Raw genomic sequence first — 57,671 nt, 5'->3', positions numbered from 1 at the left:
GACTACAGCCAGCGCATCGAGCTGGACCTGTCGACGGTGGAGCCGTCCATCGCCGGGCCCAAGCGTCCCCAGGACCGCATCCCGCTGGCGCGGGCCCCGCACGCCGTCGCGTCCCTGCTCGACGGCCAACCGCCCGTGCCCGCGAAGGCCGGACTGGACGAGGCCTCGGGCGAGTCGTTCCCGGCCAGCGACCCGATCGCCATCGACCACGACCGAGCCGTCGACGGACCGAACGCGCCCTGCGATTGCGGGCACGCACACCCATGGCGCTCCGCGCCACAGGAAGTGAGTTTCCCCGACGGGACGACCGCCACGGTCGATCACGGGGATGTCGTGATCGCAGCGATCACCTCGTGCACCAATACCTCCAACCCGTCGGTGATGATCGGGGCAGCACTGCTGGCGAAGAAGGCGGTGGAGAAGGGCCTGAGCGCGAAACCGTGGGTCAAGACCTCCCTGGCACCGGGTTCGCGGGTGGTCACCGACTACTACGAGCGTGCCGGGCTCACCTCCTACCTGGACAAGCTCGGATTCTCGCTGGTCGGCTACGGGTGCACCACCTGCATCGGCAACTCCGGGCCGCTGATCCCGGAAGTCAGTGCCGCCATCACCGCCGGCGATCTCACCGTGTGCTCGGTGTTGTCGGGCAACCGCAACTTCGAAGGCCGCATCCATCCGGAAACACAGATGAACTTCCTCGCCTCGCCACCGCTTGTCATCGCGTATGCGCTGGCCGGCACGATGCGTGTCAACCTGCTACGCGACCCGCTGGCCACCGCTCCCGACGGAACGCCGGTATACCTGCGCGACATTTGGCCCAGCACAGCGGAGATCGACGACGTCGTCGCCACCAACCTGCGATCGCAGATGTTCACCCGTGGCTACGCCGACGTCTACACCGGCGACGAACGCTGGCGGAATCTCGACGTCGCGGTCGGCCAGGTTTTCAACTGGGACGACGAATCAACCTACGTCCGCCGCCCACCCTACTTCGAGCACATGACCCGAGACCCCCAACCGATCGAAGACATCACCGGTGCCCGGGTATTGGCGCTGCTCGGTGACTCGGTGACCACCGATCACATCTCCCCAGCAGGAGCGATCAAACGCGACGGCCCCGCCGGAACCTATCTACAACAGCACGGCGTCGCACCGGCCGACTTCAACTCCTACGGCTCACGCCGCGGCAACCATGAAGTGATGATCCGGGGCACCTTCGCCAATATCCGGTTGCGCAACAGACTCGCCCCCGGCACCGAGGGTGGCGTCACCCGCCACCTGCCCGACGGAGAACAGATGAGCATCTTCGATGCCGCGACCGCATACGCCGCCGAATGGGTGCCGCTGCTGATCCTCGCCGGAACCGAATACGGCTCCGGCTCGTCACGAGACTGGGCCGCCAAAGGCACACTCCTTTTGGGCGTGCGGGCAGTGCTGGCCGAGTCGTTCGAGCGGATCCATCGGTCCAATTTGATCGGCATGGGCGTGCTGCCGCTGCAATTCGCCGACGGCCAATCGGTGCAGACACTCGGATTGACCGGCGAGGAAACATACTCGATCACCGGGCTCACGCAGTCCGCCACCGCACATGCGTTCCCGCGTCAGGCGATCGTCCGCGCGGTCGACAACGCCGGAAACGCAAGGGAATTCACCGCCACCGTACGCATCGATACTCCCGCAGAGGCCGCTTACTACCGCCACAGTGGCATCATGCACTACGTCCTACGCCAGTTGCTCACCGACTGAGCGCAACAGCGAGGTGTGACCACATGACGCCATGCGCCTCGTCGGCGCACCGAACCGCCGCCACCACGCGACCGCCGATCCGAGTCGAATGAGTCGGGAAAGGAGTGGGGCGATATCGGCGTTCGCACGCCGCGTCCTCGACGTGATCGACCAGATTCCGCCCGGCCGGGTGATGTCCTATGGCGCGATCGGCGACCTGGTCGGCGCCGGTCCCCGGCAAATCGGCCGGGTCATGACCGCCTGGGCCGACGAGACCCACTGGCATCGGGTCGTGCGCGCCGACGGCACGCCCGCGTCGTGCCACGCCGGCAGCGCCGCCGACCTCCTGCGCGCCGAAGGCACCCCGATGCGCGGGAGCCGGGTGGACATGACGCGCGCGCGGTGGAACGGCCCGCCCGATCACCCGGGCATCGACGGATAGCTGACTCGTGTTCCACTGACCACCGCGAAGCTTGTCATCACCGCCGGTGTCAGCTGCGCCGCACTCATGATGTGCTGTACCTCGATGCCCCGCACGAGAAGTGCGTCGGCAACGAGGCGGCGATGACAGCGCCAAAAGACAGCCTCGGCGCACATGATGGCAACGACACGTTCCGCCGCCAGCGCGACAAGTTCCTCGATCGCCTCCTCGAATGAGGGCGTCTGCATATAGTCGGCGTATCCGCGGAAGGACGTGTTGCGCCATCCGGTGTTGATCGAACATTCCGCCGGTTTGCGTAGTCCGCCAAGCCCCGGCATCGGCCGGTAGTCGATACCAGCGGCGGCCAGCGATCCCGCGAGCCGGTCGATGTGGAACTGAGGATTGTGCCGAGACTTGGGCACGGTCCGGATGTCTGCCACCACACCGATGCCGACATGCTGCAGTATCCCGATGAAGTCCGTGATGGCACGGGTGGAATGGCCGATGGTGTAAACGGTCGACATGGCCCTCCGGAGGTTGGTCATAGTGCCGTCTCGGCAACAGGTTTCATCGGACGGTGCAGTCGCGAGCTCGGCGGGGGTGTGCCGGCACTTGCGCGGAATCGTCGAGAATCTCCGAAAGGTACCGCGTGGGCGTGGCGCTCTCCTACTCAGGCTCGAACAGACAGCTCCCAGCCCCGGCACCGGAGTGCCGGCCCGTGGTGGCCTCGTACTCGCGCGGCGGGGTCGTAGTGCCCTAGCAGCTGCTGAACGTATGTCTGACGATGACGTCATGGCCTTCGATACCGACACCGGTGTCGCGGCCGTGCCGGTGGTCGCTTGTTCGGGGTTGACCAAGGATTTCGGTGGCGGCCGCGGTGTCTTCGATCTGGACTTCACGGTGGGACGCGGTGAGACGTTCGGTTTCGTCGGCCCGAACGGTGCCGGGAAGACCACGACGATCCGGCTGTTGATGGATCTGGCCCGTCCCGATCGCGGACACGCTCGCTTGTTCGGGCTCGACTCACATACCGACAGTGTCGCCATCAAGCGCCGGGTCGGCTATCTGCCGGGTGAGCTGGTGCAATGGCCGAGGGTCACCGCAGGGTACGTGCTGGGAATGCTGGCGGGCCTGCGGGGCGGAGTGGACGAGACATACCTGCACGCACTGGCCGGCAATCTGCATTTGGACCTCGGCCGCCGCTACCAGGACCTCTCGCACGGCAACAAGCAGAAACTCGGTCTGGTCCAGGCATTCATGCACAGACCGGACCTGCTCATCCTCGACGAACCCACCCTCGGACTGGATCCGTTGATGCAGCGCGTATTCCACGACATGCTCCGTAGCGCAACCGCCGCCGGCGCCACCGTGCTGCTGTCCTCGCACGTGTTGTCCGAAGTCGAATCGGTGTGTGACCGCATCGCACTCGTCCGCGACGGGCGGGTACGGCGAATAGGTTCGTTGAACGAGTTGCGCGCCAAGCGAATCCACCGCGTAGAGGCCGTGATCACCGGAGAACTGGACGTCGACGCGGTGGCCGCCGTACCCGGGGTCGCCCAACCGCGGCTCGTGGATCACCGGTTGACCTGCTCGGTGCAGGGATCGATCGGGCCGCTGTTGCAGATGCTGTCCGCTACGGGAGTCATCGAGCTCGACAGCCACGAGCAGTCACTCGAGGAGGTGTTCCTCCGTGAGTTCGACACCGCCGAGCCTGTGGCTGGTCGCTGACACCGTGCGCGCGCACCGGCGCGGGATCGTGGCATGGATCCTGGGCAGCGCGCTGGCGATGACGGCCATCGCGAGCGGATTCCGCAGTGAGACAGCCCGTTTCGCGGGCGGGGCGCGGGGCATGGCCGACAGCATGCAACCCGGGGTACAGGCGATGCGGCTGCTGCGGTGGCCCGCGGACCGCCTCGACACCCTGGGTGGTTACCTGACCTACCACAATGTCACCTTGCTCGTCCTGTTCCTCACCCTCTACAGCGCCCTACAGGGCGCTGGTGCAGTCCGCGGAGCGGAGGCCGGGCACGCGGTCGAGGTGCTGCTGTCCACCGGACAGTCCCGGTTGCGGCTGGTCCGCGATCGCGCGCTCGGGTTCGCGGCGGTGCTGGCGGTGATCGGGCTGGGACTCGGGCTGGGACTGGCCGCGGCGATGGCCGTCGGCGGCGACTCGAACGTTCCCGGTTCGCTCTCCACCGGACTCGGCTGCGCCGCATGCGCTTTCGCCGGATACGCGACCGGCGCACTGACAGGTCAGCTCGCTCCCACCCCTCGAACCGCCAGCGCGGTGGCGGCACTGATCGTGGTGGCGCTGTATTTGTACACGAACGTGTGGGAACGGTTCGGATCGCCGGCGCTGCTGCGGTTCCTCTCACCCTTCTACTACTTCACAGACTTCCGCGCTCTGGTCCCCGGCATCGGATTCGACCTGGCGTCACTGGTGGCGATCGTGGCCGGGGCAGCTTCGGTGACCGGAGTCGCGGCGTGGGTGTTCACCCGGCGCGACATCGGGTCCGCCTCGACGGAATGGCGAGCAGGTCCGACTCGGCGACCTACGCGGGTGCAACGACGACTGCTGGACCGCCTCTGGTCGGCGATTCTGGTACGCGAACGCGCCGGATTGGCACTGTGGGCGGTGGCCGCCGCGGCCGGTGTCGGGTTGATGGCCTGGCTCGAGCCCGAAGTGACCGAGATGTGGGACAAATTCGACGTGACCCGCCGCATGCTGCAAGTGGATCCGGGATTCAGCCCCGCCGACCAGTACCTCGGATACGTCGCGGAATTCACCGCACCGATCGCCGCCGCATTCGTGGTCACACAGGTCGCCGCCTGGGTGAGCGACCTCGACGAGGGCCGCACCGCAGTGCTGTTGTCGACGCCCCTCTCGCGCGCCGCCTTGATCCGCCAGCGCATCGCCGCCCTGCTCGCGGGTGTGGCCGTGGTCATCGTCGGCGCGACGGCCGGCATGCTGATCGCGATGCTCGTCGTCGGCGGCGACATCGACGCCTCGGCCATCCTGCGAGCAATGTCGGCCGTGGCGCTGTTCGCGCTGGGGCTGGCAGGTGTCGGCGCCTGGCTCGTCGCCTGGTGGCCCCGCTTCGCGGTGACCGTCCTGGCTGCCGGGTTGGGACTGTCCTACCTGCTCATGATGCTGGTTCCCATGTTCGCCTGGCCGGCATGGCTCACAAAACTGTCCGTGTTCGGCGCCATCGGCCACCCCTACCTGCAGAATCCACCGCTGGGCGGGCTGGCGTTCCTCGCTTCGCTCGCCGTCGCCGGATATCTGCTGGCTGTCGCCGGCTCGTCCCGTCCCGCAGCCACAGTCTGACAACCTTCGCCGGCCTCGCCAGCCACGTAGCTCCGGTCGTCCGCCGGTCGGCGTGCCGCCGTCTGCTACAGGAGGCTAAGTAACGCCTGTTACATTTCTCTTCGTGACAAAGAAAGAGACGGTCGCCCGATGGCTGGTTCTGCTGGTACGAGTGCCGGCGGAGCCGTCGCGGCATCGGGTGGCTGTGTGGCGTGAACTGCGCCGCGTGGGCGCACTGCAGGTCGGGCAGGGCGCATGGGTGGTGCCCGATGTTCCGGTGTTCGCCGAGGGAATCACACGGGTGATCGCGTTGGCGCAACGCGGGGAGGGTGAGGTGCTGGTGCTCGATGCCACCGGTCACGCCGACACCGACACCACCCGACTGGAGGCGATGTTCACGGGAGAACGCACAGAGGAGTGGGCCGAGTTCCTTGCCGAGTGCACCCGGTTCGATGCCGAGATCGACAAGGAGATCGCCAAGGCCAAATTCACGATGGCCGAGCTCGAGGAGGAGGAACAGAGTCTCGAACGGCTCCGGCGCTGGCATCGCGACATCAAGGCGCGCGATGTGTTCGGCGCTCCTGCGGCCGTCGTAGCCGAGCAACAACTCGAGCATTGCTCCGATCGGCTGGCCGACTATACCGAGCGGGTCTTTCGAGCCCTGCACCAGATGTGAGACCAGCCCGGGAACAGAGGAGCGCCGATGAGCCTCGATACGCGAATCTTCTACGATGTCAACGACTTTGCGCGCGATACGCCGTGGCTGCATCCGATCGTGTCCGGCTACGCCGACTACGGGGTGGTGCTGTTCGCTCTGCTGCTGACAGCCGGATGGTGGACCGCCCGCCGCGACGCCGATCCCGCCCGGATGGTGGCTGCGGTGTGGGCGCCGCTGGGCGTACTGGTCGCGCTCGCGGTCAACCAGCCGATCGCCGCCGCCGTTGACGAGACCCGGCCGTGTCATGCGTTGCACGACATCGTGATTCTGCACTGCAGTACCGATGCCGGGTTCCCCAGCGACCACGCGGTCATGGTCGGCGCGGTCACCGCCGGATTGTGGCTGGTGCACCGACGCCTCGCGGTACTCGCCGCCGTGGCCGCGGTGGTCATGGCCTTCGCTCGGGTGTACATCGCCGCGCATTACCCGCAAGACGTACTCGCCGGCCTCGCCCTCGGAGCCGTGATCGGTCTTCTCGGGTTCTACCTCGCACGACCATTACTGGCGCGGCTTGTCGCTCTTGCCGCTCGTACTCCACTGCACGTTCTGCTCACCGGCACCGAACCCGCTGGCACGCAACACGAGTCGCGATGACCGCTTTCCCCGCCGATCGACCCGACGCGAAACGAGCCCGGCTGTGGCCGTTGTACGCGGCCGGATTCGTGACCGCGTTCGGCGCGCACAGCATCGCTGCCGGGCTCGCCGGATATACGAGGCAAGAGCATGCGAGTCTGCTCACCCTCGGATTGCTACTGGCTGTGTACGACGGGGCGGAGGTACTGCTCAAACCCGTATTCGGGACGCTGGCCGACCGCGTCGGCGCACGACCCGTGCTGCTCGGCGGGTTGGCAGCGTTCACGCTCGCGTCCGCCGCATTCGCGCTGGCCGGCAATCCGGGCCTGATCGGTCTCGCCCGATTCGGTCAAGGCGCGGCCGCTGCCGCGTTCTCCCCGGCCGCCGGGGCTATGGTCGCCCGCCTGACCCCGGCCGCCGCACACGGACGTGCCTTCGGAAGCTACGGCGCGTGGAAAGGACTGGGCTACACCCTCGGCCCGCTGCTGGGCGGCGTCCTCGTCACCGTCGGGGGCTATGACCTGCTCTTCACCGCACTCGCGGCGCTCGCCGCGGTAGTGGCGGTATGGGCGGCGGTCACCGTGCCCGCCGTCGAGGTCATGCCGAAAACCCGCCGGACGGTTGTGGATTTGGCACGCCGTCTCAGCAGCGGCTCGTTCCTGCGCCCGACCGCCGCTCTGGCCGGAGCCACCGCCGCTCTCGCGGTCGGCGTCGGATTCTTACCCGCGGTCGGCGCCCGCCACGGCCTGGGCCCGCTGGCCACCGGCGCCGTGGTGTCGATACTCGCCGCCACCGCAGCGCTGGTTCAACCCCGCGTAGGACGTGCCCGCGACCGGGGACTGCTGCGGGACCGATCCGGCATGGCCGCCGGACTTCTCCTGGCCGCCGTCGGAACCTCCGCCGCCGCGCTCCTGCCCGGGGTCGCGGGCGCGGTGTGCGCCGCGGTGATCCTCGGTGCCGGTGCCGGAGTGATCACTCCCCTCGGATTCGCGCACCTGGCGGCGACGAGCCCGCCCGACCGACTCGGTCAGACCATGGGAGCCGCCGAGCTCGGCCGCGAACTCGGCGATGCGGGCGGTCCGCTTCTCGTCGGCATCGTCGCCACCGCCGCCACCCTCGGGGCCGGCCTGCTCGCTCTCGCCGCCCTCCTCGCCTGCCTCGCCGCAGCGATAATCCTTACCGCACGAAAAGCCACCCTTTCATCTCCCTGACCACTTCCGAGCCGTGCTCGCCGCACAGCAGACGCGGTCCGACCCCTGGCCGGAGCCGCATCTCGTGCACTAATCGGGGAGAGGACGTAGCCGTTGAGCCTCATCGAACAGTGATTGTTGCGCGATGCGGGCAGTAGTGAGGGCGCCCAAGGCGGTGGCGGCGAGCAGCATGTACATGACGACGATCTGGTAGCGGATCGCGGTGAGCGGGTCGACGCCGGCGAGGATGAGCCCGGTCATGGCGCCGGGCAAGCTGATCAGGCCGACCACTTTGGTGGAGTCGATCGCGGGGATCAGCGCGGTGCGCAAGGCCGAGCGACGATGCGGTGCGAACGCCTCTCGGGCCGAAAGGCCCAGGCACAGCCGGGCTTCGATGGCCGGGCGGGCATGCTGGGCGTCTTCGCGCAGACGGCGCAGGGCGATGCCGGTGGCCTGCATGGCGGCGGAGACGATCATGCCACCGACCGGGACCACGACGCGGGCTTGGGTGGAGATGATCCCGAGTGCGAGCAGCGCGCCGAGAGTGATGCCCGATCCGGTGGCCACGCCGATGGTGGCCGCGCGAGCCGCGTGCGGCAGACCCGCGCCGCGCCGTGCGGCGACTTGCCCCGCGATGACGACCATGACCAGGACCCAGCCGAGAGCGCCGGGCAACCCGGTGTGCCGGAACAGGACCAGCAAGAGCGCGCCGACCGCGACCAACTGGACACCGGCACGAGCGGCGGCGACGAGCAGTTCGCGGGTCAGATGCAGCTGCTGGCGGTAGGCGATGGCGGCAGCCATCGCCACCAGTGCCAGCGACGTCGCCACCCCGCCCCAACCGGGCACCGAAAGGCCCGCTGTCACTTCGTGTTCCGTGGTTCGAGGGGGCGGGAACTACGGGTCAGCCGCCCCTGGTGAAGCGACCAGATCGTATCGGCGACGCCGTCGACGAAGTCGGTGTCGTGGCTGACCAGCACGACGGTGCCGCCGTCGCGGGTGTGGGTACGGATAAGTTCGGCGACCGCGGTGGCGGAGTTCTTGTCGAGAGCGGAGGTCGGCTCGTCCAGCAGCAGCACTTCGGGTTCGACGGCGAGTGCGCGGGCCAGGCAGACTCGCTGGGCTTGACCGCCGGACAGCTGCGCGCATCGACGAGTGGCGAACTCCGGCCCCAACCCCAGCAGGGCCAGCAACCGCTCGAGACGCTGCGTAGCCAAATCCGCTCGGGCATACCGGATCTCCTCGGAGACGGTATCGGTGAGCAGGACGGGGTGTTGTCCGACGAGCCCGACGCGACGACGGAGGTCGAGTACGTCGAGGCTGGTGATCGGCGTGCCGTCGAGCCGGATGGTGCCACTGGTGGGTTCGGCGAGCCGGTTGAGCAGCCGCAGCAGTGTCGTCTTCCCGGCGCCGCTGGGCCCGACGACCGCCGAGCAGGCGCCACGGGCGAATTCCGCGTCGGCGTCGACGAGCACCGTGGTGGTGTCGTGGCCGGCGGTGACGCGGTCGAGGGAGATGGCAGACATGGGTTCCACAGGTTCAGCCGGTGGGCTCGAATTCCCACAGCACCGGCGTGCCGTCGGGGCCTTTCGGGATCGGTACATAGCAGTCGTGGGTAGCGGGGTCCACCGCCAGCGAGTGGGCGCCATCGGCCACATGCGCGGCGCCGACCGCGACGGTGCGGCCGTCGCGGCGGTCGAACACACTGACCCAGCCGCTTTCGGCCGCGACGTACACCCGGTGCGTGCCCGGGTCGTAGACCAGTACGTCAGGGGTCTCGCCCACCGGGTCGCGACCGGTGACGGTGCCGGTGACCAGGTCCACGGTGACCATGGCCGCCCCTGCCTCGCAGCCGACGAACATCACCCGGTCTGCCGCGTCCAGGGCTTGCCCGTGCGGATCATCACACCCCGGAGTCGGAATGCGTTGGGTAACAGTGGCTTTCGCGGGATCGATCAGCGCCAGATCGTTACGGCCGTGCACTGCGACCACCATCCGGTCGGTGACCGGGTCGTAGACGACGTTGCCGGCCTCACCATCCACTGCGGCGGTCGCGCGCACCGCACCGGTTTCGGCGTCGACGACGGTCTCGGTACCGGCGTGCTCGTTGGTCGTCCACACCGCACGGCGAACCGGGTCGTAGGCCAGCCCATCGGGGTAATCGCCGGTCGGTGCGGTGAACATCACCGCACCGGTGTCCTCGTCGATCGCGACGAGTTGATTGCGGCCGGTCGCGGTGGCGTACACGCGATGAGTGTCTCCGACCACGAGCACCCCGTGCACGTCGGGCATATCGGCAAGGGTGCGTACAACCCGATGGGCGCGCACATCGACCTCGACCACCTCCCCGGCACCCATATGGGCCACGAACAGCAACCCGCGCGCGGCATCGAGGGCGGTGTAGTCGAAACGCACCGGTCCGGCGGTCAACGACACCTGCGCGACCCGGCGCAGCGGCAGCTCACCGGGGTGCGCAGGCCCCAGCGTTGCCGAGCTCGAGCAGCCGCTCATCAGAACGGCCGCGCCCAGCAGCACCGCACATATGCGAATCGGCCGCATCAACCGTCTCTCACTCGGCGTAACCGTGGTTTCGACACTACGCCAGCCGGTGGCCAGGCCGAACCCGTCGATTCATGTGCGCGAGACGGATCGGCCACAGCGGCGTCGCGGTCGGCGAGGAAGTCGCGCCGGATGCCGAGGGGCCGGGAGAACTTCGCACCCAACCGGAGCTAGCGTGCGGGTTCGATCCGGAAGACCGGATACCGGTCCGCGATCTGCTCGAACTCACCGAGCGGGGCGGTGCGATCGATCGGAAAGTGCGGACGTGCACCGGGCGCCACAGCAAGGTAACGGCGCAGAATCGGCGCCCGCTCCCCCACCTCCACCTCGGTGAGCCGCACCTCCTCACGCCCGCGCCGGAGCAGGAACGCGCGGCCGTGCGCCGCACGAACATTGCGCACCCACCCCGCCTCCGCGCCCAGCATCGACACCAGGTACCGCTGCCCCTCGTACTCCGCGACCGCGATCGGAAGCCGCACCGGGCGCCCGGTACGCCGACCGGACACTTCCAAAGTCATGGCGTACCCAGGGGACAACACGCCCGCCGAATACATCCACTCCGAGGCCCGATTCAATACCCGGGCCAATCTCCCCGGCCGGTCACCCCGATACATCCGGCGTTTCGCCGTATACAGCAGATCCCGCACCCCGCCCATCCGATCCACCTTCCCTCGCCTGCCCCAGCGGTACGGCAAGACGGTAGCGCCTCCCGCGGGATCCCACACGAAGGGATAAGACCATCAGAGTTCGAACGCGTCTCGGCGGAGCGGGACAGTTTCAGCGCGATACCGTCGATCGCGACGCTCCAGAATATCGGCTTGCAAGCCCAGGTATCCGTGGCCACCATCGTGCGATGAATACCGAACGTTCGGCGGCCTTGGCGCGGGGCTCACGGTGTCCGCATCTCCAGCATCTTCGCGCGGACCTCGTTCTTGAGGATCTTGCCCACCTTCGAGCGAGGCAGCTCATTCCAGATCTCGATGTCCTTGGGCGCCTTCACACTTCCGATCCGTTGCTTGACGAAGGCGATGATGTCGTCGCCTGCGGTGTCGTGGCCGGCGCGGAGTTCGATTGCGGCGGTGACGCGTTCGCCCCACTTGGCATCGGGGAGGCCGACCACCGCCGAATCCTTGACCGCGGGATGTGCCGACAGGGCCTGCTCCACTTCCGCCGAATAGACGTTGAACCCGCCGGTGATGATCATGTCCTTCGCACGGTCGACCACGAACAGGAAGCCGTCGTCGTCCAGATAACCGATATCACCCGTGTGATGCCATCCGAAGGCGCTGACCTCCGCTGTCGCCGTGGGGTTTTCGTGATAGCCGTCCATCACCAGCGGTCCGCGGACGACGATCTCGCCGCGCTCTCCGCGCGGAAGCAGTGTGCCCGTCGCGTCCATGATGGCGACGGTGGTCAACGGCGTCGGCCGGCCCGCCGACGTGAGACGCTCGGTCGCCACCGATCCGTCCGGGCGGAAGTGGTCGGCCGGTGCCAGCGTGGCGATCATGTTCGGGGCCTCGGTCTGCCCGAACAGCTGACCGAGAACGGGTCCGATCCGATGCAGGGCCTCTTCGAGCCGGGTCGGCGACATGGGAGCCGCGCCGTACCACAGGCAGCGCAGTGATCCGAGGTCGCGGCTGTCGAGGTCAGGATGGTCGAGGACGCCGTAGACAACGGTCGGCGGGAGGAAGGCGTGGGTAATGCGATGCCGCTCGATCGACGCGAGGAATTCGCCGATGTCGGGCGCCGGCATGATCACGACTTCGCCGCCGAGGCTCAGAATCGGAAAGGTCAGCACGCCGGCGGAATGCGTCAATGGCGCGAGCGCGAGGTAGCGCGGCCGGTCGCCGAACGGGTAGCTCATCAACGTCAGCGCCGTCGAGGTCATCATGTTGTCCTCGGTGAGCCGCACACCCTTCGGCCGCCCCGTGGTGCCACCGGTGCCGGCCAGCATGCACAGGCCGCCCTCCGGCCGGCGCGTCTCGTCGGGTTGCGCGAGATGCTCGGCGAGCCAGTCGTCGTAGCGCATCGCCCACTCGAATTCGCCGTCGAGACAGACGAGCCATTCCAGGCGGGGCAGGTGGCCGCGGATCCGGTCGACGAGCCCGGCGAACTTCTCCTGGAAGAACAGCAGCCGGCATCCGAACAGGTCGAAAAGCTGGCGGTTCTCGTCGGCCTCGTTGCGGGGATTGACCGGGCACCACACCGCGCCCGCCCGCGATATGCCGAATACGCAGGTGAGCGCGAGGGGGTCGTTGGCCGACAGCACCGCCACCCGGTCGCCTGCCTCGATACCGGTGTGCTGCAGCGCACCCGCGATGCGGACGGATCGATCCTGGACCTCGCCGTAGCTGGCGGTCACGCCGCCGGTCGTGAGGCAGGGTTCCCCACGACCGAGCGACGCACCTTTGTCGAGATAATCTGCGAGACGCATCGTGGACCTCAGCGGTGCACGCTGACGATGGGATCGAGCACGAGCCCGAACGCGCGTAGCGTCCCGAGCAGTTCCCGGTGCCCGAAAGCCTGACAGCTGGAAGCGAATCCGACGCGCCGCGGTGGGCCCTGCAGCAGTTCGGCGGCGGCGTGCGCGTTGAGCAGGGCCGTCTGCTTGTAGTTGCAGTTGCCGTGGATCACGCAGTGTGCGCGCCCGAGCGGACCGGAGGCGTACACCGAGTCCAAAGAGGTGTTGATCCGGGGGTTCTCCCGCGGCGGCATCTCGCTGCGAATCGCTGCCGACTGCTCGTCGATGATCCGGTACTTCTCCTCCTCCGACTTACCTTCCATCTGCTGCAACGCCGCGGCCACCAACACCGGAACACCCTGCATCAGTGGACGATTGAACACGCCACCCAGCGCGCGGGCGTTGGCGACGCGTGGATCGTTCTTGAACCACACCGGGTGTGAGGTGCCGCCCCAGGGCAGCGCCAGGCCGAGTTCGTGCTGTCCCGGCACGCTGACGGTGTAGAGCCCCTCCTCGGGAGGCCATTCGACGTACTCGTTCTGTTCCAGGTAGTACGCCTTGGCGAAGGCCGCGTTGGTGAGGATGGTGTTGGTCGAGGCCACGGTGGGATGGCCCTTCCAGAACACCTGGATGTCGAGGGTGTCGAGGCCGGGATTCTCCAGGCAGATGTTCGCGGCGATCTCACCGATCGAGTACATCTGCGCAAGGCCGGGCGTGAGAAGCAGTCCGCGCGAGGCGAAGTCGGCGCTGTACCGGTCTTGCGCGTCGATCATCCAGTTCTGCTCACCGTTGGTGTCGGTGTAGTGGGCGCCGATCTCCAAGCAGGCTTGCACTACTTCGTGGCCGTAGCGAGCGAAGGGACCGACGGTGTTGAGCACGACATCCGCGCCTCGGAATGCCTCGGCCAGTGCGGCGGTGGTGTGCTCGACCTCGACGATCTCGTGGTCGACGGTGTCGATGCCCGGCACGGCCTCGACGGCGGCCTTGACGCGACCGTGGTCGCGACCGGCGGCGAGGAACGGAATGTTGTACTCGCGCAAATACTCACAGATAAGACGACCGGTGTAACCGGAGGCACCGTAGACGACGACGCGCTTGTCGGTGGGCATGGCTGGACTCCTCTGAAGGTGGGGGGTGTCGGTGAAAGCTGTTGCGACGGTCGACGATCCGGGCTACATCCCCATGCCTCCGTCGACGGGGAGGCCCGCTCCGGTGATGAATTTCGCCGCGTCCGAGACGAGGAATACGACGGCGTCGGCCATATCGTCGACCTGGCCGAGGCGGCCGAGCGGCGTGAGCTCGGCGACGGCTTGCGCGGCGGCCTCGGGAGAGGGGAAGAGCCCGAGTTCGGCGCAGTCGACGGCGAGTTTGTTGCCCATGGCGGTCGGGGTCAGCGCCGGGTAGATGCAGTTGACCCGCACCCCGTAGCCGAGTTTGCCGGATTCGGCCGCGGCGACCCTGGTGAGGCGGTCGATGCCGGATTTGGTCGCCGAGTACATGCTGATGCCCGGGAACGCGATCGTCGCCGCCACCGACGCGATGTTGACCACCGCTCCCCCGTTGCCCGCCACACCTCCAGGGCGCATGGCGCGAAAGGCGTGCTTGATACCGAGGGCGGTGCCCAGCAGGTTGATCTCCATCATCTTCGATGTCGCTACGGGGTCGAGATCGACCAGCAGGTTCGTGACCTCGACGCCCGCGTTGTTGACGACGATGTCCAGTCCGCCCAGCGCCTGCACCGTGGTGGTGGTCGCGGCCTCCCACGCGGCGTCGTCGGTGACGTCGAACGCGATGAATTCGGCTTTCGCCCCTGCCTTCCGCAGCGCCTCGACGGCTTGCCGGCCGCCCTCGACGTCGATGTCGCCGATCGCCACCGAGGCGCCCGCCGCCGCGAGCGCTCGAGCCATGCCGGCCCCCAGGCCCTGTGCCCCACCGGTCACCAGTGCGGTGCGTCCGGCCAGGTTGTAGCTCGTCATATCGATACCTCTTCGTCGAGATCCGCAAGCGTCGCGAACTTGCGAGCGTGATGTGGGAGACAGTCATCAGTCGATGTGTCGCAGGCCACAGTAGACAGAAATCTTGACACTCGTCAAGACTTTTCTTGACAGACGTCAAGACTTCCTTGGACACTCGTCAAAAGGTCACCGCACGGGCACCGCTACACTCACAGGACAGATATGACGTGACCCGGACAGGACTCAACGTGACGCAGGTCGCCGACCCCAAAACCCGCGTGGAAGAACGCGCCCGCGACAAGTTCCAGGCGCGGCGCAACGAGCTGGCCAGGGCCACTCTGCACACGCTGGCCGAACTCGGTTACGCGCGCACGAGCCTGCGCGAGATCGCACAGAATTCCGAGTACTCGCACGGCGTACTGCACTACTACTTCACCGACAAACTCGACCTGATCGCCCACGCCGTACGCCAATACGAGGCCGTCTGCGTCACCCGCTACGACGAGGTCTGCGCGGCGGCCGAGAGTGCCGAGCAGCTGCGTACCGAGTTCGCCGCGACCTTCTTCGGGACCCTCCAGGCCGACGCGGCGATACACCGGCTCTGGTACGACCTGCGCAACCAGAGCCTGTTCGACGACTCGTTCCGCGCCGACGTCCTCGACATCGAGGCCCGCCGGGAGGAGATGATCTGGCGGGTCGTCTCACGCTACTGCGAACTTTCCGGCACGGAATCGGCGCTGACGCCCGCCACTGCCTACGTCACCATCGACGGGATCTTTCAGCGCACACTGCTGCACCACATCGCCGGCCGCGCAGCCGAAATCGACCGAGCCCGCGACCAGCTCGACGCGGTTTTCGCCCTACTGAGCGCACCGACCGGCCGAAACCGGAACGACGCGCCCTCACCACCGAAGTGAGACGGAACCGGCAATCCCACACTCCCCCGATCTCCGAATGAAGTAGCGCTCTGCGAGCCGAAAGGTTCTCGGTCCGTTGCGCTTTCGAGGGCGTGGGGGCCGGTTGTCATGGTTGGACGAAGAACTCGCGGAGAGAGGGGGCGACGGCGGTGGGGTTGCCGCCGCCGTTGGTCTGGCTGGGGTCGGCGGGTGAGCCGTGGTCCAGGCCGGGCAGCGTCACGCGCCGGTTGTGCGGGAGGGTGGCGGCGAGGTCGTCGAGGGCGGGCATGAGGAAGCGCGGGCCCTTCTTCGTACCGGACATCAACAGCACGTCCTGGTCGATGTTCGCGAAAGTGGTTAGGCTGCCTGCCATTTGGCCCAGAATGACGCAATCCCAGCGCAGAGTGGGGGCGAGCGCGCGCATGGTCACGTCGCCGGGGCCGGATTTCTTGTCCTCGGCGGACATGGCCTTGTCGGTGAGGGCGGCGAGCAGGCCGCGGGGCATGACACGCATCGCCGCGGGGGCCAGATCGAAGCCGTACATGCAGGTGATCAGGGCCGCGCCGACCTTACCGGCGGCCATTTCCCGGTCGAAGCGGGGCAGCCAGTCGGTGTAGCGGGTCTCGTCGGCGCGTAGCAGGGCGGGCTCATAGAGGGCGATCTTGCGGATCTGCGGCAGACTGCGGGCCGCCTCCAGAACGATCAGGCCACTGGAGCTGATGCCGAAGACCATGTCGGCGCCGGATTTCTGCACGACGGCGGCGAGATCGCTGACCTCCGTGCGGATTCCGTGGTCGGGCCGATGCGGCCCCGAGGCGCCGCGGCCACGACGGTCGGGCAGGTAGACGGTGAATTCGTCGGCCAGGGCCAGGGCGAGGCCGGTCAGGCTGCGCCCGGACTGGTTGCTGCCGTGCAGCAGGACCAGCGCCGGTCCGCGTCCGACGCGCAGATAGCCGATACGGGTGCCGTCCTCGGAGCGGACGGCACCGGGGGTCAATTCGGTGGCGAGCGAAGCGTTCATGTCTCGATAGCGTCACAGAGACTAGTGTCTTTGCAACTAGTTTTACTAGTTTCTTCGAAACTAGTTTCCTGGGCGCTTTCCATGTCGTGGATTCAGCAGACCTACCAGGAAAACCCGGCGCCGACACGAGCCGCACACCGTGATCGCGGACAGGTGTCGCGACTAAGTTGCCGATATGGCTCTCGCGCTCGACCCACCCGTGGTCGCCTCCGCGACCGACACCGGCCTGATCCTCGACGTCGTCGGCATCACCATCGCCGACCCCCTCGGCCGCGGCGAACCCCACCTGCGACTACGCGACGGCACCACGATCGCACTGCCTGTACCGCTGCGCGACTGGGCGATGACGATGCTCGTCACCCACCACCACCGCGCCGGTGACGAAGTCCCGATCTTCCCTTGCCGCATCGAGTTCGGCGTCCGCGACGGCCACATGTACGCCCGACCCCTATCCCCCGCCGAGAACCACGACGCGCAGTAGCGGGATCGACGCCACCCACGGTCCGATCGCCGCCACGGCGGCAGCGTTGCGCGGCGGCTCGTTCGTCACCGCCCAGCGTCCGGTTCAGCCGTGGACTCGCGATGCGCCGATCCGGTCGATACGGGCGCGCCCCCACGCTCCGAGCGGTGCCAAGGCGGCATTCAGCGCCGAACCCAGTTCGGTGAGTTCGTATTCCACGCGCGGCGGAACCTCCGGGAAGACGTTGCGGGTGATGATGTCGTCTTCCTCGAGTTCGCGCAGATGCTGGATGAGCATCTTCTCCGAGACACCGGGCAGTCCGCGGCGGAGTTCCCCGAAGCGGCGGACGCCGTGTGCTTCCAGCTCCCACAGGATGAGCGGTTTCCACTTGCCGCCGAGCACGTCCATGGCGGCGTCGATGCCGCAGAAGTATGGTCCGGATCTCTTCGCGCCCATCGGCACCCTCGCTACCTGTTCACACACCTGCTGGTAAGTACCCGACCGAATAGTAGGTACTTGTCGAATGAACGGCCTTGCCGCAGGGTTGATTCCAGCGCGCTGACCACAACGTTTCCCAGTTTCCAAGGAGTTGATCCGCAATGGCGGCACAGACGACAGTGACGGTTCTCGGGCTCGGCGCGATGGGCCGCGCACTGGCCGCGGCGTTCGTGCGAGGCGGCCACCCGACAACGGTATGGAACCGGACCGCGGGCAAGGATGCCGACCTGATCGCCTCCGGCGCCACCCCCGCATCCTCGATCATCGACGCGGTGCGGGCGAGCGATGTCATCGTGACCGTGCTGCTCGACCACGCCTCCGTCCATGCCACGTTGGAACCGGTTGCCGGACAGCTACGGGGGCGGCAGCTGATCAATCTCACCAGTACCGCACCCGAGGAGGCCCGGGAGCTGGCCCGCTGGGCCGCCGCTCACGGCGTCGACCATCTCGACGGCGGCATCATGGCGGTCCCGCAGATGATCGGCGGGCCGGGCTCGTCGGTTCTCTACAGCGGGTCCCGCGCGGTATTCGACGCGCATCGCGAAGCTCTCCAATTGCTCGGCACCGCAGAGTATTTCGGTGCGGACGCCGGTCTCGCCTCGCTGTACGACTTCGCCCTGCTGGCCGGGATGTACACGATGTTCACCGGATTTCTGCATGGTGCGGCCATGGTCGCCTCGGCCGGGCAGTCGGTCGCGGCGTTCTCCGATCGGGCCGCCGCATGGGTCAGTGCCATGTCGCAATCGCTGCCCGAGTACGGACGGATCATCGAATCCGGGGATTACACCACCGATCGGCAACATCTGGCCTTCCAGAAGGCGGCGCTGGACGCGATCGTGCGCGCCAGCCGCGATGCCGGCGTCGCCCTCGACATGGTCGCGCCGGTCAAGAATCTGATCGACCGCCAGGTCGCCGATGGGCACGGGGCACTGGCGTTCGCGCGAACCTTCGAAGAACTGCGATGAAATGGCTCGGCGGCGAGCTACTCAGTGGGTTCGCGCCGGCGACAGGCGCGCGATCTGGTTCCGGAAGCTTTCCCGAAGAGCGGCTTCTGTGAAATCCGAACGGGCGGCGGGATCTCTGGCGACTCTGCTCTCCCAATGGAGACGAGCATCGTTCTTGGAGATCCTCTTCGCTCCATGCCCGGGAAGGGCCCGGTACGCGCCGGGTTGAGGGACGGGGCGGTGCATGAATGCCCAGCCGCCAGTCCAATCGATCCGCAACTGCAGGCGCGCACCGGGATAGAAGTCGAGGAGCCACCCTCGTCCGGTCAGCAGTGATCGCTCGAGGGACGGGACCTGCCGCGCGCGGCAGGTCGCCGCGATTTCAGGCGCGAGGCGGTCGAGGGCGACGATCACGTCCTGCCATGTCACAGGCGCGTCCGTCTCCGGCGCAGACTTGTTCGATTCCGGCTCTGCTTCCGGTGTCTGCCAGCGAATCCGCTGTCCGATCCCCACGGATGAACAGGTTCGCACGACTACCACATTCCTGCAAGCGAGCAGGCTCGAAGTGGGGGTCATGGAATAGGCCGGAGGCACATTGCCTGTTGATGGTCACGCAGAACGGCACAGCCCGAGGCGCGTCGCGTAGACGGCCGCGGCGGTCCGGTTGGACGATCCCGTGTGGCGCAGGATCGCCTCCACGTGGGTGGCGACCGTCGATGTGCCGATCCGCAGGGTGCGGGCGATCTCGGTGTTGGCCGCACCGTGCGAAAGCAGTTCCAGCACTTCGAGTTCCCGCAGCGTCAGTCCCGCCGGCGGCGGCACGGACCGATGCCGGACGAGGGTGCCACCGCGCACCGCGTCCAGGCGGACCTCGTGCACTTGCGCGCCGTGGATCACCGTCACCGCCGCAGGCCGGTCACGACCGATCAGAGCGGCGGCCAGGTCCGTGCGGGCGCCCGCGGTCAAGGGGCGTGGGGTGCCGTCGCGATCGATGAGCAGGGCCTCCTCGCCCGCGCCGATCGCGATGGCGCCGCCGTTCGTCGGGCGCAGCGGATCGACCGCGGCGGCGAGCGCATCGGAGACCAGGGTGGTCAGTGGCAGGGTGTGCTCGTCGAGCGGGGTGTAGGTACTCAGGTTCAGCAAGCCGAGGTAGCGGCCGTGCGGGGAGTACAGGCAGTGGCTGAGCCCGTCGCGAAAGCCGTTGCGCCGGATGACGTCGAAGACGACGCCGCGCCGTCGCCGCCCGTCCACGTCGTGCAGCAGTACCGGGAGTCTGGTCTCGCGCAGTTCGTCGTACAGCTCCATGGCCGGCATGGCGTCGTTGATCAGGTCCAGCGTCGGGGTGCTGTAGCCGAAATTGGTGTAGGTGGTGTGCTCGCCGGTCACCGGGTCCGGGATCGACAGCGCGGCATGGTCGTAGGGCACCACGCGGCGCAGCGCGAACAGCAGACGGCCTGCCTGCTGTTTGAGGGGTTCGCCCCCGGGTGATCCGGCCGCCGCGTCCCGGAGTTCGAGCGCGGCGGCGAGACGCGCACGCACCGCCGACTCGCTCATGCGGTCATGGTAGGTGCGCGGCTAGCGACTTGTCCGCGATTGCGCCTCCGCAATTCTGCCGATACGCGCCGTGATGTTCGCTCCTACCCTTCGCCCATCCTGCCCGCGAAGCACGAGGAGAAAATCGCATGGATGTCGCCGAATACGCCGCACACGATGCCACCGGCCTGGCGGAGCTGATCCGCGACGGTCAGGTCAGCGCGGCCGAGGTCTGGAGGGCCGCCGCGACCGCCCTGGACGCGGTCGAGCCCGAACTGGCCGCCGTGGCGGGCGAGCGCTTCGACAAACCGCTCGACTACGACGAGTCCGGTCCGTTCGCCGGTGTGCCGTTCGCGCTCAAGGACCTCATCGCACACGCGGGCGGGGTGCCGAGCCGCAGCGGCAGCAGGCTGTTCGGTGCGGGTGTCGCCCACCCGGAGGACACCCATCTGGTGGCGCGGTTCCGCCGCGCTGGCCTGGCGATCGGCGCGATCACCCGCAGCCCGGAGTTCGGGTTCAATGCCACCACCGAAGCCCTCGCCTACGGCGGACCGAGCCGCAACCCCTGGGCCACCGACTGCAGCCCCGGCGGTTCCAGCGGCGCCTCGGCGGCGCTGGTCGCCGGCGGCGCGCTGCCGATGGCGCACGCCAACGACGGCGGCGGTTCGATCCGCATCCCCGCCGCCGCGTGCGGTGTGGTCGGCCTCAAGCCGAGCCGAGGGCGGACCACACCCGGCCCGGACTTCGCCGACCCGCTGCTGGGGCTCGGCATCGAATTCGCCGTCACCCGCACCGTGCGCGACAGCGCGCGGCTGCTCGACGCGGTGCACGGCGCCGAGCCCGGCGATCGCTACCTGCTGCCCGGCCCGGTGCGCAGCTACGCCGAGCACGCCGCCGCCGGTTCGCGCCCACTGCGAATCGCCGTCACCGCGACCCCGATGGACGCCGGTCGCGCCGTCGACCCGGAATGCGTGGCCGCGGTAAAGCGCGTAGCCGAGCGATTGGCCGAGATGGGGCACATCGTCGAGGAGGCCGCGCCCGAACTCGATGTGGCGGCCTTCGACAAGGCCAACCTCGACGCGTGGTGCAGTTTCCTCGCCGACGCCATCCTGGGTGCCTCGGCGCAGCTGGGCGTGCAGGCGACCCGGGAGCACCTGGAGGCGACCACACTGGCGTGCGTCGAATACGGAAAGACGCTGTCCGCCTTCGACATCTACGCCGCCGACCGGGTGTTCAACCAGACCACCCGCGCGGTTGCCGGCTTCCTCACCCGCTACGACGTGCTGCTGACGCCCACGACCAGCGCGCCACCGATCCCGCTGGGTCACCTCGACGCCGACGACGCCTCGCTGAGCGCCCGCGAATGGTACGACCGCATCTTCGACTACGGCAGCTTCACCGCGCTGTTCAACGTCACCGGCATGCCCGCCATCTCGCTGCCGCTGGCCGAATCCGCGGCGGGGTTGCCGATCGGAGTCCAGTTCGCCGGCCGCCACGGCGACGAGGCCACGCTGCTGGCGCTGGCCGGGGATCTCGAGCGCGCCATGCCGTGGGCGGACCGCCGTCCGGCCGTGTACGCGGGGCGGTAGCAATCACGGCAGCTGACCAATTTCAGTGGACAGTCATACACTGAATGAGTGAGCGATCGGCAGGAGGAGATCGAGGCGCTCGCCCGATTGGCCGGCGATGAACTAGGCGGTGCCGTCGATGGGATCGCCGCAGTACATCGCGCCGTCTCCGATCACGTTTTCGCTGCCGTGCGGTTGGGGGTCGGCCCGGCCGCACGTCCGGCGCAGGTGGTACACGACACCATCGCCGACAACGTGTACCGGATCGTCAGCGGTTCCGCGGTGGCGGCGGGCACGCTCGCCGGACATGCCGCGACGTTCTCCGAGGTGCCCACCCCGTCGCGCACGGTTTTCGGCTCCGGCTTGCTCGCGGCCCTGCAGGGGTTGATCGGCGACACTCTCGCCCAGCAGCGGCCGATTCTGGCCGCGCCCATGGCATTTCGGTCCGACGGCGACCCGGTGGAGCCGGAACGGCTCGTGGAGCACATCACGAACCCGAGCAGTCGAGTCGTGATCTTCCTGCACGGTCTCGCGGAAACCGAACACGCGTGGCGTCTCGGCGGCAGACCGACCTACGCCGAACGACTCGAGGCCGATCTCGGCTGCACATCCCTTCAGGTGCGATACAACAGCGGTCTGCACATTTCCGAGAACGCCCAGCAACTGAACGACCTGTTACAGCGCCTCGCCGAGCACTGGCCGGTCGAGATCGAACAGTTGTCGCTGGTCGGCCATTCGATGGGCGGGCTCATCGCCCGCAGCGCGTGTTTCGACGCCGCCGAGCAGCGACGTTCCTGGGTACGGCACGTGCGCCAGCTGGTCTGCCTCGGGTCACCTCATCTGGGAGCACCGCTCGAGCAGATCGTCCATTACCTCTCCGCAGCACTGGTCCGCGTCCCGGAGACCCGCCCCTTCGGACGGCTCCTACGCCGCCGCAGTGCGGGCATCCGCGATCTGCGCGATGGTTCACTCGTCGATCAGGACTGGGACGGCGTGGACGCGGATGCGTTGCGCCGCAAAGCGATCCGCGAGATCCCACTCCTCGAGGGCGCCGATCACTACTTCGTCACCGCGACCATAACCCGCAGCCCGCGAAATCCCCTGGGCCACTTGATCGGGGACGGTCTGGTGCTGACCACGAGCGGTTCGGGCCGGAATCGCGCCCGCCGGATAGGTTTCGACGACGACAACGGCCTGCACCTACCCGGCGCGAATCATTTCACGCTACTCAATCACGAGGCAGTCTATGAGGCATTGACCCACTGGCTGCGCGGCGAGCGCGAACAGAAGTCGCTTCGCCCAGGCTGACCCCGCCCGTTCGACCGATCACGCGTCATGTCCCACATCGGGATTCGGCTCCCGTTGTTCGGACACGATCCAGCGACCGGTTGCCGGAACCGCGCACAGGATGAGGATCAGCAGGCTCACCGCGATCGGCATGTACAAGAGGGCGAAGCCTCTGTTGACAAGTTGCACCACGCTCCCGACCAGCGCCGCCCCCGACGCGAGGATCAACAGGACTCGGCCCGTCCTCATGTACATCAGCAGCAGGAATCCTCCGACAACCCAGGCCGGTCCGATGACAGCGGCGACGATGCCCATGGCGACCAGGTCCGAGGATGGGCTGATCTCGGTCGGCGCTTCGCGGGCCTGGTCCTCGATTCCGGCGATCGTGTAGAGAAGCCACAGGATTCCGGCGATGCCGGCGAGCAGGCCTACTATCAGCGCTGTGATGGCTGCGGCGATGGCCGTCGCACCATGCGGCCCAAACGACTCCGGGTTTGCCTGCGGATCTCTCACACCACCGCCCCCTCATCGTTTCGGGTGAGACTACCTCGCGGTGCCGAGAGCTGGAGAGGTCGTCTCACCCGCCTTGCGTCATCCTCCATAGGAATTGCATCGCGACGAGACCGCAGCCATCAGCCGACAGGCTGGTGGCTGCGGAGTCGTGGACCGGTGTGCACGGGAAGGTGTTCGTATCCGTGCAGCGTGAAGAGCGGGCGACGGGTGGGCGCGTCGGTCGATCGCAGGTCCGGGAAAGTCTCGAAAAGGGCTCGCAGGGCATGCGCCGCTTCCATCCGTGCCAGATTGGCGCCCAGGCACACATGGATACCGCTACTGAATGACAGGTGATTGCTGGCATTGTTCCTGGTGATGTCGAAACGGGCCGGCTCGGTGAACACAGCGGGGTCACGGTTCGCGCCGGCCAATGAGAGCACCACGGTCGAACCCGCACGAAGTCGGATACCGCCGATCTCCAGCGTTGTACGGGTGGTGCGGGCGGTGCTTTGCACCGGCGGATCGATCCGCAGGATTTCCTCGACCGCGTTGGGCCACAGCTCCGGTTCGGCGCGCAATCGACTCAACTGATCGGGGTGACGCAGCAGCCAGGTGATGCCCTTGCCGATCAAGTTGACCGTTGTTTCGAAACCCGCAGCCATCAGCAGCGTCGCCGAGGCGCACAGTTCATGGGTGGACAGATCGCTTCCGGTGACAAGGTTGCTGAGGATATCGTCGCCGGGTTCGGCGCGGAGGCGGTCGATGTGCTCCACGAGATAGTGGTGCACTCGCTCCGAGGATTCCATCGCCCGCTGATGTGTGTGCCAGGAGATCCCCAGGTCGAGCAACGGACTGATGTCGTCGCCCCAGCGCAGGAACATCTCGCGGTCGGCATCCGGGAAGCCGAGTATTTCGGAGATGATGGCGATGGGCACCCGTGCGGCGTACTGCGCCACCAGATCGGCGGGCCCGTCGTCGGGGAGCACTGCGAGCAGTTCCTCTGTAACGGTCTCGATTCTCTCGCGCAGCCGGGCGATGGCACGCGGTGTGAAGGCCGCGGTCACCGGTTTGCGCATCCGCGTGTGTTCGGGCTGGTCGATCACCAGCATCGACGGAGGATCCACCGGGTTGGGCGGCACGGACCGGCGGTGCAGGACGCGCCGTACGAGGCGCGGCGCGAACACCGCCGGTACGCCTGCACCGAAACGCTTGTCGCGCAGTATTTCTCGGGCCATATCGTGATCGAAGGTGATCCACACCGGACAGGCCCGGATCAATCCGCCCTTTCCGCGCATCTTCTCGATCAGGGCGTACGGGTTTTCTATCCCCTCCGCGCTGCCGATCAATTGCGCGAATAGATCACCGCGACGAAGCTGCACCTTCTTGAACAGGAGGATCACCCCGTGATTGTTGACCCACCGATACAGGTACTGCGGCTTCATCGAGCACTCCATCCCGGTAGAAGTCCGGTCGCGGGCCGGGTCCTCACCACTGCTCCATCACCCTTTCGATCACCGGACCGACCTCGGACAGTGCGTGGGGATGACTCAACTCGAGATGACGCGCATCGACCACCTTGTTGTAAACCTCACCGGTGACATAGACACGCCACTGCTTCGCGAGTTCATCGTGGTCCGAGTGGTCCTTCCCCGCGGTGAAGAAGATCAGATCTCCGTCGAAAACGTCGGGCCGGTAATCATCGGCGATGTGACTCGCGGTCTCGAAGCTCGCCATCACCCGATCGACCTGTTCCGCGGTGAACAGCCCGGTGCCGGTCACCTGATCGCGGATGACGGCCCATGCTTGTTCGTAGGTGTCGGCTTGCGCTTCGTCTCCGAGGCAGAACAACTCTCGCCAGCCGCCGAGCAGATCCGCCATCAGCTGCCCCGGCGCCGGTTCTTCCGCCAGCGCGGGCAAAGCAATCTGCTCCTGTGGGACGGCGAGCGCGCTGTCCAGCACGGCCAGCATTCCGACCGGTTCACCGGCGCACCGAAGCCGCGCCGCCATGGCATGCGCGATCTGCCCACCCAATGACCAACCGAGCAGGTGGTACGGCCCGTTCGGCTGAACACGGCGAATCTCGGCCACGTAGCGGTCGGCCAGTTCTTCCACCGACTCGGCCGGTGGTTCGCTCGCCACTACGTGGGGGTCCTGCAATCCGTAGACCGGCCGATCGCTGTCGAGATATTCGAGCAGGCCACCATAGAACCACGCCAGCCCGCCGGCGGGGTGCACAGCGAACAGCGCGGGTTTCGTTCCGTGCGCACGCAGTGGAAGCAACACGTCCAGGCCGGAGCCACCGCCCGTCGCCTCGTCGACCCTGCGCGCCAATACCTTCGGCGTCGCGTCGTCGAACATCCACGGCAACGCGATCGTCACACCACGCGCTCGCAGCTCGGTGACCACCATCGTGGCCAGCAGCGAATTGCCGCCCAGATCGAAGAACCCATCCGATACGCCGACCCGCTGTACTCCCAGCACTGTCGAATAGACGTCAGCGATCAGCTTCTCCGTGCGCGTGCGCGGTGCCACGAATTCGTCGCCGGATACGTCGAAATCGGGGGCGGGCAACGCCTTTCGATCGAGCTTGCCGTTGACCGTCAACGGCAGATCCGGCAGAACCATGACCACCGACGGCACCATGTAGCCGGTCAGGACCTGCGCAGCGACCTCCCGGACTTCGCCCGGTTCGATCGGCTGCCCGTCGACGCCCACGACGTAACCGATCAGCTGATCCACGCCGCGCTCGTGGCGATGGACTGCCACCGCGGCCCGTGTCACACCCGGATGCCGCAGCAGCGCCGCCTCCACCTCACCCGGTTCGATCCGATAACCGCGCAGCTGTACTTGCGCGTCGGCACGGCCGGCATACGTCAGCGCCAGACCGCTCGCAGACTTCCGCCACCGGCCGACATCTCCGGATCGATACAACCGGGCGCCACTCGGATCGAACGGGTTCGCCACGAATCGGCCCGCGGTCAGCGCCGGAGCCCCCAGGTATCCGCGCGCGAGTTGCTCACCGGCAACGTAGATCTCCCCGGCGACACCGATCGGTACAGGCTGCAACCGGGGGTCGAGTACGTACACCTTCAAGCCCGGCAGCGGTGATCCGATCCCGGCCCCACCCGCCCCGTCGATTTCGGTCGACGTCACATGCACAGTCGTCTCGGTGATTCCGTACATGTTGACCAATCGCGGCGATTCCGGGGAATGAGCCAGGAACCAGCCGGCCAACCGTGACGTATCCAGTTCCTCACCGCCGAATACGACGTACCGCAGGGCGAGATCACCTGCCCCGCAACCGGATTCGCGGTAGGCGCGCTCTGCATCGGCGAACCCGTAGAACGCCGACGGAGTCTGGCTCAGGACCGTCACGCGCTCCCGTGCCACGAGGTCGACCATCTCCTGTGGGGACCGGGACGTGTCGTAGTCGACAACGACCACCCCGCCACCGGACAGCAGCGCACCCCACATTTCCCACACCGCGAAATCGAAGGCATACGAATGGAACAGCGTCCACACATCATCGGGACCGATGTCGAATCGCTCGGCCGCATGGGTGAACAAGGTGACCGCGTCACGATGGCTGACCGCCACTCCCTTGGGACGGCCCGTGGACCCCGAGGTGTAGATGACGTAGGCGAGATTGTCCGGCCGCGGCTTCGGCAATGCCGCATCGCGACAGGTCGCGATCGTTCCCACACAACCCTCGGCGATTATCAGCGGTGCCGGGTATTCCGGAATCGCCGCCGCCATATCCGTCGAGGTCAACACCGCCGCGGGAGCGGCGTCGTCCAGTATGAACCGCAATCGTTCGGGCGGGTATGCCACATCCAACGGCAGGTAGCCGGCACCCGCCCGCACCACCGCGAGCAGGCCGACGACCAGTTCGACAGAGCGCGGCAGCGCCACAGCTACCAGCGATTCCGGCCCCACTCCCTGCTCGGCCAACCGTGCGGCCACTTCACCGGCACGCCGATCGAGCTCCGCATAGGTCAGCTGTGTGGCGCCGTCGGTGACGGCGACCGCGTCCGGCTGCGCCGCGACCCGCTCGACGAACAGCTCCGCCAGCGTCGTGTCCACCACCGGGACGCCCGGCTGCCCTGCCGCGCTGAGCAATTCGCGCCGCTGCACCGGACCGACGATGTCGATATCGCCGACCGGCACCGCCGGATTCGTGGTCGCCTCCTCCAGCGTCCGCACGAACGCCTGCGCGAACCGAGTCATCGTCTCCTCGACGAAAAGATCGGTGGCGAAGGTCAATCGACCCACCATGCCGGCGGGACGCCCCGCCTCGTCCACCTGCTCGACCAGCTTCACGGCCAGGTCCGCCTGTGCCTGATCGAAGCCGCCCTCCACCGGCTCGACGGTGAGCCCCGGCAGTTCCAGCGCGGCCCTGCTCAGGTTCTGCACGTCGAGCGTGACCTGGTAGAGCGGCAGATGCGCGGTCGACCGGGGCGGATTCAGCATCTCCACGACGTGCTCGAAGGGCACCTCGGCGTGCGCGAAGGCAGCAAGGTCCGTATCACGCGTCGCGGCCAGCAATTCGGCGAACGGTTGATTCGGCGACACCCTCGATCGCAATACGAGGGTGTTGACGAACATCCCGATCAGATCGTCGAGTTCGCGCTCCCCGCGGCCGGCGACCGGGGTGCCTATCGCGATATCGTCCACTCCCGCCAGCCTGGACAGCAGGACGGTCAACGCGGCGTGCAGCACCATGAAGGCCGTCGCGTTCGACGCGCGTGCGACGGCATCGATGCGGGTGTGCAAGGCGACGGGCAGCTCGAAATCGATTGCGCGGCCTCGCATCGACGCCACCGGCGGCCGGGGCAGATCCGTCGGCAACTCGAGCAGGTCGGGCAGCCCGTCGAGGGTGTGCTTCCAGAACCGCAACTGCTGGGACGCGACCGAGTCCGGATCGTTCTCATCGCCGAGCAGTTCACGTTGCCACAGCGCGTAGTCCGCGTACTGGACCGAAAGGGCCGACCATGTCGGCTCCGTCCCCCGCCGAGTCGCCTCGTACGCCACAGCGACATCCCGCGCCAGCGGCATCATCGATTGCCCATCGGCACAGATGTGGTGCACACAGACGACCAGTACATGGTCACGGTCGTCGACAGCGAACAGTTCGATCCGCACGGGCGGCGCCTGTCGCACATCGAATCCGCTCGATACGGCCGCGACCACACGTTCCATCAGATGCCGTTCATCGATCCGGACGGGCGTCAGGGCCGGTACGACCTCGTCGCTTGGGACGGCGACCTGGTGCGGCATGTCGCCGGCCACCGGGAACTTGGTCCGCAGCGACTCGTGCCGGTCGACGACCGATCCGCACGCGCGCCGCAGTGCGTCGAGATCGAGTTCTCCCCGCAACCGGACCACCAGTGGGATGTTGTACGCGCCGACCGAGGTGTCGAACTGGTTGAGGAACCACATCCGCTGCTGCGCCGGTGACAGCGGTACGAGCGCCGGCCGAGGTCGCGGAATCAGCGGCTTCCGATCGTGCCGGTCGTAAGTCGCGGTGCGAGCCGCGAGCTCGGCAACCGTCGCCGCTTCGAACAGATCCCGGACACCGATGCGCACCCCGAGGGCCGCGCTCAACCGCGCGGTCACACGCGTCGCCGACAGCGAATCTCCACCGAGGTCGAAGAAATTGTCCACTGCCCCGACTCGGTCGACGTTCAACACCTCCCCGAACACCTCCGCCACCCGACGCTCGGCGTCGGTCCGTGGAGCGACCCACTCCTTGATACCCGTGAACGCCGGCGTGGGAAGCGCCCGGCGGTCGAGTTTGCCGGTGGTGGTGAGGGGCAATTCGGCGAGCGTCACGAACACGTCGGGCACCATGTGCGCGGGCAGCCGCAATCGCGCGGCGGCCCGCACATCGTCCGGGTCCACCTTCTCGGCGGCGACGAGATAACCGACGAGCCGGCCGATGCCGCGTTCGTCCTTTCGCAGCGCGACACCCGCACGCTCGATCCCGGGACAGTCGGCCAGGACGGACTCGATCTCGCCGAGTTCGATGCGTTGCCCGCGAATCTTGACCTGGAAATCGCGGCGGCCGAGATATTCGAGCGTGTGCTGCGGTGTCCAGCGGGCCAGGTCGCCGGTGCGGTACATGCGTGAACCTGCCGCAGCGAACGGATCGGCCACGAACGCGGCGGCGGTCGCCGCGGACCGGTTCACGTAGCCGCGAGCCAGCTGTACGCCGGCCAGGTACAACTCCCCCACCACTCCGACCGGCACCGGCCGCAACCACTCGTCGAGCACGACGGCCTCGACACCGCGCATCGGGGCGCCGATCGTCACCACGTCACCGGGATACAACTCGCCGATCGCGGCCAGGATCGTGGTTTCGGTGGGTCCGTATCCGTTCAGCAACCGCCGTCCGGGCGCCCACACCGCCACGGTCTCGGCCGTGACCGCCTCGCCACCGGCGGCCAGCACCCGCAACGAGTCGAGTCCGGTGGGCGACATCGTCGCCAGCACACTCGGGGTCAGGAAGGCATGCGAAACTCGCTGCGCCGCCATGAGTTCCCGCAGCGCCTCGCCGGCGAACAGCTCCGGAGGCGGCACCACCAGCGTCGCGGCGTTGCTGTGTGCCAGCAGCACCTCGAGCACCATCGCGTCGAAGCCGGGAGCGGCGCCGAGCAGCACCCGCGACGCGCTGTCGGCACCGAAGCGATCACGTTGTACCGCTGCGAAATTCGCCAGTCCCTCATGGGTGACCGCGACCCCCTTCGGTGTTCCCGTCGAGCCCGAGGTGTAGATCACGTATGCCGCATCCCGGATATGGGGGGTGCGTGTGCGTTCTGCCGTGGTCACGGCGGACGCCGGGCACGAGGCGATGGTTTCGGCGGTGTCCGGGTGGTCGAGAACCAGCACGCGCACCGCGTCGGGGAGCAACTGCCGCGATGCCGAGTCCGTGATCGCCACTCGCACAGCGGAGTCCGCGATCATGTGCCCGACTCGCTCGGCCGGATTCCGAGTATCGACCGGCACGAAAGCCGCACCCGCTTTGGCCACCGCCCACAACGCGACGACGAACTCCACCGACCGCGGCATCACCAGCGCGACCTGATCTCCAGGGCCGACACCCCAGGCGATCAAGTGTCGCGCCATCCGGTTCGACCACGCGTCCAGCTCACGATAGGACACCGTGCGTTCCCCTGAAACCATCGCTGCGGCAGCGGGTTCGGTGGACGGGCCCACTGCGAGCAGCTCCGCCATCAGGCGCGGCGCTTCGGCGCTGCCCCCCGAAGCGGGTACCAGCTCGCGACGCTCGCGCGTGGACAACAGGTCGATCGCGCCGAGCGGCGTACGCGGATGGGTCGTGACCGCGCGCAGCACCGCCTCGACACGTGCGGCGAGACCGGCCGCCGTGACGTCGTCGATACGGGACCGCTGGTACCGGACTCGGACATGCAGTTCGTCGGTGTGATGCGCTTGGACCGTGATCGGGTAGTGCGTGGCGTCGCTGCCTTCCGCCGAGACCACCCGCATCCCGTCGATGTCGGCGTCCCCCATGCCGCTGCTGTCGACCGGATAGGACTCGAAGACGACCAGTGTGTCGAACAGTTGAGTGCCGCCCGCGGCCGCCATGATCTGCGACAGTTCGACGTAGTGGTGTTCGAGCAGACCGGTGTTCTCGGCCTGCAACCGATTCAGCGCGTCCTCGACGGTCAGGTTCCGGCCCACGTCGGCGACGACCGGAATCGTATTGATGAACAGGCCGATCATCGACTCGACGCCCGGCAGGTCGGCCGGCCGGCCGGAAACGGTGCTGCCGAATACGACGCGTTCGACGCCGAGCAGATTGCCCAGTACCAGCGCCCAGGCGAACTGCACGATCGTCGCCATCGTCACCGCTTCGGCCCGGGCGAATTCCATCAACTCCGCCGTGACGGCGTGATCGAGCACGATCGCCAGATCGATCGGGATGTCGGTGGTCGCCGCAGAGTGCGGATCGGCGACCAATGTGGGCTCACCGATGTCGGACAACGCATCTCGCCACGCCGCGATGCTGGTGGACCACTCGCGCCGGTTCAGCCAGTCGAGGTAGTCGCGGTACGACGCGACGTCGGGCAACAGTTCCGCCCGGGTGTCCACCGCGTACAGGCCGATCAGCTCACGCCACAACAGCGGCAAGGACCAACCGTCCACCAGGAGGTGGTGCGCCGTCAACACCAGCCGGAAGTCCTGCGGCCCGGCGACGACGAACAAGAATCGCAGCAGCGGTGGGTCGGCCGGATCGAATGTGGCCGTACGCTCGGCCGCGAGCAGGTCATCCAATTGCTCTGCCCCGGTGGTCGACTCGATTCTGCGCCAGCTGACGGTGGTGTGGGCGGGCACAACCTGCGCGGGCACGCCGTCGGCCGTGCGGGTGAAAGCGGCTCGCAGGTTGGGGTACCGCTCGAGCAGGGCGTTCGCAGAACGCTCGAGCCGGTTCTCGTCGACGACGCCGGCCAGGACGACCACCGATTGAGCTGTGTAGACGTCGAGCCGGCCGGTGGCGAGTTCGGCGTGGAACAGCAACCCCGCCTGCAGCGGCGCCAGCGACCATACGTCGGTCAGCGCACCGTACCGGTCGGCGAATGCGTCCAGCTCGGGCTGAGTGAGGTCGACGAGCGGGACGTCGGCGCGGGAGAGACCCCAGTCGGGGTTCGCGCGGGCCGCCTCGGCGATCGCGGTCACGGCGTCGACCCATTCGTCGACGAGTTCGGCGACGTCGTCGTGTTCGAGCAACCGCGAGGCGTAGCCGATGTGCGCCGACAGCTCGGGTCCGGCCGCGGTGTCCGCGATATGCACGTCGATCGTCAGCACGGCCGCGGCGGGCATATCCGGATCGAATGCGGCCCGCCGGTCGAACTGTTCATCGGTCGGCACCCATGCCAGGTCCGACAAGGATGTGAGATCGACGCCGGCGCGGCCGAGATTGTTGTAGCTGATCTGTGGCGCCGGCGAGGCTGCGAGCCGGTCGGCGGTGTCGGCGTTCGTATAGCGCAGCAGACCGTATCCGATGCCCTTGTCCGGGATCGCGCGCAACTGATCCTTCACGGACTTGACCGTCGCGCGCGGATCCGCGAGCGCGATTCCATTCAGGTCGAGCGCAACCGGGTACGCGTTGGTGAACCACCCCACGGTGCGTGAGACGTCGGCGCCCGCAGCGATTTGCTCTTCACGTCCGTGACCCTCCAACAGGACTTTCACGCCCTCATGGGTGACACCGCGCCGCTTGCGCCAGCGTGTCACCGCCACGGCCAGAGCGGCGAGCAAAGCATCGTCGATGCCGCCGCGAACGGCACCGGGCACCGCATCGAGCAACACCGAGGTGCGCTCTGCCGGAATGGACACTGCCAGATGCCGCACGGTCGACTGGGTATCGACTGCGGGATCCAATGCCGCACAGCCGAGCAGCGGATCGGCGGCCGCACTCATCCGATGCCACAGTTCGTATTCACCGGCGCGATCCTCAGCGGCGGCACTCAGCGCGTGCGCCCACCGGCGCATGGACGTGCCCGGCGCCGGCAGCTCCACCGGTTGCCCATGTGTGACCTGTTGCCAGGCGGCCACGAAGTCGGGAATCAGGATGCGCCACGACACCCCGTCGACCGCCAGGTGGTGAATCACGATGAGTGCCCGGGCCTCGGCATCGACACCCCGTTCGGGGACCAGGCACACGGCCTGCAGCATCCGGCCCGTGGCCGGATCCAGGCCGTCGGACGCGGCGGCCAGCGCCGCTTCCACCACGGCCGTGAAACCGTCGCTGCCCGGCGCCTCGCCGGCACGGAATGTGCGGGTCAGCACCGACCCCGCCGCGTCAGCGGCGGATTCCGGCAGCACCTCCAGCCGTCGGTCGCGCAACCGCGAGCGCAGCATGTCGTGCCGTTGAAGAACCGCCTGCACGGTCGCGGTCACGTCGTCGACTCGCACGTCACCGGGCAACCGCACCAACATCGATTGCGCGAACCGATCGGCTGCCCCGAGTCGGTCGACGAACCACGACACGATCGGCGTGAAGGGGATCTCTCCCACTCCGCCCTGGGGCAGCTCCGCGAGCGACGTCCGTTCGGAGGCCGCCGCAACCTGCGCCAGTCCGCGAACGGTCTTGCGTTCGAAGATGTCCCGGGCGGTCACGACGACACCTGCGGACTTCAGCCGCGATGCCAGCTGGATCGACATGATGGAGTCACCGCCGAGCGCGAAGAACGATGTTCCCGCGCCGACCGACGCGATGCCGAGAACGTCGGCGAAGACAGCCGCGATAGTACGTTCCAGGTCGGTCGCCAACGCCGGCACATCGTCTTCCCCGAGCTCGAAGACGGGCTCCGGCAGCGCTTTCCGGTCCACCTTGCCGGTCGAGGCGAGCGGCATGCGGTCGAGCACCGTGACGACCGCCGGCACCATGTGGGCAGGCAAGGCGGCAGCGACATGGTCGAGCACCGCAGTCGGTTCGAGGTCCGCCGCAGGGTCGGTCACGATATAGGCGGCGAGAATCGGTTGCCCACCGGGACCGGTTCGGTGCACGGTCACGGCGGAGACCACCTCGGGGTGCGCGAGCAGCGCGGCGTCGATTTCGCCGAGTTCGATGCGCTGGCCGCGAACCTTGACCTGGAAGTCGATGCGGCCGACGTATTCCAGCGCACCGCGCGCGGTCCACCGGACCATGTCGCCGGTGCGGTACATCCGCGAACCCGGTTCCCCGTAAGGATTCGCCACGAACGCAGCCGCCGTCGCCACGGACCGATTCAGGTAACCGCGCGCCAACTGAGCGCCCGAAAGGTACAGTTCTCCCTCCACTCCGACCGGCACGGGCCGCAACCGCGCGTCCAGGACCACAGCCTGCGCACCCCGGATGGGCCCGCCGATGGTGATCACGTCCCCGGGCTGCACCGGATCGCTCATCGTGATGACGATCGTTGTTTCCGTCGGCCCGTAGATGTTGTGCAAACGCCGGCCCGGTGCCCAGGCGGCGACCACATCCGTCGCCACCATCTCCCCGCCGACCGCCAGCATCCGCACGCAATCGAGGCCGGCGGGCGACATCGTCGCCAGCACACTCGGTGTCAGGAACGCATGCGATACCCGGTGCGTCCTGATCAGCTCGGCCAGCTCCGAACCGCCGAATACCTCCGGTGGCGATACGACCAACGCCGCACCGGCGGCGTGCGCCATCAACGCCTCGAGCAGGACCGCGTCGAAGGCGGGCGCGGCCACTTGCAGCACCCGCGAGGTGCTGTCCACCCGGTACCGATCACGCTGCTCGGCCGCGAAGCCCGCCAGTCCTTCGTGTGTGACGACAACGCCCTTCGGCTTTCCCGTCGAGCCGGAGGTGTAGACCACATATGCCGCGTCTCGAATCCGCAAGGGCCGCAGGCGATCCGCGTCCGTGACGGCGTGTCCCGGACGCGAGGCGATATCGGCAGCCGAACGCGGATCATCGAGCATCAGCCAGCGGACGTCGTCCGGCAACGACATGCGTGCTGCCTCGATCGTGATCCCGATCTCGACACCGGAATCGTCGACCATATGCCCGATGCGCTCGGCGGGGTACCGCAGATCCACCGGCACGAATGCGGCACCGGTCTTCGCGATCGCCCACATGGCGATGTGGTAGCCGACCGACCGGGGCACGGCGAGGGCGACGAATACACCCGGCCCGACGTCCTGGGCCAGCAGATGAGCGGCAAGCTGGTTCGACCGCCGGTCGAGCTCCTCGTAGGTGAGGCTCTCGCCGTCTCCGATCAGCGCGATCGCGAAGGGGTTCGCGACCGCGGCCGACGCGAGCAGCACGGGAAGCAGGCACGGCGTGGTCGTGCCGGCGCCACGTGCGGGAAGCAGGTGTTGTGTCTCCTCGGCACTCAGCAATCCGATGTCGCCCACCGGCCGGGTCGGATCGGCCGTGACCGCTTCGAGTACGCGAACGAACCGCTCTGCGAACGATGCTACGGTCGACTCGACGAAAAGATCTGTGGCGTAGACGATCTCGACATCGATACCGGCGGGCCGCTCATCCTCGACGCGTTCGGTCGCCAGCACGGTGAGGTCGGTTTTGGCCTGCGCCACACCGGGATCGAGGAGTTCGACATCGACACCGAACAACTCGAACCGGGCCGGGCGCGTGTTCTGCAGCCCGAACATCACCTGGAACAACGGTGTATACGCGGTCGACCGGGAGCGCTCCAGGGCATCGACCAGTCGTTCATAGGGCACGTCGGCGTGCGCGAGCGCCTCCACATCCGCGCGGCGCACCTCCGGCAGAAATTCGCTGAACGACCGGTCCTCACGTACCCGCGTGCGCAACACGACGGTGTTGACGAACATGCCGACCAGATCGTCCAGCGCCTGGTCGCCGCGCCCGGCAACCGGGGTGCCGACACAGATGTCTTCGCTGTGCGCGGTGCGAGCCAGCAGGATCGCCAGCGCCGCGTGGAGCACGACGAACACGGTGACGCCTTCACGGTGCGCCAGCCGCACCACAGCGTCGTGCAGCCGCGGCGGCACCGCGACGTCGATGCTGCCGCCGGCCGTCGACACGGTGGCCGGCCGGGGCCGATCGGTCGGAAGGTCGAGCATTTCCGGGGCGTCATCGAGAACATCGCTCCAGTAGGCGATCTGCCGCGCCGACAACGACGCCGGATCGTCCTCGGCGCCCAGCATGTCGCGCTGCCACAGCGCATAGTCGGCGTACTGCACTTTCAGCGGTTCCCATTGCGGCACAAGCCCGTTCACACGTGCTTCGTAGGCGGCGAAGATGTCGCCGGCCAGCGGCGCCATCGAGGAGCCGTCAGCGGCGATGTGATGAGCCACGAGCACGATCACGTGCTCTTCGGCGCCGATGCGGTACAGCCGTGCACGCACAGGCGCCGAGTGCGCGATGTCGAAACCCGCCCCGGAGGCCTGGTGGATCCGGTCGGTCAGCTCGAGCTCGCCGGCGACCGTTTCGGGAACAAGCGCCAGTTCCGCGGCCATGGCGGACACGTCGTGCACCACTTGGCACGGCTCGCCGTCGACGGCGGGATATGTCGTCCGCAGCGGCTCGTGTCGAGCCACCACGTCGAGCAGCGCCGCCTGCAGCGCAGCGACGTCCAGGGCACCGGTCAACCGCGCCGCGAAACAGATGTTGTACGCCGCCGATACGGTGTCGAACTGATTGAGGAACCACATCCGTCGCTGGGCCGCCGCCAGCGGCACGGTCGCCGGCCGTGTCCGTGGTGCGAGGGGAATCGTCGTGGAATCGGTGCGCCGGGCGAGGTGCTCGGCGAGTCGTGCGATCGTCGGCTCGTCGAAGATGTCACGGATGCCGGCCTCGACACCGAGGGCTGCCCGGGCCCGCGCCGCTATCCGCGCGGCCGAGAGCGAGTTGACTCCGATCTCGAACAAGTTCGCCGTCACGCTCACGCGATCGGCTCCCGTGACCTGCGCGACGATATTCGCGAGTACCGTTTCGGGGCCGGTTCGAGGTGGCACGAATTCCTCGCCATCGTCGAACATCGGCTGCGGCAACGCGGCTCGATCGAGCTTGCCGTTCGCGGTGAGCGGCATCGAGTCGAGCACTTCCACCGCGGTGGGAACCAAGTACGGCGGTAGCGAGCGAGTGAGCTGGTCGCGAATCGCGCGACCGTTGGTTGTCGCGCTCGGCGCCGGCGTCACGTATCCGACGATCCGATCCGAGGTGGCGACAACGACCGCACGAGCCACCTCCGGAAGTGCGGACAGCGCGGCTTCGATGTCACCGGGTTCGACCCGCTGTCCGCGGACCTTCACCTGGAAGTCGCTGCGGCCCAGGAATTCCAGCTCGCCGGCCTTCGTCCACCGGACCAGATCGCCGGTGCGGTACAGTCGCTCCCCCGGGTCACCGAACGGGTTCGCGACGAAGGCCGCGCACGTAAGAGCGGCACGAGCGTGATAACCCCGCGCCAGCTGTACACCCGAGACGTACAGATCGCCGACGACCCCGATGGGCACCTGCCGCAGCCGCGCATCGAGCACATGAACCCGCATACCGGCGACGGGTGTACCGATCGGCACCGTCGCGCGGGGCGTCACGCCGGGCAGGCACCGCCGGGAGGTGACGACCTCCGCCTCTGCGGGGCCGTACCAGTTCACCAGATCCGCGTTCACGAACACCTGCGCCGCAGCGTCGACTGTGCGTTGTGCCAGCGCCTCTCCCGCGACGAATACCCGCTGCACGGACGCCATCTGCGGGGAGCCCGCGGATTCGAGAAGCACGTCGAGCATCGACGGGACGAAGTGCACCGTGCCGACCTGATGGCGCGCGATGACATCGGCGATGTACGCCGGATCGCGGTGTCCGTCGGGCGCGGCGATCACGATCCGCGCGCCGGTCTGCAACGGCCAGAACAATTCCCAGACCGCGATATCGAACGTGATCGGAGTCTTGTGAAGCACCACGTCGGCCGTGCTGTGCGGCCACTGCTGCTGTGCCCACGCCAGCTGACTCACAGTCGCTGCGTGAGTGAGGGCGACTCCCTTCGGGACACCGGTGGAGCCGGAGGTGAACAAGACGTAGGCACAGTGTCCCGCCTCGAGCGGCACGCGCCGCTGGGTGTCGGTGATCGGGCTGGCGGGCATACCCGTCAGGTCCAGTCGATCGATCCGCACAGAGTCGAATTCATCCGGCAGTTCGGCGCCGTCGGACGTGGTGGTGAGCACCACCAGCGGCTGTGCCGCGTCCAGCACACGCGCGATACGCGCACTCGGATGATCCGGATCGATCGGAAGGAACGCGGCGCCCGACTTCACAACGGCGTACAGAGCCGTCACGAGCTCGGCGGAGCGGCGCACGGCCACTGCCACAACGGTTTCGGGCTCCGCGCCACGGGCGATGAGCCATCCGGCCAGACGATTGACGCGGGCGTCGAAATCCCGGTAGGTCAACACCTCACCGTCCGGAAGGACGACCGCCGGAGCGTCGGGCGTGCGCGCTACCTGCTCGTCGAAGGCATCGACAAGGGTCCGGCCCGTCACGACAGCGTCGCCGGTGTCGTTCCACCGTTCCAGTAGCTTCCGGTCGGCGGCACCGAGCAGGTCGATCCGATCGACGGTCGTGCCGGCATCGGACGCCGCGACGTCGAGAACGTGCACGAACTGCTCGGCGAAGCGTCGCACGGAGTCTTCGTCGAACAGATCTGTGGCGTATGTCATGCGCAATCGCATGCCGGCCGGCTCGTCGTGTGTGCCGTGTTCCTCGGTCATCATGAGCAGCAAGTCGTAGATCGCGGCGCTGTCGCCGGGGTCGACGCTCTCGGCAGTGAGACCGGGAAGCTCGACCCGTGCCCGCGCCATGTTCTGGTAGGCGAGCATCACCTGGAACAACGGGGTGTGCGCCGTCGATCGTGGCGGATTCAGCGCATCGACGAGCTGCTCGAATGGAACAGCGGCATGGTCGTATGCCTCGATGTCGGTGCGCCGCACATCGTGGAGCAGGCTCATGAATGTCTGATCGGGCGTGATCCGGGTGCGCATGACCAGCGTATTGACGAACATCCCGACCAGATCGTCCAGCGACCGGTCGCCGCGCCCGGCGTGGGGCACACCGATGGTGACGTCGTCGCTGCCGGACAGTTTCGACAACACGATGGCCAGCGCGGTGTGCACCACCATGAACGTCGTGGCCCCGGCTCGGCGCGCCAGCGACTCCACCCGCCCGTGCAGCTCAGCGGAGATCGCGACGTGGGTCACCGCTCCGCGTTGGGTCTGCTCGATCGGCCGTGGCCGATCGGTGGGCAGCTCCAGCACATCGGGGATGCCCGCCAGTCGAGTTCGCCAATAGGCGATGTCGCGGGCGACGTAGGAGTCCGGATCGTCCACCGAGCCGAGCACCTCGCGCTGCCACAGCGCGTAATCGGCGAATTGGAGGGGCAACGGCGCCCATTCCGGCGCGGTGCCGCTGGACCGCGCCCGGTAGGCGGTGACGATATCGGTGGCCAGGGGCGCCACCGAATAGCCGTCGCAACTGATGTGATGGACAGCCATCGCGATCGTCCACGTGGTGTCCGACAGCTGAAACAGCGCGACGCGCAACGGTACCCGCTGCGAAACATCGAATCCGATGCTCGAGAATTCGGCCAGCCGCTGCGCCAGCTCGCGCTCGCCGATCGGCTGAGGCGTGAGATCGCACGTGGCGAGCACGTCGGCCGCATCCAGCACAACTTGAGCCGCCGTACCGTCGACTGCCGGGTATACCGTGCGCAAGCTCTCGTGCCGCTCGATGACGTCGCCGACGGCCGCTGCCAGCGCATCGACATCGAGGGCGCCTTCGAGCCGAATAGCCAGCGGCACAACATATCCTGCCGATTCGGGATCGAATTGGTTGAGCAACCACATCCGATTCTGCGCCTGCGACAGCGGAAGGCGATCCGGCCGGGAGCGCCGGGTCGGCGCAGGAAGGCTCGGTACCGCACGCAAATGCCCGATACGCTCGGCGAGGTCGGCCACAGTCGATGCCGCGAAGATCACGTGGACCGGTATCGATATGTCGAGAATATGGCCGATGCGGCTCAATGCGCGCGTCGCGAGCAGCGAATTGCCGCCCAGGTCGAAGAAGCTGTCGTCGGCGCCGACCGCCGGCAGCTCGAGAAGCTCGCCGAAGACCCCGGCGATGGCCTGTTGGACAAGACCTTTCGGCTCCCGGTACTCGGACGGGTGGGTGCCCGCTTCCGGTTCGGGCAATGCCCTGAAATCGACCTTACCGTTCGCCGTGAGCGGGATCGAGGCGACCCGTACCACCGGTGTCGGCACCATGTAGGCGGGCAATCGCTGCAGCAGGAAACTTCGCACCTGCCTGACGTCGAGCGCGGGTTCGGCCACCACGTAGGCGACCAACCGCTGCTCGCCGCCGTCGGTGCGTACCTGCGCGACGGCCCCGTGCACCTGCTCGTGGGCGAGCAACGCCGCTTCGACGTCACCGAGTTCGATCCGCAGCCCGCGAATCTTGACCTGAGAGTCCGCGCGACCGACGTACCGGATATCTCCGCCCTCGTCCCAGCGGACCAGGTCGCCGGTGCGATACAGGCGGCCGCCGGCGGCACCGACGAACGGATCGGCAACGAACGTCGCCGCCGTCGGACCCGGCCGCCGGTGATAACCGCGCGCCAATTGGATTCCGCCCAGGTACAACTCGCCGGTCACCCCGGGGGGAACCGGACGCAGCCGCGAATCCAGCACGTGGACGACCACGTTGGCTTCGGGAGCTCCGATCGGCACCGCGACGGCATCGAAATCTTCGATCCGGTGGGCGGTCACGCTCACCGCGGCCTCGGTCGGCCCGTACAGGTTGTCGATGCGCGCGTCGCTGAGATCGCGGAACCGGCGGACGGTGTCGGCCGGGAGCGCCTCGCCGATGCACAGCACACGACGCAGGTCGGGGAACGCGCCGGGAGTGGCCACGTCGACGAAGGCCGAGAGCAACGACGGGACGAAGTCCACGGTCGTCACCCGGTACTCCGCCATCAGCCTGGCCACGGCAGTGGGGTCGGCGTGTGCGTCAGGACCCGCGACAACCAGTGACGCGCCGCACGTCAACGCCGAGAAGAGCTCCCAGATCGACAGATCGAAGGTGAACGGCGTCCGTAGCAGCATGACGTCGTCGCCGCCCAGCCGGTAGTGATCGCGCATCCACCGGAGTTGGTTCACGACCGCGGCGTGCGGAACGGCGACCCCCTTCGGTACGCCCGTCGACCCGGATGTGTAGATGACATAGGCCAGATCGTCCGCACGCAACGGCCGGGTCCGGTCGGCGTCGGTCACCGGCGCCCCGTCGATGCGGGCGGTCTCGAACTCTTCGAGCGTCCACACCGCAACGTCGTCGGGCAGAGTCACCGTGTCGGCGCGACGGGTGAGGACCGCGCTCGGCCGTGCGGCGGTGAGCACGGCCCGCAGGCGGTCGATCGGATGATCCGGATCCAGGGGCAAGTAGGCCGCGCCCGCCGCGTGGATCGCATACAGGGCGGTCAGCATCTCGACGGAGCGCCGCATCGCGACTGCCACAACGGTTTCCGGACCGACCCCCCGTGCGATCAGCGCGCGGGCGAGCGAATTCACTCGCGCAGCGAACTCACCATAGGTGAGTCGATCCCCGGTCTCGGTGGCCAGAACCGCCGTGCGCTCCGGCCTCTCCGCCGCCTGCGTCGCGAACATCTGCGCAATCGTCGAGCTCGTACGGCGGATGGTCTCCCCCGTCGAGCGTCCGGTGAGTACGCGCGCCTCGTGTGCCGACAGCAGATCGATGTCGCCGACGGCCCGGGCAGGATCGGCGACGACCGCGCGCAGGAGCGACAGGTAGCGCTCGAACATCGTGACGATCGTCGTCTCGTCGAACAGGTCAGTGGCGTACCCGAATTCGACTGTCATCTCGCCCGGTTCACCAGCGGGTCCGAGAGTGTCGACGAGGTTCAGATGCAGGTCGTATTTGGCCACGCTCGGGTCGGGCATATGAGCCGAAACCGTCAGGCCGTCGAACGTCACCGTGGGGATATCGATGTTCTGGAACGAGAATCCGACCTGGGTCAACGGCGCGTGGGCCGTCGTGCGCTGCGGGTTCAGCACCTCCACGAGGCGTTCGAACGGGATATCGGCATTCTCGAAGGCGGCCAGATCTGTGGCCCGGACCTGTTCCAGAATCCGGGTGAAGGACGCATCGGGCTCGATGCGCGTCCGCAATACCAGTGTGTTGACGAACATTCCGATCAGACCGTCGAGTCCCGGCTCTCCGCGACCTGCGATGGGCGTGCCCACTGCGATGTCATCGGTTCCCGACAGTCGCGCCAGCAGCGCCGCGAACGCGGCGTGCGTCACCATGAACACGGTGGTGTCGTGGCGGCGGGCCAGCCCGGCCAGGTCACGATGCAGGTCGGCCGGCACTGTCGTCGACACCGTCGCCCCGCGGAACGATTGCTGTGCCGGTCGCGGACGGTCGGTGGGCAGGTCCAGCACTTCGGGCAGATCGGCGAGAGTTGCCTGCCAGTACGCGATCTGGGCCACGGTCGCACTGTGTGGGTTGTCTTCGGTACCCAGCAGCTGACGTTGCCACAGGGCGTAATCCGCGTACTGCACGGGCAACGGCGCCCATTGCGGAGCCTGCTGCCGAGTGCGGGCTCGGTAGGCGGTCGTCAAGTCGGCGGCGAGGGGGGCGAGCGATGAACCGTCGATACTGATGTGATGAACCACGAGAACCAAGGTGTGCTCGTCGGTTGCAGTGCGCAGCAGCGTGATTCGGCAGGGCACGGCGGAGGTGACGTCGAATCCGGCCGCAACTTCGGCGGCGATCCGTGCCTCGACTTCATCCGCCGCGACGGACACCGGCGCCGGCGTCGGCAGAACGGCAGCCACCGGGACGATCACCTGGTGTGGGCCGCTTTCGCTGTCCGGGTAGACGGTACGAAGGGACTCGTGCCGGTCGAGCACATCCGCGATCGCGGCGTGCATGGCGCTCACGTCCAGGGTTCCCGACATGCGCACGACCAGCGGAACGTTGTATACCGCAGAGCCGGTGTCGAATCGGTTGAGGAACCACATGCGGGTCTGGGCGGGTGACAGCGGGATTCGGTCCGGGCGCTGCTGTGGCTCGAGCGGTGCTCGTCCGCCCGCGTCGGCGGTGCGCAAGCGCTCCGCCAACGCCATGACGGTGTCCGCCTCGAACAGGGTGCGCAGTGGTACGTCGACGCCGAACGCGCTGCTCAAGCGGGCCGCGGCACGCGTAGCCGACAGCGAATTGCCGCCGAGATCGAAGAAACTGTCCAAGACACCGACTTGCTCGATGCCCAGAACGTCCGCGAAGACATCCGCGACGATCTGCTCGGCCGCGTTGCGAGGTGCGACGAACTCGGTGGTCGTTGCGGCGAAGACCGGTTCCGGCAGTGCCGCTCGATCGACTTTGCCCACCGACGACAGCGGCAGCGTGTCGAGCACCATCACCGTCTCGGGCACCATGCGCGAGGGCAAGCGCTGCGCGACATGGTTCAACAGTTCCGCTGTGTCGATATCGGCTCCGGCGGGGACCACGTAGCCGGCTAGTCGAGTGCCGCCGTCGGTCGCAACTCCTACGGCGACTGCTGCCGCGACGTGGGGATGTCCGGACAGAACGGATTCGATCTCACCGAGTTCGATCCGCTGACCGCGGATCTTGACCTGGAAATCGGTGCGCCCGACATATTCCAGCGTGTGCTCCGGTGTCCAGCGGGCGAGATCGCCGACGCGGTACATGCGTGTGCCCGGCGCACCGAACGGATTCGCGACGAACGACGCGGCCGTCCGGGCGGGCCGATTGAGATATCCGCGAGCCAGCTGGATGCCGGCGACGTACAACTCTCCGGTCACCCCGACCGGCACCGGCCGCAATGACGCGTCCAGCACCACAGCCTCTACTCCACGGATCGGACCACCGATCGTCACGAGGTCGCCGACACACAACGGATCACTGATCGCGACCATGATCGTGGTCTCGGTCGGTCCGTACCCGTTGAACAGCTGTCGTCCCGGCGCCCACACCGCCACGGTTTCCGGGGACACGGCCTCTCCGCCGGCCACCAGCACCTGCAGCGAATCCAGTCCGGCGGGCGACATCGTCGCCAGCACGCTCGGTGTCAGGAACGCGTGGGAAACCTGGTGTGTCCGAATCAGTTCCGCCAGCTCACGGCCGGCGAACACGTCCGGGGGCGATATCACCAGCAGGGCGCCGTTGGTGTGCGCCATCAACAGCTCCAGCATCACCGCGTCGAAACCGGGCGCGGCGACCTGCAGCACGCGCGACCTCGAATCGGCCCGGTAGCGCTCACGCTGTTCGGCCGCGAAATTCGCCAGACCCGCGTGGGTGACCGCCACGCCCTTCGGTGTGCCTGTCGATCCCGAGGTGTAGATCACGTATGCCGTATCCGCGGCTCGGCAGGGGCGCATCCGGTCTACGTCCGTGACGGTCGCGGCCGATCGTGTCGCGATCGACGCCTGAGTGTCCGGATCGTCGAGAACCAGCGCTCGAACCGCGGTCGGGAGCAGGTTGCGCGAATTGTCGACGGTGATCGCGATCCGCACGCCGGAGTCCGCGATCACGTGTGCGACACGTTCTGCCGGGTTGCGAGGATCGACCGGAACGAACGCGGCACCCGCCTTGGTCGTCGCCCACAGTCCGACCACGAATTCCACCGACCGAGCCATCATCAACGCGACGTGCTCGCCCGGGCCCACGCCCTCCTGGATCAACACTCGCGCAAGACGATTCGACCACTCGTCCAATCGGCCGTAGGACACCGAGTGCGCACCGGACACGATCGCAGGCGCATCGGGATCGCCGCCCAGCAAGTTCGCCAGCACCGACGGTTCGACGCCGGCGCCACCCGACGCGGGCACCAGCTGCGTTCGCTCGAGCCCCGACAACAACTCCACATCACCGACCTGCGCCTCCGGGTTCGATACGAAGGCATCGAGAATACGGTTCAGCCGCGCGGCGAGCTCGTCGATCGTGCCACGGTCGAACAGGTCTGTCGCGTAATTGATTCGCAGTGCGACGTCGCCGCCCGCAGCCGAGTTCTCGGCCACCGTGACGATGAGGTCCACCTTTGCCGGCTCGGGCCCCGGATCCAGGATCTCGACGGTGAGTTCAGGAAGCTCCAGTCTCGGCCGGTCCATGTTCTCGAAGGCCAGATAGACCTGACACAACGGGGCATACGCCGTCGAATGTGCCGGATCGAGTTTCTCCACGATGCGTTCGAACGGCAGATCGCGGTAGGCGAAGGCGTCGACGTCGACATCTTTGACCCGCGCCAGGAATGCGGTGAGTGATTCGTCGTCGCGCACCTCGGTACGCAGCGGCACCGTATTGACGAACATTCCGATGAGCGGCTCGAGCGCGCGTTCACCTCGGCCCGCGACCGGTGTCCCGATGGTGATGTCCGAAGAACCGGACAGTCGGGCGAGCAGCACGGCCAGTGCGGCATGAACGACCATGAAGGTCGTGACATTCGCGGTGCGCGCCAACCGCTCGATCTCGACGAAGGTCTGAGCCGGGATCACCGTGCGCGTGACGTCGCCACGCAGGGATCGGCGGCTGGGGCGCGGGCGATCGGCGGGGAGTTCCAGCACCGGCGGCATGCCCGCCAGTCGCTGTGTCCAGTAACCCAATTGCTGCGCGGCCACCGAGTTCGGATCGTTCTCGTCGCCGAGCAGTTCCCGGTGCCAGATGCTGTAATCGGCGTACTGTACCGTCAACGGCTGCCAGTCCGGAGTCTTCTCCTCCGACCTCGCGCTGTACGCGGTTGCCACATCGGCGGCGAGCGGTCGGAGAGATGAGCCGTCGCAGCAAATATGGTGCAGCACAAGAACAAGGACGTGGCACCGCCGGTCGCCGGTCGCAAGGAGCGCGCCCCTGATCGGCGGACCGAGGCGCACGTCGGTCCCGGCCGAGGCCAGCTCTCGAATCCGGTTCGCGATCTCGTCGGGGTCGATGGGCTTCGGCGTCAGATCGAGTTCCGCGACGACTTCCTCGGCCGGCAGAACGACCTGTGTCCCGGTACCGTCCACGGCCGGGTAGAAAGTGCGCAGTGACTCGTGCCGGTCGATCACGTCGGTCAGACAGGCACGCAGTGCCGCGGTGTCGAGACGTCCGGTCAGCTGCATCACCAACGGAATGTTGTATGCGGCAGAAGCCGGATCGGCTTGGTTGACCAGCCACATTCTGTTCTGCGCGGGTGCCAGCGGAACCGGCCCGGACCGCCGCGCCGGGCTCAGCACCGGCCGGCGAGCGTGGTGGCCGGCCTCGATATGCGCGGCGAGTTCGGCGACCGTCGGTTTACCGAACAGGTCGCGGACCGACACATCGCGTCGGGTTACCTCGGCGATGCGCACGGCCGCGCTGGTCGCGGTGAGCGAATTGCCGCCGAATTCGAAGAAACTGTCCGACACGCCAACCCGCTCCAGGTCGAGAACCTCGGCGAAGACGTCTGCGATCGACTCTTCGACAGCGGTGCGCGGCGCGACGTACGCTGCGGCCGAATCGAATACCGGATCCGGCAGCGCACGGTGGTCCACCTTGCCGTTGACCGTGAGCGGCAAAGCCGCCAATACGACGATGCCCGCGGGGACCATGTATTCCGGCAGCCGCGCACCGACGTGTGCGCGAAGGGATTCGGCCTCGCAGATGGCGTCGTCGGCCGGCACGACATAGGCGACCAGCCGAGCCGCCTCCGTGCCCGGACGGTGTACGACGACGACGGCCGCCGACACCGCGCTGTGACTCAACAGTGAGTTACGAATTTCGTCCAGCTCGATCCGGAAGCCGCGCAGTTGCACCTGCTGGTCGGCTCGGCCACGATATTCCAACTCGCCGTTGTGGTTTCGTCGTGCCACGTCACCGCTGCGGTACAGGCGCTCGCCCGGCTTCCCGAACGGATTCGCGACGAAGCGTCCGGCGGTCAACGCAGGGCGGTTCAGGTAACCGCGCGCGAGTTGAGCGCCTGCGACGTAGATCTCGCCCCACGCGCCGAGCGGAACCGGGCGGAGACGCTCGTCGAGGACGAATGTTCGCAGACCCGGCAACGCCGGCCCGATCGCACTCGGCGCGCCCGGCGCGGCGAGGTCGCGTGTGAGGCCGAGGTAGGTGACGAAGACCGTGGTTTCGGTGATCCCGTAACTGTTGGCCAGCACAGGCGAATTCGGGTTGCGCTCGTACCAGTCGGCCAACCCCGCCGGATCCAGCGCCTCGCCCGAAAGGATGACCAATCGAAGCGATAGCGCACCGTCCGGCTCCCCGGCGGTGGCGTAGCGCTGCCGGGCGGCTGCGAACTGGAGGAACGCCGAAGGCGTCTGGTTGAAAACGGTCACCTTCTCACGGACCGCGAGCCGCACGACATCGTCGGGCGAACGCGTGGTGAGGCTGTCGACGATGACGACTCGGCCTCCGCTGACCAGAGCGCCGAATATTTCCCACACCGAGTAGTCGAACGCGAACGAGTGGAAGAACGTCCAGACGTCTTCGGCGCCCACTCCGATCTCGGCACACGTATTGACCAGGTAGGTGGAGACGGCGCGATGGGATATCGAGACTCCCTTCGGCCGTCCGGTCGATCCGGACGTGTAGATGACGTAGGCGACGTGGTCGGAACGCAGTGCACCGGTGCGCTCGACATCGGTGATCGGAGCCGAGCGGTCGCCGGGTTCTACACAGGTATCGTCGTCGAAGAGAACCACGCGTCCGGGGTCACCCGGAATATGCTCGCGCATATCCTGATTCGTCACGATGACGATCGGGTCGGCGTCGTTCAACACATATTCGAGCCGCTCGGTCGGGTGAGCTACGTCCAACGGCAGGTATCCGGCGCCCGACTTCAGTACGGCCAGGACGACGACGATCAGATCGACATTCCGCGGCATGGCGATGGCCACGAGAGTCTCCGGCCCTGCGCCGAGGGCGATGAGCCTGCGCGCGAACCGTGTGGACGACTCGTCCAGTTCGCGGTAGGTGAGGGCTGTCGCGCCGGAACTGACAGCCACCGCGGACGGACTGGCGGCAGCCTGCCGGGCCAGGAGGTCCACCAGAGTCTCGCCGGGCGATTCTCCGTGGCGGCCGGCGAGTTCCCCTACGATTCGCAGTTTTTCGCCGGGGTCGACCAGCGGGACGTCGACAATGGCGGTGCCCGCCGGCGACTCGATCATCCGGTGCAGGAATGCGATGAATCGGTGCGCGTGCAGTTCGAGTTCATCCTGGTCGTACAGGTTCGCATTGCCGTGCAATTCGATCAGCAGCGGCGCCTCGGCGCCGGGCCGATACAGGTTCAGCTGCAGGTCGTCGAGCACCCCGGACGTCAAGGCGCGGTAGCGGCCCTCCGCTGATCCGAGGCGAATCTCGGAGTCGAAGAAGAGAACATTGACGATCGGCCCGAACGAACTCGCCGCCGCGTCCAGCGCATTCGAGTCCCGGCGCAGGTCCTCGAATCGGTAGAGCTGATGCCGCATCGCCGAGACGAGTTCGGACACCGAGGCGCCGACCAACTCCTCGACGGTAGTTGTCGCGTTCACACCGAATCGGATCGGCACCATGTTCGCCAACATGGCGGCGGCATTGCGCAGTTTCATCGTCACGCGCCCACTCACCGGCATCGACAGCACCACGTCGTCGGTGCGTGTCATCCGTGCGAGGAACGCCGCGAATGCGGCGATCACCACTTGGGCGGCGGAGGCTTTCAGGTCGTCGGCGAAACGGTCGAGCCGGTCGGACAACTGCGAGGGGAGCTGCCGGCCGACTACGCGGTCGTCCTTGCTCCAGCGTGCGGTGCGGCCCGACAGGCTTGCCGGCGTCGGAAGATCCGCGACCTTGTCGAGCCAATACGACTTGTCCGTCTCGAACCGAGAGCCGGCGCGATAGGCCTGTTCCGTCTCGATGATGTCCCGCAACTTGGCTGCCACCAACTTCTTGGGCGGCCTGTTCTCGAGTGTCGCGTTGTAATGTTCGGCTACTCGGGTGATGAGATTGAACGCACCGTAACCGTCGATCACCAGATGATGAGCACGCGCGTACCACAGATGCCGGTCCTCGGAGATCCGGATGAGCCGTGTCACCGCGAGCCGATCACGGCTCAGGTCGGCGACCTTGGTGTTGTAGTCGCGGCGCATCCACTCCATCGCCGCTTCGAACGGATCGTCCTCGGCACTGAATTCCAGTACGGGCTCGTCGTAGACAATGCTGCGGTCGACGAATTGGTATGGGCGACCGTCGTATTCGACCACGCGCACCACCGGAGACTCGATCTCGAGCGCGGCGCGGTTGACCGCCAGAGCGAACACGTCGGCATCTATCGGGCCTTCGAGATCGACGTACTGCGCGATGTTGACGGCCGGTCCGCCCGGCATGCTGTCCGCGAACCACATACCGTGCTGCGCCCTCGAGAGCGGAATCAGATCCAGTTCGTCGTCGGCGGTTCCGGTTGACTTCAGATTCATCGTGTAATCCCTCGCTCAGACTCGCGGGCATTGCGGCACAACGGAACCACGCCGTACCACCTATCCGAAATGTGTATTCATGCCTATTTCGAGATCGAACCCGAACTACGGCTGCATTCGAATACGCCGATCGACCGCAGTGCACGGCTCAGCTCGATGCACCCGCCTCCGAAACGGGCGAATTCTCTGCAGACAGCAGTAGTACGCATGCTGGATCGAGACGCTCGGCCGCGGAATCCGACTCACACGGCCCTTCTGCCCCTTCGGGATCCCCACCCACCAGCGGCATCGACAGCTATTCGAAGCCGCAGGGATCTTGGATCGGAACATTTTTCGCTGTCTTGGTGACCGCCGTTTGCGCCGTATGGCCGACATGAGCGGTTCGCCCGATCAGCGATCGAAAAGTAGTGAGCACATATGTATGTGCGGCATATTCGAGTTCGCCGCACATACCACATCACTGAACCGTGGTTTGCTCGGAATCGGGTCGACGATATCGCCGAAGGAATTTCATCGGTCTTCGACAGTCCGCGGCGGCGCGGTTAGAGCATGCACCGCACCGAGGGTTCCGCCGGCCGCCGCACCGATGGCCGTCAACGGGACAGCCATGAGGGCGGCACCGTATGCGGCGCCTATCGGGCCCGCGGCAAGGCCGATCGGCGCGAACGGCACACCGACCGCCAGTCCGATTCCACCACCCACGACGGCTCCTATCAGCGCGAACGGGCTCGCTACCGCAGCGCCCGCCGCCGCACCGATCGCGGCGCCGCCCAGAGTCTCGCCTGCGATGCGGTCGGACCTGCTGCGCTCCATCCCCACGGAATCGAGAAAGGTGGCCATATCGGCCTCCGCGACTGCAGCACCGTCGTTGACCTGGATGGCCTGCTCCCGGTAGAGCCACTGCGGCGCGTCGACTTGCACGTCCCCGAAGCGCAACTTTCCGGCCGGCGGTGCGATCGGCGGTACAGGAGCGACCGGAACCGGCGGGTGAAGCACGCCCACCGGCGCCAAATAGTTCTTCTCGGGCATCGGCCGTGCCCACTGCAGCGAACTCAACGTATCGTGCGGAATTTCCAGCCCCTCGTACGGATGGACGTTCGGAGACTCGGCCGCGGGCCACTGCGCCGGTTGCGCGACCTCCGACTGGCCGGACCCGGCCACCGGGGCGGTCCGCACGCTTTCGGCTTTCGCGAATCCGGCGCCCACCAGCGTGAGAGTCATCGAAAGGGCGACCCCTGTCCCGATCGCCGAAGTCACCACTTTTCGCTGCGCGTCGTGAGCCCTGTGCTTGCCCTTGCCCATAGATCACCTTTCATCGGAAAAGAGATACTCGATACCCGGACAGAGGTGGCCTGCCGTAAGCGTCGATCGGCTCTGGCAGTGCATAACGCCGATGGAGCCGGTCGGGTGTTATTTGCTACGGCGGGTGGATGATTTGGGTTTGCCGGTTTTGCGGGGCACGACGTCGGCGGCCATCGCATCGCGCAGGCTCTTCGGTCGCATATCCGTCCAGTTCTTTTCGATGTACTCGATGCAGGCGTCCCGGCTGTCTTCACCGAAGACGACGCTCCATCCATCGGGGACCTCGGCAAAGACCGGCCAGAGGGAGTATTGCTCTTCGTGGTTGATCAGAACCGAGAATCGTCCGTTGTCGTCATCGAAGGGATTGGTGCTCATTTCACCTCGCTGAATGCTCGCATTGTGCGGATAGGGAATGCTCGTGCGTGTATCGGTGTCCGCAACCGGTGTGCGATCACACCGTGCGTGGAGCGGCGAGCGCTCCGGCAGATGGCCGATGAGTTGCGACACCGTCGGATCCCCTCCCCAGTGTGTCGACCTCCGGGCAGGAGAAGAGGGTGCGAATTGCATGTTCTTCGAGGCGGTCCCACACGTGGATGGGGGCGAAGCATCCACGCCCGTCCTGAGGCGAGAAGTCGGCAATCGTCGATCCGGCAGTACCAAAGTATGCGGATGAACACTGAAACCGCTAATCGGGCGAACCGCTCATGTCGGCCATACGGCGCAAACGGCGGTCACCAAGACAGCGAAAAATGTTCCGATCCAAGATCCCTGCGGCTTCGAATAGCTGTCGATGCCGCTGGTGGGTGGGGATCCCGAAGGGGCAGAAGGGCCGTGTGAGTCGGATTCCGCGGCCGAGCGTCTCGATCCAGCGGAGCTGGAACCGTAGGCGGGCCAAGAAGTTCGGATGCCGGATCCAGCCGGAGCCTCGACGGCTGACCGGCTCGACACGGCACGACGTTGCTACATCCTCGAAACCGAGGTTCCGGTCAGCAGCACTGTTCCCTGCCTCCCCGTAACTACCCGTTGCACTGTCGGGGCTGCCGGGTGGTCCGCGGCTGCACGCACAGAATTCCATCCGGGAGATGCGTCTATTGACTTCGAATGTGCACGCACGACCGATACGCTCGGCGTTGTTGCGGGGGATGTCGACTGTATTCGTTGTAGCCGTCGTCACTGCGACCGGCTCAGCACAGGCGCAATCCGAAGACGGGCCATCTCCGAACCTGCAGCATTGCCCACCCCTGTATGTCCTAGGGGTGCAAGGGACCGGCGAATCGTCGCCCGACGCACCGGCTTCCGTCGATGACGGCATGCTTTCGGCTGTGCTGGTCCCGCTGCTGTCGAGGGTGGGGCCGCAGCAGGCCGGGCATGCGTATGTCCCGTACCAGGCCTCGTTCGGCGGGATGGTCCCCGGCGGTCTGACGCCGTATTCGTACTCAGCGGCCGAGGGGCTCGACCGTCTGCGGTCGATGGCGCGCGAGGTCGTCGGCCTCTGCTCTCATACCGAGTTGGGGTTAATCGGGTATTCACAAGGGGCGCACGTCGTTTCGATGTTCGCGCGTGAGGTCGGGGCCGGCGGAGGTGCGGTGCCGGCGGATCGGGTTGCGGCGGTGGCACTACTCGCGGACCCGACTCGCGGCCGTGCTGCACCCGTATTCCCGGGAGCCCCTGGCAAGGACCGGCCGGATCCGGCGCCCGACACCACCGGCACAGAGGTCGCCGAGTTGCCGCAGTTTCCACTTGCGACGCCGCCCGGCGGCGGAATCGGCCCGGTGCGAGACATCATCGACGATTTCGGTGCGCTCACCGGGCGGGTGGCGTCGCTGTGTCGGCCCGGCGATCTGGCTTGCGACGCACCCGCCGACTCGCCGCTGATCCATATGGTCGCGACCATCGCGGGCCAGATCGAATTCGACCCCGACGACCTGTCGCTGACCTTGTCCTCCATCGCGGCCACTCTCCAGGCGACGATCGCCAAAACGCTGACAGCGGTGGTGAGCGACGACCTGCACGGTGATTCGCTGGGAACACTGTCGCTGACCCCGCAGAAGACACTCAGTATCCGGCTCGCGGAAGCTGCCGACCCGCGCGTGCCCGTCGGCCCGGAGGCGGACGAGGCACTGCTGAAGCTTGCCGCTGCCGCATTCAACACCCTCCTCGCGATCACCGGGACCGTGTTGTCCACCTCGGAGTTTTCCGAAATCGCCGGCACAGCGGCGACCAACCCACTCGCGGGGATTGCACTTCTGGCCCAGGAAATCGCCTCCGCGTCGCACCACCCGCCGCCACCAACGCAGGCGTCTCGGCTACTGACTCAGATATTCGACGCCCTCGGCGAGCTAGGAGCGGACAACGCCGAATTGCTGGATCCGCACACCTGGCTCAGTTATGTCGATACCGTCCGCCAGCACGGCGCCTATGCCACCGCCGGCGCCGGCGTCCGCTCCAGCACCGAAATGCTCGCCGAGTGGTTCACGGCCGTAGCCGGCGACCTGGCCGGCCACCGGCTCCCCCCGCCCCGCGAACGATCGAGCGAAACGCCCGGCCCCCCGTTCTCGACACCGACCACCTCGCCCCCGGCGCTGCCCGCGAGTCCACCGGTCACGGTTCCACTCGCGGCGCCCTCGTCACCAGCCGTACTCCCTGCCCCGATCGCGACTACGCCGAATACCCGGCCCGGCACCGCCCCAATTCGCAGCGAGACCGATCGGACGGACAGGCGGCTCCATTTGCTGCAGGTCCTGATGGGTCTCGTCATTGTTTCCGGAGCTGCGACCGCGATACGTACTCGCTTGCGCCGGGCGCACGCCGCCGCGGAGTCCCCTCGAGAGGATTCCGCAAGCGAAGAAGTCGTTCACACGCTACCGGAAAATATCACCACTCCCGAGCCGGGAGACGGCGCCGAGATTACGGTGGGTCAGCGCGAATCATCGCCGGAAGCGACGAGCGGCAGCACCGCTTCTTCATCCCTCCCCACCGGGTAACACATATCCAGCCACAGCCGGCCGAATTCAGCTCTGCCGGAACGAATTTCGCACGCGCAAACCCGTACCTTCTCGAATAAAACAGAACAGTTCACGTGGTCCGCTTATCGAGTTATCCATCGAAGCCGCACACGAATCTACGTCGACCGGGAGCTTTGTATTGGACGTCACCATGGATGAGAGCCAGGACGCAGTTGCCGAAATTGTCGTAAGCCTGCTGGAGCGCGTGAGCGCACGGAATATCGACCTATGGCCCGCCCTCCTCGGCAGCGGTCTGCTCTCGGCGCCCCTGCCGCCACGCTACGGCGGAGACGGCCTGGGCCTCTTGGAGGTAGCGGCGATACTGAAGGAGCTGGCAACCGACGCCGTAGAGGTTCCGATCCTGTCGACCTTCGGATTCGGGGTACTTCCCTTACTACGAGCCGCGACGGATGACGTGATGGAACGAATTTTCCCAGCTGTCGCCGAGGGAGCGATTGTCACCGCGGCGCTCAACGAACCCGGGGCACCGTTCTCCTCGAAACCCTCGACCACTGCGATCACCGACGGAACCACGGTGAGAATAAACGGCCACAAGGTCGCCGTGCAGTATGCGAGCCGGGCAAGCTGGATCCTGGTGCCGACCGATTCCGGACTCGCCGTCGTGGATGCGAAAGCGCCCGGTATCAGCCGTGTCCCGAACGCATCTCCGACCGGAGTGCCCGAATTCACGCTGCGATTGGACAACGTGTCCATACCGGCGGAGCAGTTGCTGCCCGACGGTGTCCCGCCACTGAAGCGGTTGGCGCTGGCTTCGATCGGATCAGTAGCGGATGGCCTGCTGCACGGAGTGCTGAAACGGACCGCCGAACAAGTGCACGCCCGGGCTCGGCTCGGACTGTCCCCCATACAGTTCCGGGCGGCATCCCGGAATATCCACGATATCTACGTCGCCTCTCGTGCGGTGCACTCGATCACACTGTCGGCGAATCGGGCGCTTGCGCAGGAGGACGACAGCGCCGAACATCGAAAGCGCGTCGACACTGCCCTCGAGACGCTGGCTTACCGGGTGACCACGGCGCTGCCCGAGGCCATGCAGAAGTGCTACCAGCTCAACGGCATCGGCTCCGAACACACGCGACCGCTGTACCGCTATTACTCGCAAGCGAAGGCCATCGCCCGCATCATCGGCGGATCCCCGTTCCGACTGGAGTGCTCTTGCGCCGAACGCGCTGTGCCTCGGCCACACGACGATGGGGCTGCCCCGAGTCCTGCCGACTTCGTATCTGCGGCGACTTCGGTCGCCACGATCTGAGGAGCGCGGCTGGAAATTCGCATCACGTCACTGAATCTGCTGTCACACTGAGGAATTGCGGCAAACACTCCCACTTCGCCATCGACTTCGTAGTCCAGAGAGGTCTTCATGCCGGACCCGTCCGAAACCATCGCTGCGGACCATGGGCGCACACCTGTCGGGTTGGACACTTCGCGGGCAAGCATCGCTCGCGTCTATGACGCGACGCTCGGCGGCAAGGACAACTACGAAGTCGATCGTGTCGTTCGCGATACGGTCGCTGAAATCGCGCCGCGCCAAAGCGATGTGGCCTGGATGAACCGTCGATGGCTGCATCGGGTGGTCCGATACCTCGCCGGCTGCGTCGGCATCGACCAGTTTCTCGATCTCGGTGCCGGACTGCCGACCGTCTGCAACACCCATGAGATCGCACAACAGCACAATCCCACCGCACAGGTGGTGTATGTCGACAACGATCCGCTGTGCGCTCTCCACGGCCGAGCCCTACTCGAACGCAACGAACACACCCACTTCGCATCGGCCGACCTGACCGAGCCGGATGCCTTGCTGGCCTGTCCCGAGATTGCCGCACAGCTCGATCCGAGCCGTCCTCTCGCTCTGATTCTGTGCGGCGTCCTTCACCACATCGATGACGATGCCGACCCCGCCCGAGTCATGCGCCGATACATCGACGCGATACCGGTCGAATCCTATGTTGCGATCACCCATTTCTGGGATCCCGCCGACGGATCCGCGGCACACGAAATGGCTGTTCGACTCCAGCACCGGTTCATGACGTCGGGATTGGGGTCCGGCTGGTACCGCACCCGCGACGAGATCGCCTCGTTCTTCGGTGATCTGGAGGTTCTTGCCCCCGGACTCGTCGAACTGGACGACTGGTGGCCGATGGGGCCCGAACTCGAACCCCGATGCCTCGAGAAACGGCTACTTCTCGGCGGAGTCGGGCGCAAAACGTTGCGGTCCAACGTTATCCCACTTCAGCACCAGAGCAAGCATCGGTGACGAGCTCGGCGGCAGGGATTTTCGAGGCGATGACGCCAGAGTCCGCGAATGGGACTGCGTCGCCGGAACCGGCGCGAGCATGTGGCCGGCGCCGAAGCTGCCGCTTCCGGTAGCCGGGCCACCGCGCCATCCACGTTATCGACGGCCTGGGCCGGCTTACCCGGAATAACATACGGACGCGGGCGGCATGCCAAGGTGCCACCCGCGTCCGACATTATGGGGTATCTCGTAAATGAGATCCCAGCAGCGACCGAATTACCTGACGGAGACTGTTGACGCCGATAAGGAAATACGGGCATAAACAGAATCGAATGCGGTGTTGGTAAATCGCCGGATTCTATCACCGCACCCGATTCCTGCGAATCGAACATTCGCGTTGCTCAGGGGTGTGTGGTGCACCCCCGATTCGACCCGCCGCCGCGCACCCCCACAGCAGAGGAGAAGAACAGCGGATATTGCGAGTCGAGAAGAGATACCGGCCGCACATTGGGGAGGTACGTCGGCCGGCTCGCACTCACAGCCCGACAATGCCGAGCAGCGAGTGCAGCAGGTTCACAACAAAAGTCAGAATCACAAGCAATCACCTCCCTTCGAGAACATCGTTGCCTTTGCCGAATTGAATCGGCTATCTGGGCCCGATCGGAGACATTACACAACGTCATTGCGGATCAAAACTCACGTGAAAGCGCCAGAAGAAAGAGGCGCGAAGGAAAAAACTGCCCGTTCACTGCACCTCTCCCGCGCTTACCAGGCGCCAATCCGTACTCCCACTCACGCATTGACCGCCACAATTCGGGTTCGTTTCGAAAAATTCAATGAATCGGATGCCGAAAGGTTTTCTCACCCGTCGGGTCACGAATGCGGCTGCAGCCACTACGCCTTCTTTGCGGGTGTCCGGTCGGTTCCGCAACCTCTCGCGAGGTGACCGGCGGTTCACGAAACGCGAATCGGTGCACAGGCTCAGCGAACACGCCGATAACCGCGCAACTACGCCGACCCGCATGACTATCGGGCGAGCACCCGGCGTCGTTACTCTCAACGCGCCGTGTACATCCGACGATCTCCTCGCCGGACGACAGTCACTCCACCGGAACGGTGCAGGCCATTCGGTTCGACAACGAAACTTGTTGTGCTGCAGCTATCTTCAGCGATGTCGTTCTCGTTCCCCCCTCGAGCAGGAGCCGGGGACTCGCACGACGGGCACGCCTTTCGAGTTCCACATCCGAAACCTCGCAACAGGCACGCAAGTGCTGAACTCTTGTGCGCGGTCACCTGGAGTGGGTCGGCATGCTCGATCACTTCACCAGCCTCGGTGGTCTGCACCCACGTGCCGCCGTGCACGTCGATGCCGCCGCGCCAGGATTTCGGCTCGACCACCATGACCGCACGTCAGTGCGAGTTCACCGAGCGTTTGCCCGCCGCTGAGCCGGTGTGCATCCGGCTGCCCTAGTTTCTGGCAAGGGTGGCCCGGCTGCCGCCCGGCGTGCACGTTCCGCAGGAACGGCAGAAATGCCGCACCGGGGACAAC

General features: G+C 66.8%; 32 protein-coding genes and 1 pseudogene (1 of these 33 running past the window's edge). 16 read left to right on the top strand and 17 right to left on the bottom strand.

All coding sequences use genetic code 11. From position 1 onward, the window contains the following. On the top strand, positions 1-1,746 hold the 3' portion of the coding sequence (locus ACPCUW_RS31220; protein ID WP_423428804.1) for an aconitate hydratase. The gene continues 1,062 nt to the left of window position 1, outside the view; only the last 1,746 of its 2,808 coding nucleotides appear in the window; its start codon lies off the left edge, out of view; the stop codon is at positions 1,744-1,746. 88 nt (positions 1,747-1,834) lie between these two features. Beyond that, positions 1,835-2,167: an MGMT family protein gene (locus tag ACPCUW_RS31215; RefSeq protein WP_063013485.1), complete on the top strand. Its 333-nt coding sequence runs from the start codon at positions 1,835-1,837 to the stop codon at positions 2,165-2,167. Here the strand turns inward: ACPCUW_RS31215 and ACPCUW_RS31210 are convergent. Next, on the bottom strand, positions 2,146-2,670 hold the full coding sequence (locus ACPCUW_RS31210; protein WP_423428802.1) for a DUF488 family protein: 525 nt from the start codon (positions 2,668-2,670) through the stop codon (positions 2,146-2,148). The two genes, ACPCUW_RS31215 and ACPCUW_RS31210, sit on opposite strands and share 22 nt — an antisense overlap. Before the next feature lie 268 nt (positions 2,671-2,938). On the opposite strand from ACPCUW_RS31210, the gene ACPCUW_RS31205 reads away from it, so the two are divergent. The 5 genes from ACPCUW_RS31205 to ACPCUW_RS31185 all read left to right on the top strand — a co-directional run bounded on the left by ACPCUW_RS31205 (position 2,939) and on the right by ACPCUW_RS31185 (position 7,955). Next, the gene (locus ACPCUW_RS31205) at positions 2,939-3,874 is read left to right on the top strand and encodes an ATP-binding cassette domain-containing protein (RefSeq protein ID WP_423428800.1); all 936 of its coding nucleotides are present in this window, start codon (positions 2,939-2,941) and stop codon (positions 3,872-3,874) included. Next, a complete protein-coding gene (locus ACPCUW_RS31200; protein WP_423428799.1) occupies positions 3,837-5,474 on the top strand; it encodes an ABC transporter permease subunit in 1,638 nt (545 codons plus the stop codon). Before ACPCUW_RS31205 ends, ACPCUW_RS31200 begins: the two co-directional genes overlap by 38 nt. A 103-nt stretch (positions 5,475-5,577) precedes the next feature. Beyond that, positions 5,578-6,129: a Chromate resistance protein ChrB gene (locus tag ACPCUW_RS31195; RefSeq protein ID WP_423428797.1), complete on the top strand. Its 552-nt coding sequence runs from the start codon at positions 5,578-5,580 to the stop codon at positions 6,127-6,129. Between the two features lie 27 nt (positions 6,130-6,156). Then, positions 6,157-6,765 carry a phosphatase PAP2 family protein gene (locus ACPCUW_RS31190; RefSeq protein ID WP_423428796.1) on the top strand — a complete coding sequence of 203 codons (609 nt, stop codon included), beginning with the start codon at positions 6,157-6,159 and terminating at the stop codon, positions 6,763-6,765. Then, the gene (locus ACPCUW_RS31185; protein ID WP_423428795.1) at positions 6,762-7,955 is read left to right on the top strand and encodes an MFS transporter; all 1,194 of its coding nucleotides are present in this window, start codon (positions 6,762-6,764) and stop codon (positions 7,953-7,955) included. Before ACPCUW_RS31190 ends, ACPCUW_RS31185 begins: the two co-directional genes overlap by 4 nt. 69 nt (positions 7,956-8,024) lie before the next feature. Here ACPCUW_RS31185 and ACPCUW_RS31180 read toward each other — a convergent pair whose 3' ends face one another. From ACPCUW_RS31180 to ACPCUW_RS31150, 7 genes are all read right to left on the bottom strand, one after another. Then, positions 8,025-8,801: an ABC transporter permease gene (locus ACPCUW_RS31180; RefSeq protein WP_423428794.1), complete on the bottom strand. Its 777-nt coding sequence runs from the start codon at positions 8,799-8,801 to the stop codon at positions 8,025-8,027. Next, complete coding sequence (locus ACPCUW_RS31175) at positions 8,798-9,460, bottom strand: ABC transporter ATP-binding protein (protein WP_423428792.1); 663 nt, start codon at positions 9,458-9,460, stop codon at positions 8,798-8,800. Before ACPCUW_RS31175 ends, ACPCUW_RS31180 begins: the two co-directional genes overlap by 4 nt. A 13-nt stretch (positions 9,461-9,473) precedes the next feature. Then, the gene (locus tag ACPCUW_RS31170) at positions 9,474-10,493 is read right to left on the bottom strand and encodes a YncE family protein (RefSeq protein WP_423428791.1); all 1,020 of its coding nucleotides are present in this window, start codon (positions 10,491-10,493) and stop codon (positions 9,474-9,476) included. Between the two features lie 170 nt (positions 10,494-10,663). Beyond that, complete coding sequence (locus tag ACPCUW_RS31165) at positions 10,664-11,149, bottom strand: nitroreductase/quinone reductase family protein (RefSeq protein WP_423428789.1); 486 nt, start codon at positions 11,147-11,149, stop codon at positions 10,664-10,666. A gap of 233 nt (positions 11,150-11,382) precedes the next feature. Then, positions 11,383-12,927, bottom strand: coding sequence for an AMP-binding protein (locus ACPCUW_RS31160; protein ID WP_423428788.1), 1,545 nt, complete (start codon positions 12,925-12,927; stop codon positions 11,383-11,385). Between the two features lie 8 nt (positions 12,928-12,935). Next, positions 12,936-14,063 carry a DUF5938 domain-containing protein gene (locus ACPCUW_RS31155; protein ID WP_195075821.1) on the bottom strand — a complete coding sequence of 376 codons (1,128 nt, stop codon included), beginning with the start codon at positions 14,061-14,063 and terminating at the stop codon, positions 12,936-12,938. A 63-nt stretch (positions 14,064-14,126) separates the two neighbouring features. After that, entirely contained in the window at positions 14,127-14,930 is an 804-nt protein-coding gene (locus tag ACPCUW_RS31150) for an SDR family NAD(P)-dependent oxidoreductase (RefSeq protein ID WP_030518069.1), read from the bottom strand. 227 nt (positions 14,931-15,157) lie between these two features. Here ACPCUW_RS31150 and ACPCUW_RS31145 point away from each other — a divergent pair, with 227 nt between their 5' ends. Further along, positions 15,158-15,826 (top strand): TetR/AcrR family transcriptional regulator, encoded by a 669-nt coding sequence (locus ACPCUW_RS31145; protein WP_423428834.1) that lies wholly within the window; start codon positions 15,158-15,160, stop codon positions 15,824-15,826. 106 nt (positions 15,827-15,932) lie between these two features. Here ACPCUW_RS31145 and ACPCUW_RS31140 read toward each other — a convergent pair whose 3' ends face one another. Then, positions 15,933-16,826, bottom strand: coding sequence for an alpha/beta fold hydrolase (locus ACPCUW_RS31140; protein WP_423428785.1), 894 nt, complete (start codon positions 16,824-16,826; stop codon positions 15,933-15,935). A gap of 175 nt (positions 16,827-17,001) precedes the next feature. On the opposite strand from ACPCUW_RS31140, the gene ACPCUW_RS31135 reads away from it, so the two are divergent. Then, on the top strand, positions 17,002-17,307 hold the full coding sequence (locus tag ACPCUW_RS31135) for a hypothetical protein (protein ID WP_423428784.1): 306 nt from the start codon (positions 17,002-17,004) through the stop codon (positions 17,305-17,307). A gap of 84 nt (positions 17,308-17,391) precedes the next feature. On the opposite strand, the gene ACPCUW_RS31130 is transcribed toward ACPCUW_RS31135, so the two are convergent. After that, the gene (locus ACPCUW_RS31130) at positions 17,392-17,742 is read right to left on the bottom strand and encodes a winged helix-turn-helix transcriptional regulator (RefSeq protein WP_030518073.1); all 351 of its coding nucleotides are present in this window, start codon (positions 17,740-17,742) and stop codon (positions 17,392-17,394) included. 143 nt (positions 17,743-17,885) lie between these two features. On the opposite strand from ACPCUW_RS31130, the gene ACPCUW_RS31125 reads away from it, so the two are divergent. Beyond that, on the top strand, positions 17,886-18,749 hold the full coding sequence (locus tag ACPCUW_RS31125) for an NAD(P)-dependent oxidoreductase (RefSeq protein WP_423428783.1): 864 nt from the start codon (positions 17,886-17,888) through the stop codon (positions 18,747-18,749). A gap of 21 nt (positions 18,750-18,770) precedes the next feature. Here ACPCUW_RS31125 and ACPCUW_RS31120 read toward each other — a convergent pair whose 3' ends face one another. Together ACPCUW_RS31120 and ACPCUW_RS31115 are read right to left on the bottom strand one after the other, a co-directional pair. Next, positions 18,771-19,241, bottom strand: coding sequence for a hypothetical protein (locus ACPCUW_RS31120; RefSeq protein WP_156511323.1), 471 nt, complete (start codon positions 19,239-19,241; stop codon positions 18,771-18,773). A 96-nt stretch (positions 19,242-19,337) separates the two neighbouring features. Next, positions 19,338-20,282: a LuxR C-terminal-related transcriptional regulator gene (locus ACPCUW_RS31115; protein WP_423428782.1), complete on the bottom strand. Its 945-nt coding sequence runs from the start codon at positions 20,280-20,282 to the stop codon at positions 19,338-19,340. A gap of 128 nt (positions 20,283-20,410) precedes the next feature. Here ACPCUW_RS31115 and ACPCUW_RS31110 point away from each other — a divergent pair, with 128 nt between their 5' ends. Together ACPCUW_RS31110 and ACPCUW_RS31105 are read left to right on the top strand one after the other, a co-directional pair. Beyond that, the gene (locus tag ACPCUW_RS31110; RefSeq protein WP_423428780.1) at positions 20,411-21,850 is read left to right on the top strand and encodes an amidase; all 1,440 of its coding nucleotides are present in this window, start codon (positions 20,411-20,413) and stop codon (positions 21,848-21,850) included. Positions 21,851-21,898: 48 nt separating this feature from the next. After that, entirely contained in the window at positions 21,899-23,137 is a 1,239-nt protein-coding gene (locus tag ACPCUW_RS31105; protein ID WP_064909613.1) for an esterase/lipase family protein, read from the top strand. An 18-nt stretch (positions 23,138-23,155) separates the two neighbouring features. Here ACPCUW_RS31105 and ACPCUW_RS31100 read toward each other — a convergent pair whose 3' ends face one another. The 5 genes from ACPCUW_RS31100 to ACPCUW_RS31080 form a co-directional block, all read right to left on the bottom strand. Next, entirely contained in the window at positions 23,156-23,629 is a 474-nt protein-coding gene (locus ACPCUW_RS31100) for a hypothetical protein (RefSeq protein WP_423428778.1), read from the bottom strand. 119 nt (positions 23,630-23,748) lie between these two features. Next, positions 23,749-25,050, bottom strand: coding sequence for a cytochrome P450 (locus tag ACPCUW_RS31095; RefSeq protein WP_423428776.1), 1,302 nt, complete (start codon positions 25,048-25,050; stop codon positions 23,749-23,751). Between the two features lie 43 nt (positions 25,051-25,093). Then, on the bottom strand, positions 25,094-49,561 hold the full coding sequence (locus tag ACPCUW_RS31090) for a non-ribosomal peptide synthase/polyketide synthase (RefSeq protein WP_423428774.1): 24,468 nt from the start codon (positions 49,559-49,561) through the stop codon (positions 25,094-25,096). A 510-nt stretch (positions 49,562-50,071) separates the two neighbouring features. After that, positions 50,072-50,863, bottom strand: a complete 792-nt coding sequence (locus ACPCUW_RS31085; RefSeq protein WP_423428772.1) for a hypothetical protein — start codon at positions 50,861-50,863, stop codon at positions 50,072-50,074. A gap of 108 nt (positions 50,864-50,971) precedes the next feature. After that, positions 50,972-51,238, bottom strand: coding sequence for an MbtH family protein (locus ACPCUW_RS31080; RefSeq protein ID WP_423428832.1), 267 nt, complete (start codon positions 51,236-51,238; stop codon positions 50,972-50,974). 707 nt (positions 51,239-51,945) lie between these two features. Between ACPCUW_RS31080 and ACPCUW_RS31075 the strand changes: the two are divergent. The 4 genes and pseudogenes from ACPCUW_RS31075 to ACPCUW_RS31060 all read left to right on the top strand — a co-directional run. After that, a pseudogene (locus tag ACPCUW_RS31075) lies at positions 51,946-52,716 on the top strand (cutinase family protein); the annotation flags it as partial. Positions 52,717-52,743: 27 nt separating this feature from the next. Continuing rightward, positions 52,744-53,847 carry a hypothetical protein gene (locus ACPCUW_RS31070; RefSeq protein WP_423428838.1) on the top strand — a complete coding sequence of 368 codons (1,104 nt, stop codon included), beginning with the start codon at positions 52,744-52,746 and terminating at the stop codon, positions 53,845-53,847. Between the two features lie 172 nt (positions 53,848-54,019). Continuing rightward, positions 54,020-55,141, top strand: a complete 1,122-nt coding sequence (locus tag ACPCUW_RS31065; protein WP_423428770.1) for an acyl-CoA dehydrogenase family protein — start codon at positions 54,020-54,022, stop codon at positions 55,139-55,141. A 108-nt stretch (positions 55,142-55,249) separates the two neighbouring features. Continuing rightward, on the top strand, positions 55,250-56,143 hold the full coding sequence (locus tag ACPCUW_RS31060; RefSeq protein ID WP_423428769.1) for an SAM-dependent methyltransferase: 894 nt from the start codon (positions 55,250-55,252) through the stop codon (positions 56,141-56,143). The last annotated feature ends 1,528 nt before the right edge of the window (positions 56,144-57,671 follow it).

The sequence above is a fragment of the Nocardia sp. AB354 genome (assembly GCF_049538315.1).
Classification (GTDB): Bacteria; Actinomycetota; Actinomycetes; order Mycobacteriales; family Mycobacteriaceae; genus Nocardia; species Nocardia nova.
This window is presented reverse-complemented; position numbering and strand designations above follow the sequence as displayed.

What these genes read in the sequence shown, in the direction of transcription:
- ACPCUW_RS31215 (WP_063013485.1), top strand. Translation starts at nt 1,835, where the DNA reads ATGAGTCGGGAAAGGAGTGGGGCGATATCGGCGTTCGCACGCCGCGTC.
- ACPCUW_RS31210 (WP_423428802.1), bottom strand. Translation starts at nt 2,670, where the DNA reads ATGTCGACCGTTTACACCATCGGCCATTCCACCCGTGCCATCACGGAC.
- ACPCUW_RS31205 (WP_423428800.1), top strand. Translation starts at nt 2,939, where the DNA reads ATGGCCTTCGATACCGACACCGGTGTCGCGGCCGTGCCGGTGGTCGCT.
- ACPCUW_RS31190 (WP_423428796.1), top strand. Translation starts at nt 6,157, where the DNA reads ATGAGCCTCGATACGCGAATCTTCTACGATGTCAACGACTTTGCGCGC.
- ACPCUW_RS31185 (WP_423428795.1), top strand. Translation starts at nt 6,762, where the DNA reads ATGACCGCTTTCCCCGCCGATCGACCCGACGCGAAACGAGCCCGGCTG.
- ACPCUW_RS31175 (WP_423428792.1), bottom strand. Translation starts at nt 9,460, where the DNA reads ATGTCTGCCATCTCCCTCGACCGCGTCACCGCCGGCCACGACACCACC.
- ACPCUW_RS31170 (WP_423428791.1), bottom strand. Translation starts at nt 10,493, where the DNA reads ATGCGGCCGATTCGCATATGTGCGGTGCTGCTGGGCGCGGCCGTTCTG.
- ACPCUW_RS31165 (WP_423428789.1), bottom strand. Translation starts at nt 11,149, where the DNA reads ATGGGCGGGGTGCGGGATCTGCTGTATACGGCGAAACGCCGGATGTAT.
- ACPCUW_RS31160 (WP_423428788.1), bottom strand. Translation starts at nt 12,927, where the DNA reads ATGCGTCTCGCAGATTATCTCGACAAAGGTGCGTCGCTCGGTCGTGGG.
- ACPCUW_RS31155 (WP_195075821.1), bottom strand. Translation starts at nt 14,063, where the DNA reads ATGCCCACCGACAAGCGCGTCGTCGTCTACGGTGCCTCCGGTTACACC.
- ACPCUW_RS31150 (WP_030518069.1), bottom strand. Translation starts at nt 14,930, where the DNA reads ATGACGAGCTACAACCTGGCCGGACGCACCGCACTGGTGACCGGTGGG.
- ACPCUW_RS31140 (WP_423428785.1), bottom strand. Translation starts at nt 16,826, where the DNA reads ATGAACGCTTCGCTCGCCACCGAATTGACCCCCGGTGCCGTCCGCTCC.
- ACPCUW_RS31135 (WP_423428784.1), top strand. Translation starts at nt 17,002, where the DNA reads ATGGCTCTCGCGCTCGACCCACCCGTGGTCGCCTCCGCGACCGACACC.
- ACPCUW_RS31130 (WP_030518073.1), bottom strand. Translation starts at nt 17,742, where the DNA reads ATGGGCGCGAAGAGATCCGGACCATACTTCTGCGGCATCGACGCCGCC.
- ACPCUW_RS31125 (WP_423428783.1), top strand. Translation starts at nt 17,886, where the DNA reads ATGGCGGCACAGACGACAGTGACGGTTCTCGGGCTCGGCGCGATGGGC.
- ACPCUW_RS31115 (WP_423428782.1), bottom strand. Translation starts at nt 20,282, where the DNA reads ATGAGCGAGTCGGCGGTGCGTGCGCGTCTCGCCGCCGCGCTCGAACTC.
- ACPCUW_RS31110 (WP_423428780.1), top strand. Translation starts at nt 20,411, where the DNA reads ATGGATGTCGCCGAATACGCCGCACACGATGCCACCGGCCTGGCGGAG.
- ACPCUW_RS31095 (WP_423428776.1), bottom strand. Translation starts at nt 25,050, where the DNA reads ATGAAGCCGCAGTACCTGTATCGGTGGGTCAACAATCACGGGGTGATC.
- ACPCUW_RS31090 (WP_423428774.1), bottom strand. Translation starts at nt 49,561, where the DNA reads ATGAATCTGAAGTCAACCGGAACCGCCGACGACGAACTGGATCTGATT.
- ACPCUW_RS31085 (WP_423428772.1), bottom strand. Translation starts at nt 50,863, where the DNA reads ATGGGCAAGGGCAAGCACAGGGCTCACGACGCGCAGCGAAAAGTGGTG.
- ACPCUW_RS31080 (WP_423428832.1), bottom strand. Translation starts at nt 51,238, where the DNA reads ATGAGCACCAATCCCTTCGATGACGACAACGGACGATTCTCGGTTCTG.
- ACPCUW_RS31070 (WP_423428838.1), top strand. Translation starts at nt 52,744, where the DNA reads ATGGTCGCGACCATCGCGGGCCAGATCGAATTCGACCCCGACGACCTG.
- ACPCUW_RS31065 (WP_423428770.1), top strand. Translation starts at nt 54,020, where the DNA reads ATGGATGAGAGCCAGGACGCAGTTGCCGAAATTGTCGTAAGCCTGCTG.
- ACPCUW_RS31060 (WP_423428769.1), top strand. Translation starts at nt 55,250, where the DNA reads ATGCCGGACCCGTCCGAAACCATCGCTGCGGACCATGGGCGCACACCT.